The sequence below is a fragment of the Weizmannia sp. FSL W8-0401 genome (genome assembly GCF_038009125.1).
GTDB lineage: Bacteria > Bacillota > Bacilli > Bacillales > Bacillaceae_C > Weizmannia > Weizmannia coagulans.
Window position 1 is genome coordinate 865,070 of the sequence record NZ_JBBPAG010000001.1, and the last position, 57,671, is coordinate 922,740.

The window sequence follows — 57,671 nt, forward strand, 5'->3', positions numbered from 1 at the left end:
CTGTTAGGGTCATTGGGGGGCTTCTTTTTCAAAAAATGCACTTCCAGAGGATTGAAGCTGAGCGGATTTTTCATTGTGAATCTAGGTATTGGCGGTGTTTTCTATGTATTAGGAGCATTGCTGAATATTCAGTTGCTGAAGATGATGCCGTATACGATTGTGTATCCTTTAACCTCGATTACATATATTTGGACCTTGATCCTCTCTTCCCTTTTTTTGTCGGAAAAAATGAACAGGAGAAAATGGTTCGGGATTCTGCTCGTCATTATAGGGGCATTTTTCCTTACCATGTAGATTTTAAATCCAGTTGCTTGACGCTGGGTTTATTTTTTTCTAGAATAGTGGAAATATCAAAGAACCAGTCCCGATCCTATAGAGAAAAGAAAATCGGACAGCAAGGAGGGAAGTAGGATGGGGGTTCATCAATATTTTAAAAGTTTGTCTGACCTGGAAAAAATTTACCGCTGCCCGGGCAAGTTTAAATTCCAAGAACACTCGGTGGCAGCCCATTCTTTTAAAGTGGCAAAAATCGCCCAGTTTTTCGGCCATGTGGAAGAGAAAGCCGGCAATAAAGTGGACTGGCGCGCGCTCTACCAAAAGGCGCTGAATCATGATTATCCGGAACTGTTTACAGGCGACATCAAAACGCCGGTCAAATATTCTTCAAAAGAGCTGCATAAGTTGTTCAAACAGGTCGAGGAAGAAATGACGAAAAACTTTATCAACGGCGTATTTCCGGAAGAATACCGGGAAATTTATTTTGATTTGTTCAAAGAAGGCAAGGACGATACGCTGGAAGGAAAAATATTATCCGTTTCCGACAAAGTCGATCTTTTGTATGAATCTTTCGGGGAAATCCAAAAAGGCAATCCGGAGCCGCTGTTTCTGGAAATTTACGAGGAATCGCTGCGGACCATTTTGCGGTTTTCGGGGCTTGCATCTGTCCAATACTTTTTAACGTCCATTTTGCCTGATCTGCTCGCAGAACGATTTATCGAACGGAGCCAGTTGCGCGGCATTACAGATGAAATCATTGAAAATGAATTCAAAAGATAATTCATTTTCAATGATTTTTCTTGTATTTTCGGGTGGAATGTTAAAAAATAGGGATAGCAGAAGTAAGGGCTTGGAGTGGGGTGAGGATGATCGTTCAATTGGTGGTAGCCGCTGTTTTTCCATGCTTTCTCGTCATCTTTTTTTCGCGGGTTACGTTTAACCAAGTGATTGGGCTGATACTGACGGTTGCGCTCATTGTCGCTTCCGTTTATAAAGGCTATACGCGCACGTGGCCGGTATATATCGTGGATGCAGCTTCATTGACAATCGGGTTTTATTTTGCTAATACAATGATACGGAAGGCAAAGATGAAAAAAGGAATGAAAAAATGAAGGCGGAGGCGCCCATGACCGGATTCAAAATGGACCCTGCGGAAAAGCAGCGGGTTCTGCGGGAAATACAGCAATTTGTCTGGGAACAGACAGGTGAAGAAATCGGCGTGATTGCCGCACAGGCGTATTTTGACTTTTTTCAGGAAAAGCTTGCGGCACACTACTATAATAAGGGAATTGAGGATGCGAAGAAAATATGGGAAGGGCAAAATGCACGTCTTGAAGAAGAATGGTACGCCCTGGAAATCCCGGTGAAATAACGGCCATCCGTTCCTGAAAGCGGTAGGGAAAATCCTTACCGTTCTTTCTTATGGAAAGATAGAAAACTTGTTCGCTTTTTGTTGGAGACGGGGCAGGATTTATGTTAAAATAAAAAGACTGAAAGACGAAGAACGGCCTTTTAAGGTTGAAATAGATGATGCCGGTTTAAGGAGGCTCATGGATGGAACAGCATGCTTTTGAACTTGTTTCGAAATACAAGCCGGAGGGGGACCAGCCGGAAGCGATCCGCCAGCTTGTGGACGGCATCCGTGCAGGCAAAAAGATTCAGACATTGCTCGGGGCAACCGGAACGGGAAAAACGTTTACGGTTTCGAATGTGATTAAAGAAGTGAATAAGCCGACGCTTGTCATTGCCCACAACAAAACGCTGGCAGGGCAATTGTACAGCGAGTTTAAGGAATTTTTCCCGAACAATGCAGTAGAGTATTTCGTCAGTTATTACGATTATTACCAGCCGGAAGCGTACGTGCCGCAAACCGATACGTATATTGAAAAAGATGCAAGCATTAACGATGAAATTGACAAACTGCGGCACTCGGCAACGTCTGCCCTGTTTGAGCGCAATGATGTCATTATTATTGCGAGCGTCTCCTGCATTTACGGCTTAGGTTCGCCGGAAGAATACCGCGAGCTTGTCGTCTCGCTCCGGACCGGGATGGAAATCGAGCGGAACCAGTTGTTGCGGCGGCTTGTCGATATCCAGTATGCCCGCAATGATATTGACTTCCAGCGCGGGACGTTCCGTGTGCGCGGCGATGTCGTCGAAATTTTCCCGGCTTCGCGCGATGAACACTGCATCCGTGTCGAATTTTTCGGCGACGAAATTGACCGGATCCGGGAAGTCGACGCGCTGACCGGCGAGATTATCGGTGACCGCGACCATGTCGCGATTTTCCCGGCTTCCCACTTCGTTACGCGCAATGAGAAACTGCAGATTGCGATCCGGAATATTGAAGCGGAACTCGAAGAACGGCTGAAAGAGCTCCGCGATAACGGCAAACTGCTCGAAGCGCAACGGCTCGAACAGCGGACGCGCTATGATCTGGAAATGATGCGGGAAATGGGCTTTTGTTCCGGGATTGAAAACTATTCCCGCCATTTGGCGCTGCGCCCGCCCGGTTCGACGCCGTATACGCTTCTGGACTATTTCCCGAAAGATTTTCTGCTCGTCATTGACGAATCCCATGTTACGCTCCCGCAAATCAGGGGAATGTTTAATGGGGACCAGGCGCGCAAGCAGGTGCTCGTCGACCACGGGTTCCGGCTGCCGTCCGCGCTTGACAACCGGCCGCTCCGGTTTGAGGAATTTGAAAAACATATTTCGCAAATGATTTGCGTATCCGCTACGCCGGGGCCGTATGAACTCGAGCATACGCCGAAAATGGTGGAACAAATTATCCGCCCGACAGGCCTTTTGGATCCGGAAATTGAGGTGCGGCCGATCGAAGGGCAAATCGACGACCTGCTCGGGGAAATCCAGGACAGAATTGAGAAAAATGAGCGCGTGCTTGTCACGACACTGACAAAAAAAATGGCGGAAGATTTGACGGACTACTTGAAAGAAGTGGGCATTAAAGTCCAGTATCTCCACTCTGAAGTAAAAACGCTTGAACGGATTGAAATTATCCGCGACCTCCGTCTCGGCAAATATGATTGTATCGTCGGCATCAACCTGCTCCGGGAAGGGCTGGACATCCCGGAAGTGTCGCTTGTTGCCATTCTCGATGCCGATAAGGAAGGCTTCCTGCGTTCCGAACGCTCGCTGATCCAGACGATCGGCCGCGCCGCTCGGAATGCAAACGGCAAAGTGATCATGTACGCCGACAGAATCACGGATTCGATGGAAAAAGCGATCAGCGAAACGAAACGGCGCCGTGCCATCCAGGAAGCCTATAACAAAAAACATGGCATCACGCCGAAAACGATCCAGAAAGATATCCGCGATACGATCCACGCGACCTATGCGGCGGAAGATGCAGCGCCGTATGAAGCGGAAGAAACGAAAAAGCCGCTGACAAAAGAAGAGCGCATACGGATGATTGCAGAACTGGAAGAAAAGATGAAAGAAGCGGCAAAAGCGCTTGACTTCGAGCAGGCCGCCCGGTACCGTGATGCCCTTTTAGAACTGAAAGCAGGTGACGACCACAATGGTATTAGATAAAATTGAAGTAAAAGGGGCCCGCGTCCATAACTTAAAAAATATTGATGTAACCTTGCCGCGGGACCAGCTTGTTGTGCTGACGGGTTTGTCCGGGTCCGGGAAATCTTCGCTCGCATTCGATACGATTTATGCGGAAGGGCAGCGGCGCTATGTTGAATCGCTGTCCGCTTATGCTCGGCAATTTTTAGGGCAGATGGACAAGCCGGATGTGGATGCGATTGAAGGCCTTTCCCCGGCAATCTCCATCGACCAGAAGACAACGAGCCGCAATCCGCGTTCCACCGTCGGGACGGTGACGGAAATTTATGATTATTTGCGGCTTCTGTATGCCCGCATCGGCCACCCGATCTGCCCGAACCACGGCATTGAAATTGCATCGCAGACGGTCGAACAAATGGTGGACCGGATCATGGCATACCCAGAACGGACACGGCTCCAGGTGCTTGCCCCGGTGGTATCGGGGAAAAAAGGCCGGCATGTAAAACTGCTGGATGATATTAAGAAACAGGGTTTCGTCCGCGTCCGCATTGACGGGGAAATGCTCGACCTCGGCGAAGAAATTGAGCTGGACAAAAACAAAAAACATTCCATTGATATCGTTGTTGACCGCATTGTCATAAAAGACGGAATTGAGCCCCGCCTGGCTGATTCGCTTGAAACCGCGCTGAAATTGGCGGACGGGCGCGTGGTAATTGATGTGATCGGGGAAGAGGAACTGCTGTTCAGCGAGCATCTTGCTTGCCCGATCTGCGGCTTTTCCATCGATAAACTGGAACCGCGCATGTTTTCGTTCAACAGCCCGTTCGGCGCCTGCCCGGAATGTGACGGGCTAGGTGCAAAGCTTGAAGTGGATCCAAGCCTTGTCATTCCGGACGCCTCGCTTACGCTCAATGAAGGCGCGATCGCTCCGTGGGAACCGATCAGCTCACAATATTATCCGCAGCTCTTAAAAGCGGTGTGCGCGCATTTTGGCATTGACATGGACACGCCTGTCAAAGATTTGCCGAAGCATCAGATGGAGATTATTTTATACGGATCCGGCAACGAACGGATTTATTTCCATTATGAAAATGATTTCGGCCAGGTGCGTGACAATATGATCCAATTCGAAGGCGTACTGAACAATATTGAACGCCGTTACCGCGAAACCAGTTCCGACTTTACGCGCGAGCAGATGGAAAGATATATGGCCCAGCAGCCATGCCCGAAATGCAAAGGCTACCGCCTGAAACCGGAAAGCCTTGCTGTGAAAGTGGGCGGGAAACATATCAGTGAAGTGACGGATTACTCGATTGCGGAAGCCCGCTCCTTTTTTGCCCATCTCGAATTGACGGAAAAAGAGCAGGCGATCGCCCGGCTGATCCTGCGCGAAATCGAATCCCGGCTCGGTTTCCTCGTCAATGTCGGCCTCGATTATTTGACGCTGAGCCGTTCTGCCGGCACGCTCTCCGGCGGCGAAGCCCAGCGCATCCGGCTTGCGACGCAGATCGGATCGAGGCTTACAGGCGTTTTATACATTCTTGATGAACCGTCGATCGGCCTCCATCAGCGCGACAATGACCGTCTGATTGCAACGCTCAGGCAAATGGCCGATATCGGCAACACGCTTATTGTTGTCGAACACGACGAAGATACCATGCTTGCCGCAGACTACTTGATTGACATCGGCCCGGGAGCAGGCGTCCATGGCGGAAAGGTTGTTGCTGCCGGCACGCCGCGCGAGGTGATGAAAAATCCGGATTCACTCACCGGCCAGTATTTATCCGGAAAGAAATTTATCCCGCTCCCGCCTAAACGGCGGAAAGGGGACGGCCGTTTTGTTGAAATCAGGGGCGCGAAAGAAAATAATTTAAAAAACATCAATGTAAAATTCCCGCTCGGTCTGTTTATTGCCGTAACCGGCGTCTCCGGCTCCGGAAAGAGCACGCTTGTCAATGAAATTTTGCATAAGGCGCTTGCCCAAAAATTGCAGCGTGCAAAAGCAAAACCGGGCGCTTACAAAGAAATCAAGGGTATTGAACATCTCGACAAAGTCATTGACATCGACCAGTCCCCGATCGGCAGGACGCCGCGGTCCAACCCGGCGACCTATACCGGCGTGTTCGATGATATCCGCGACGTGTTTGCTTCCACGAACGAAGCAAAAATCCGCGGCTATAAAAAGGGGCGGTTCAGCTTTAACGTTAAGGGTGGCCGGTGTGAAGCCTGCCACGGCGACGGGATTATCAAAATTGAAATGCACTTTTTGCCGGATGTGTACGTACCGTGTGAAGTGTGCCACGGCAAACGGTACAACCGCGAAACGCTCGAAGTTCAATACAAAGGCAAAAATATTGCTGATGTACTCGATATGACGGTGGAAGATGCGATTTCCTTTTTCGAAAACATTCCGAAAATCAGGCGGAAACTGCAGACCATTGCGGATGTCGGCCTTGGTTACGTCAAGCTCGGTCAGCCGGCAACAACTCTGTCCGGCGGCGAAGCGCAGCGCGTGAAACTCGCATCTGAACTGCATCGGCGTTCGACTGGGCGTTCTTTCTATATTTTGGATGAACCGACAACCGGCCTTCACGTCCATGATATTGCCAAACTTCTCGATGTGCTGCAGCGGCTGGTGGAAAACGGCGATACGGTGCTTGTGATCGAGCATAACCTCGATGTCATCAAAACCGCCGACTATATCATTGACCTCGGCCCGGAAGGCGGGGACGGCGGCGGAACTGTTGTTGCCACCGGCACGCCGGAAAAAGTCGCGGAACATCCAACCTCCTACACCGGAAAATATTTGAAGCCGGTGTTGGAACGCGACCGGGAAAGAATGGAAAAAGAAGTAGAAAAACTGGCGCGCTGAGGCATGTTTACCGTTTTTTCGCCTCCTGCCCCGCCGGGTGAATAACAGAATGCGGGCTGTACGGAGTCTTTTGGCAATTTTTTCTATTAAACGGAAAACCGGCGTGCTAACTGTTGGCGTTCCTCCCCGCTTGAGGGAGGGCCACTTGTACATAGGGGAAAACCCGGCGCCCGCTTCTTGAAGAAGTATTTGAATTCTGCTTGAAATAGACATATAATGAGTAAAGATTAGGGAAAAATAATGAAAAGTGTCGCATTGTGCAGGAATGTTGCCTATTACATTTAGCAGGGAGAGAACTGTATGAAAAAAGTAATCACATACGGAACATTTGACCTTCTCCATTGGGGGCATATCAATTTACTGAAACGCGCAAGAGCATTAGGCGACTATTTAATCGTCGGCCTTTCATCGGATGAATTTAACGAAATCAAAAATAAAAAATCGTACCACAGCTATGAAAACCGGAAATTAATTCTGGAAGCGATCCGTTACGTTGACCAGGTCATTCCGGAACATTCTTGGGAACAAAAAATAGACGATATCAAAAAATACAATGTCGATGTTTTCGTCATGGGCGATGACTGGAAGGGCAAATTTGATTTCCTGAAGGATTATTGCGAAGTGGTTTACCTGCCGCGGACGGTCGGCATCTCTACGTCAAAAATTAAGAAGGACCTCTTTTCTGTGAAAAATGGTTAGGGAACTGTTCATTTCCTTATACTTACTGCTTTTTCGCGTACTTTTTACACTATGTAAAATTTTTCCTTTAAAAAGGAAAATCACATTTGTCGTCTCATTTGAGCAGAACAGTTTATATGTGTATGAGGAATTGAAAAAGCATCCCGTTTCTTTTCAGACAGTGTTCGTTTGTACTTCTTCCTGCTATCGCCGTGTTGCGGAAACCGTCCGGCAAGAGAAGGTATTTCTGTTTGAAATGAAAAATTTGCAGCATTTTATCCGCAGCCTATACAACATTGCGACATCGAAATTTGTGATTGTTGATAACTATTATGGTTTCCTGGCTGCCGCCCGGTTTAAAAAAGGGGTGGAATGCATCCAGCTCTGGCATGCAGCAGGGGCCGTTAAAACATTCGGCCTTGAAGACAAAACGATCCGCACGAGGGGCAAGCGTGCATTGAAGCGGTTTAAAAAAGTGTATGCCCATTTTGACCGGGTAGTGGTGGGGTCTGAAAAAATGAAGCATATTTTTATGAGGGCTTTCGGGCTTCCTCCTGAAAATTTTCTTTGCACAGGCATACCACGGACCGATCTTTTTTTTGACCAAAACAGGATCCGGGACATAAAGAAGAAGCTGTACAAACAGTATCCTGCCTTTCAAAAGAAAAAAGTGATCTTGTATGCCCCGACTTTCAGGGACCCGCATCCGGACCAGTTTGAAGTGCCGCTTGATTGGGGCCGGCTTTATGATGAACTGAAGGATGAGTATATTTTTGCGGTGAAATTTCATCCGGCTGTAAACAAAGGGGCAGGGCTGCTGCAGTATCCTGATTTTGTGGTGGACTGCCCCCATGATATGAACATCAACGAATTATTGCTGGTTACAGATTATTTGATCACGGATTATTCTTCTGTCCCTTTTGAGTTTTCCCTGTTAGGCCGCCCGATGATCTTTTATCCGTATGATCTGGAAAGCTATCAGGCTACACGGGGGTTGTGGGAACCGTATGACCGGCTTGTCCCCGGGCCGATTGCCTGTACGACGGCAGAAATTATTGATTTGATTAAAACTGGTTCTTTTGATACGGGAAGTATAGAAGCATTCTCAAGAACCTGGAATACATACTCTGCCGGCCACTCCAGCCGCGATCTGGTACAGTATTTGCGTGAACAGGACGAAAAAAAGGGAAGAATGTATGGGTGAGTTTGCGGGAGTATGAGAAGCGGGCGAATATGGCCGGAGCTCACCTGTTTGGGATATCTGTTTAAACTGGAATTCAGGCCGGGATGTGGCTGAGTTTATATTTTTTTACGTAGAGGGCAGGAATTTCCAGATAAAAGTATCTTTGATATTTTTAATATGGCTTTTGCATGTTTACTATTTTTCTCAATAGGCAACAGAGAGGCAATGTATCTTTCATATTATATAGTTGGAAATTTTGTCTTCACTAATAGGAGTGTAAAGTATGAGTAATAATTTGCCGATGCTAACAATTGTGGTTCCTTGTTATAACGAAGAGCTTGTACTTGAGAAAACAACACAAGAATTAACAAGAGTATTGGATAAATTAGTTGTAAAAAACAAAATAAGCAGTAAAAGTATGATTTTTTATGTTGATGATGGAAGCAAGGATAGCACTTGGGAGATTATTGAAAAATTGACGGATATAAATTCTTACGTACAAGGGTTAAAGTTAAGCCGAAATTTCGGCCACCAGGGAGCCTTAATAGCAGGATTAGAGACAGCGAGAGATTTTTCGGATTGTGTCATTTCCATCGATGCGGATTTGCAGGATGATGTGGATGCTATCGAAATGTTTATAGACAAGTTTAATGAAGGCTATGAAATTGTATATGGAGTAAGGGATAAAAGGGACACCGACACTTTTTTCAAAAGAAATACAGCCCTTTTTTATTACAAGTTGATGGGGAAATTAGGCGTAAACCTGGTTCCGAACCATGCAGATTACAGGCTTCTGAGCAAGAGAGCTTTGGATGAGTTTGTTAAGTATCAGGAAGAGAATATTTTTATCAGAGGTATCATACCACTTTTAGGGTTTAAGTCGGCAAAGGTTTACTATGATCGTAAAGAAAGATTTGCAGGAGAGTCAAAATATCCATTAAAAAAGATGCTGGCATTCGCATTTGACGGGATTACATCCTTCAGTATCGCACCTGTGCGTTTTGTCACGTTTCTCGGGTTTGTTCTTGTATTTGTTGGGATAGTGATTGCAATTTATACATTATGCGCAAAGATTTTTTCTTATACCATTAGCGGATGGACTTCTCTTATGCTATCTGTCTGGCTTGTTGGAGGTGTCCAACTGCTTGCGATCGGGATTATTGGGGAATATATTGGGAAAATATTCAAGGAAACAAAAAGACGTCCAAGATATACGATTGAAAAAAATACGTATAAAGAAAGGCAAGTAGGAACTTCATATCCGGTCCATCATTGAATTTATTTTTTTAATTTGCGCTTGTCCATTTTTATTCCTCCGCTGGTGCCGCGTTCGTTGCGGTATGGATTTCTAATGAATGATTTAAAAATATATGATGGCGTCCATGCTAAAAATACAGCGCTTAATTAGGGCTTGCTGAATAAGCAAAAGTCCTAGACTTGGTAAGGATACTGACAGCTTTGGCCGAACTTTAAATGCAAGGGTTTTATAAAAAATGCAGGAAAAACTTTGCACTCTAAAGCTGATTCAACATACAGAGAGGACAGAATAAAGCATTTTCGCAGATGCATTCTCCTATGATATTGAGGTAGAGCTTGCTGACAAATCAGATACAAGCCATAATCGGATTCGTTCAGCAAGCCCTAATTAGCCATGTTTCTGTGGAAATTTTATGCATGATAGAGACTTTGAAATACGTAGCGCTGTTTGTTTGCTTTTTGGTTATGCTGGTAATCAAGAAATTGCTGCCAAAAAAACAGATTATGTTTGAAAGCTTTCTGGGCGGTATAGGAATAGGAATCTATCAAGGTGCATCATTCGGGATGTTATAATCGTGCCGGGTCAACAGACTGATGCCTTTATTTCCCCCTTGAAAAGGGAACTTACATTTGTTACTCGTAAGTGCATGTTTATAAAAAAATAATTACCATGTTGCATGAAGGGGCTCGTACTTTATGAAAAGGGAGATTGCGTTTAAAAGAGAAAAATTCTCACTTTATATAGCAGTTTTTTTATTTTTATATGCTTTTGTGCTTATGTTGTTTTTTACTGAGTCTTCCCCTCTTTTTGCGATCAATGAATGGGTAGATGCCAACGCATTTTTTACGGTCGGGAAAGGGATGGCAAACGGGCTGGTGCCGTATCGTGATCTTTTTGAACAAAAAGGCCCTTTATTATACGCTCTGCATGCTATAGCTTACACCATTTCACCCAAAACTTTTTTAGGTGTATATTGTTTGGAAAGCGCCGCAATGTTTATCAATTTGATATTTATCCAAAAAATTTCAAATCTATATTTAAAACGGCTTCCATCTATGCTGGTTGCAGTAATTTTTCCGATTTTTTTCCTCAACTCTAACTCTTTTCGTTTTGGGGATAGCGCAGAAGAGTTTGCAACCCCATTTTTAATTATCTTTTTCTATCTTGTGCTAAATCATTTGAAAAAAGAATCGGATTTTACGTTTTCATGGTTGGTTTATTTAATCAACGGTTTCATGGCAGGGTGTGTTTTTTGGATAAAGTTTACCTTGTTAGGAGCCTGGATTGGCTTTTATTTTGCTTTGTTCATTATTTTTACCGTGCAAAAGAAATGGAAGGATGAAGTACGGGCTGTATTATTCACAATCACAGGGCTATTCCTATCTTGTGTCCCGTGGCTTTGCTATTTTGGGTTACATCACGCAATCTCAGATTTAATCAATGTTTATTTAAAATTCAACCTTTTTATGTATTCGTCTCAATTGTCTTTTATTGGAAAGTTAATTAACTGTGCAGTATTATTTGGGGAGTTTTTTAACCGAAATTGGGAAATGAAACTTATTATGATGATTGGAATTATTGACTTTTTGTTTACCCGCAAATTTTTTGTTAACAAAATGCAAAAATATTTGCTGACAAGCATGATTTCATTTCTTATTTTAGGGGTGTATATTGGCGGAAGGAGCTATCCTTATTATTATTTAATCATCGTTCCGATAATCATGTTTGGACTAATATCAATCGCCTATTATCTACAATCCACCTATGAAAAGTTTGATTATAATGTGTTGAATCATGTCAATTGGGATGTAGTATTTGTGACTGCTTTTTTGTCCCTGCTTCTGTGTTTTGGATATAATTCAAATATTAAAGAATCCAAGTTCTTTGTTCGTTTCCCACCGGCTCAGCAGACCTTTGCAAAAGTGATCAATCAAACAGCTAATCCAACTCTGCTTAATTACGGGGATTTGGACGGCGGCTTTTACTTGGCGGCAAACCTAGTTCCCAATGTAAAATATTTTGAAAAGCAGAATATAGACCCAAAAGTTTATCCGGAAAACATGCAAGCACAAAATCGTTATATTATGGAAAAAAAGGTGAAGTTTGTGGTCATAAGGAAATCGCGTTTGAATTTAAGGCCCCTCCATGTTCCATATTTGGAGCAAAACTACAGATTGATCAAAAAGCAATTCCAAATTGTAGAGGGCAAACCATATGATTATCTGCTTTATAAACAAAAAAGCAAATAATCCCCTTTTTTGAACGAATGGTTGTAAAACGGGGTGCCCGGCTGGAAAAATAACGTTGTTGCAGAGTGGATGGCATTTCGATTATAATTACGGATGGATTGTGCATTTCATCCGATCCGATCTTTTGTGAAAATTTTATTTATCTTAAAAGAATATAATATATCCCTCATTCGGAAAGATACAATACAGAAAGAGGTTTTTTATTCTATGGATGCGCCAAAAATCAGTGTAATAGTTCCAATTTACAATGTACAGCAATATCTGGAAGAATGTTTAGACTCCCTCGTTCAACAAACTTTTACGGACATTGAAGTCATCATGGTGAATGATGGTTCGACAGATAACAGTGGAAAAATTATGCACCGCTATGCTGAACAATATAATAATTTTTTTGCGTACGATAAACCCAACGGCGGTTTAGGACAAGCACGCAATTATGGAGTTGAGCATTCGCGAGGGGAATATATTGCTTTTGTTGATTCAGATGATGTAGTGGACAAAGAAGCCTATGAAAAAATGTACAAAACCGTTAAACAGACGGGTTCTGACATGGCCATAGGAAATGTAATGCGATTTAATTCCCAAAAACGATATGCTTCCTCACTGCACCAGAAGGTTTTCTTTAAAACAAAGTTAAAAGCTCATATTACCAGGGATCACGAACTGATATATGATACAACAGCTTGGAACAAATTATACCGAAGATCATTTTGGATGAACAATAATTTTAAATTTCCAGAGGGAATGCTTTATGAAGATATTCCCGTTACGTTCCCCGCTCACTATTTAGCGAATTCTGTTGATGTTTTGGATGATATTATTTACTACTGGAGATCAAGGGATCTGGGAGATCAGTCTATTACACAGAGCAGGACGGATATAAACAATTTAATTGACCGATTCAAGGCAGTGGAGATGCTCAACCAATTTTTTGAAGAAAACCATATAGAAGGAGAACTGAAAGAAGAAAAGGACTTTAAAATCCTAAACATTGATTTGAAAGTTTATTTAAATAAACTGACTGAGGCTGACGACACATTTATCTCAAAATATATAGATGAAGTCTCACGCTATTTGGAGACTGTGCATGAAATCAGTATAAGCAAATTATGGCCTGTAGACCGGATGAAATATTATTTTGTGAAACAGAAGGATGTCCACAAACTTTTAGATTTACTAAAACTTCAGCAAAATGGTGAATTAAAAAAATGTAAATTAATAAAAAAGAACGGGCACTATTATATAAACTATCCTTACAAAGATTTAGTTCCTGAGTCTTATTTGTTAATTGATGATAATCTTAAAGTGAAACGAAGAACGGTCAAGGCACAATGGGAAGAAATGACATTAAAAATTAAAGGGTACTGTTTTATCGAAAAAATGGATATCCCGCGCAAAAAAGATGTTACAATGGAATTCTTTTTATGCAATGAGGAAACGGATGATCGTTTACCTATTCAGGACACAAAAATTTTTAAACGCCCTAACAGTACCTATAAATTCGGTGTTCCTGCCAATCAAAAATTTCGTCCTCTAAAAAGAGTGTTTAACTATGACTGGTCTGGGTTTGAATTATCTATCAATTTTAATGTAGCGCCTTTTAATGATCTGCCCGAAGGCCAATATTATGTGCAAACGATTTTAACTGCTGGCGGTATTAGAAGAGAATTCCGGGTTGGTTCGCCAGCAAAGGGTAAAAACCCAAGACCAAGGTATACAAATAATGAAACCACAATGATGTACGCCCATTATAATGGGGCTTGGGATTTTATTATCCACAAGGAAAAAATAGAATACCAGGTGACAGACGTTAGAGTAGATAATCGGCTCATTCATTTAACTTGTATGGCTGATGGAGTGAAACCAGACGAGCTTATACTAAGAAACATGCGGACTGGAGAAAGGCAAAATTATCCGGTTTATTTTGAGCAAGGTAAATTCACATGCAGTATTCCTGTGGAAGCATTACAAGCTGAAGAAAATTATGGCCATAAGTGGAAGGCGCTCATTTTAACCGGAGATTCGGAGCGGCCATTATTAATAATGAAAGAAAACGTATTTGAACCAATGGACCTTGGATTTGCAGAGTTAAAAACACACGCAAATCATGACGGCTCCTTTACCCTTTCAGCGCGGGAATATGGGGGACATTTACAGGAAATCACGCTATCGGAAGGTCACGTCTCATTATCCATTGCCCCACCTATCCATTGGAAGGAACCCGTAAGTGACATTAAAATCCAGTTTGCATCCAAAGATAACAGTGAACGCCATAATTTCATTGCCAGATGGAGCCAAAATGAAGAGAACACTCCTTCACTACAAGTTGATATTGACCTGTTAAAAGACTTTAATGAAAAAACTTTTATTCATGATAAGTTTGATTTGAAAATCGTTCAGGATAAGCCACTGCCCGAGCAATTCGTCATTTACACAGATAATGTTAAAAAAACTGAATCCGCAACAATTGATCGTAAGGTTTATCAGTTTAATACGGATAGTACGCTAAGTTTGAGTATTAAACCGACATGGAGTTGGTTTGATAAGGGAGCGCTTCGTAGAGAAGCACTTCGGACTATATTTTATCCGCTCGCAAGACTCTTGCCTTTGAAAAAGAAAACCATTATATTTGAAAGTTATTGGGGTAAAAATTACGAATGTAATCCAAGAGCATTATATGAATATATCGACAAACATTATCCGGAATTTGAGACCGTATGGAGTCTAAAAAATCCTCTGACGCATATAGAAGGAAAAGGGAAAAAGGTCCGAATGCATTCTTTAAAATATTTCTATTACATGGCAAGGGCCAAGTATTTTGTAAACAATGTTAACTTTCCTGATTTTTACCAAAAACGAAAAGGTGCAGTAGAATTGCAGACTATGCATGGAACGCCATTAAAAACTTTGGGTCTCGATGCACCAGGAGAAATAAAACCTGGGAAGAACATGGAAAAATTTTTAGAGAAAAACAGGAGATGGGATTATTTATGTGTTCCAAGTGACTATGTAGCCAATATCGCTGAAAAAGCCTTTGCACACCGTGCCAAAGTGTTAAATTCCGGATATCCGAGAAATGATAAGCTGTTTAATGAGAATACGCCGGAAAGAATTAATGAGATAAAAAGCACGCTTGGGATACCTTCAGACAAAAAAGTCATCTTCTATGCACCAACCTGGAGGGTTCGAAATAAATTTAAATTGGAATTGGATATTTTGCGGCTTAAAGAACAACTGAGCAAAGAATACATTCTTCTGGTAAAATTCCATCATTATGTGGCAAACGCAGTAAATTTACCTGACGAGGAAGAAGTTAAGGGTTTCTTGTACGATCTGTCTAGTTATAATGATATACGCGATCTGTATTTAATATCCGATGTGTTAATTACAGATTATTCTTCTGTTATGTTTGATTATGCGATTTTAGACCGGCCAATGATCTTTTTCACATATGACCTGGAGATGTATCGAGACAACCTGAGAGGTATGTATTTCGACTTAATTGAAAAGGCGCCTGGACCCGTATGTTTAACAAATGATGAATTAATTGATGAAATTCTAAATTTGAAGGAATTCCGATCGAAATACGGGGAAAAACTTGATACATTTAGAAAAATGTTTAATCAGTACGATAAAGGAAACGCAAGCGAGCAAATATTTAATGTAATGTTTAAATCATAAATCATGTTAAATGCCCGGGTAATGATATCTTAATCCGGGCTATTTTTCTGTATAAATTTTTATTTGAAAAGAATTTGGTGAATACTTTTTTGATGAATCCCCATTAATTTTCACGTACGTTTGGAAATAAATATATATATGGTATAAAATTTTAAGGGGAGCATTGTTCTACTTGCTGCAGAAGATCTCTTTGAAAGGAGACATCGTCAGTTGAACAAAAGTGATTTAAAACGAGGATTAAGGTTTATAGCAGGGCCAATTATACGATATCTCATAAAAGATAACCACCGGCGTGCCAATCAATATGCAAAATTTTATGACCAGTTGCGGATAAAACCAAACACCATTCTTTACGAAAGCCGCGACGGAAAAAGTATGACAGACAGCCCTTATGCGATTTTTAAATATATGGTTGACAATCCCGCTTATCAACATTACAACCATATTTGGTCAATCCAGGATTTTCAATCGCTCCAGCCGGTTATAGACAAATACAAAAAATATCCAAACGTTAAATTTGTGCAGCGTAATTCCAGGGAATATTTAAAGGAATTGGCCTCATGTGCGTATTTAATTAATAATTCAACATTCCAATCTTTTTACGCTCCGAAAAAAGGTCAGGTTTATATCAATACGTGGCACGGCACGCCATTGAAAAGCATGGGCTTTGACATTCCGGGCAATCCGGCCCAGTCGCAAAACGTGCTAAGAAATTTCCTGAGTGCCGACTATTTGTTGAGCCCGAATGAACATACGACCAAAATGTATCTGGACAGTTATAAGCTTGAAGGGCTGTATGACGGAAAAATTATCGAAGAAGGGTATCCGAGAATTGATTTAACCTTCCATACAAATCCGGATACCATAAAAAATGCGTTAAAAGACGCCGGATTAACCGTTGATTTCAATAAAAAGAACCTCCTTTACGCGCCGACGTGGAAAGGAAAAAGTGTTTCTAAGGCCAATAACGATGTGATGCAAATCATCTCTGACATGGACAGAGTCGAAAAAGAGGCAGGAAATGAATACAATGTTCTCGTAAAAGTCCATCCGTTTTTATACCCGCAGGCAGCCAAATATCCTGAATTGCAAAGCCGGCTTGTTCCTGACTATATGGACACGAATGAACTGCTTGCTGCAACAGATCTTTTAATTACGGATTACTCAAGTATCTTTTTCGATTACCTAGTCACAGGAAAACCCATATTATTTTATACATGGGATTATGATGTATACAGCGAGGAAAGAGGACAATATCTCAAAAATGAAGATTTGCCCGGCCCGCTCTTGTTTAGCGTCGAGCAATTGATTGAGGCTATTCAAAACATCGAAACGGTATCCCAAAAATATGCTCTAAATTATCAAAACCTCCGCAACCGTTTTACCAACCATGAAGATGGAAAAGTGACGGAAAGGATTGTACAGTATATTTTCGACCAAGCTCCTTTGCCCCTTCATATTGTCAATGCAGTGCCGGTTAAAAAGGAACGAATACTGATTTATCCGGGGGGCATGCGAAATAACGGGATTACTACCTCCTTTCTGAACTTAATGAACAACATTGACTTTGAAAAATACGATGTCAGCTGTTTTACCGGTGAGCCAAAATCGAAAGAAGTCCTGAATAATATTTACAAAATCAATAAAAATGTGCGCCTGATCTTTAAACCGGGCGTACCGCTTTACCGCATATTCGAAGTATACCGTGATAGATATACATATAACCGGGGCATACGTGGGAATCTCGGGAAAAAGATTTTTCCAGAACATGCTTACATCAGGGAACATACGAGATTGTTTGGTAACAGCCATTTTGATTATATTATCGATTTCAGCGGATACAGTTACTATTGGGCAAAGTATCTGGTCGTTGCAGATGCGAAAAGAAAAATCTGCTTTATGCATAACGACCTGCTTTCAGACAGTGAACGCGAAATCAACGGGAAACACCCGCACAGAATCAACCTGAGAGGCTTGTTTACGCTGTATTACAGATTTGATAAGCTGGTCAGCGTCTCCAAAGGGACAATGGAAGTCAACCGGAAAAATTTAAGCCGGTATGCAAATGATAATCAATTTGATTACGTCCTGAATTCCATTAATCCGGACAGAATTCTTTATGTAGAAGAAGAAAAATCGGATGAGCCTAAAATTACCAAGTTTAAGGCACGGGCGCTCCTCAGCAACGTTAATGATTTTTCGGTCTGGCGGGTGCTTCCTTCCGTTGAAGGCGCAACACAAGTATCTTTGTCCAATGATATGGCGGATGCCGAGGTTTTAATTACAGCCAAATCAACAGTGAAACACGCATTGTATTACCGATTCCATTACGAAGGCAAAGAAATTGGTTGGATTCATAAAAAGGCAGTAACCCTTCTTCCTGACAGTATAATTGCAGAGAAAAAAGTAAATAAGCTTGCACGGATAATTGAAACAAATAATATTGCGATATGGAGTAAACCTTTTAAATTACCTGGAGCAAGAAAAATTACTTCAAGTTCTGATTTTAAAAACTGCGTGATTTCCATTGATCAGGTAATCAAGACACAACATTCAACTTATTACCGGTTCTCTGTAAAGAAAGAAACGATCGGCTGGATTAATAAAAAAGGCCTTGCAATTTTTAGACGGTGTACGATTGGACCGGAAACGGGAATTTTCAGCAAGGTCAAGATACTTGTTTTAAGAAAGTTGATTCAAACGCTAAATTACAGTAAAAGAGAGTTTTTAAACCATCTTGACGGCCGGACACGCAGGCTAATTGACCTCCGCAAGCCTAAATATTATAAAGTGGCCGGTTCAGCGAATGAACCGATATGGGACAAGCCGTATCCGAATTATAAGGCCAGGATGATAGAAGAAGTTTCAAACTATAAAGATGCGATTGTAACTGTAAAGAAATTGGCAAAAACAAAACAGGGCGTTTACGCGCTCATTTATTTAAAAAACAATAAAATCGGCTGGATTCATACAAGCGCATTAAGCCCGTTGAAACGCTCAACTGTCGTCTCTGACATTGAAGTTTTAAAAATCGCCAGGGTATTGCCGGATGAGAAAAATGCGGTGATCTGGTCCAAACCATATGGGATGGAAGGTGCAGAAAAGAAAGGTCTTCCCGATATGCTGCAGGGAGATGCAACCTTTACAATAGACAGGGAAGTGACCACCCCGTCCGGGACTTATGGCCGCATTCTGCAAGCGGACGGGCCTGAAATTGGCTGGATCAACATGCGGAACGTCTTTGTAGAGCATGCTTACGGATACGAAGTAAATGGCCAGTATATCCCGGAACCGGACAGCAGCCATTACAATTTTGTCAACATGGGCAGGCTTTCTCCGGAAAAAGCGCAGGCCAATTTAATTTCAGCGTTTGCCGATTTTCATAAAAACCATCCGAAAAGCAAACTCTATATTCTCGGGCAGGGGCCTTTAAAAACCGAGTTGCAGGCGCTGATTCTGGAACTTGGCGTAAGCGATTCTGTTTTCCTAATGGGCCAGCTTGATAATCCTTTTCCTTTTATGAAAAAATGCGATTGCTTTGTCCTGTCATCACATTATGAGGGCCAGCCGATGGTGCTGCTTGAAGCGCTAACGCTCGGCATGAAAATCGTGGCAACAGATATTGTCGCAAATCGTACTGTTCTTGAAGACGGCAAATACGGGCTGCTTGTGGAAGACAGCATTAACGGGTTAAAATCAGGGTTGGAAGCCATGATCACCCACCAGCATCCGGAATTTGAAAAATTTCATTATCAGGCGTATAACAAAGCCGCCATGGAAACATTCTACAGATGTTTGCATGAATAAGATAAAAAAACCGCACTCCCTGTTGTCAGGGAGTGCGGTTTTTTATGTCTGTTCCGCGCCATCCGGGCCATTTCGCAGTCAACCGGAAATGGCCATTTTTTGGGAAAACCCTTATAAGAAGTCGACAAAACTGTTTCTAAATTTGATATGCAGAGCCGCGCCAATCATAAAGACGAGGAAGGTAACAGCCCAGAAATAAATCGTGTAATGCAAATGCTCAACTAGATACCATCCCATATTTCCGAGCAATGCAGAGCGGTACCCTTCGACAATGTAGTAGTACGGGTTTAACTTTAAAATCAATTCAATCGGGCCATGCAATCTTGCGGATGGGTCCCAAAGAACAGGCAAAATATAAATCATCATCCGCATAATCGCCTGTACAATGTTTTGCACGTCCCGTACAATTGTTGCCAGCGTAGATGTAATCAAAGATAAAGAAAATGTAAATACAAACGTGCAAACCAAATAATATGGCAGTTCAAGGTAATAGACGGAAACCGGATAACCTTGAAATTGAAGGATAATGATCACAATCGCAAGTAACAGCAAGTGCTGATAAAATTTTGACATAATGACATAACTCGGAATGGCGCTTAATGGAAAATTCATTTTTGCAACCATCCGGATCCGGGAGTAAATGGAACGGGATCCTTGCAAAACTGCCGGGCTGATGAAAAACCAAATAGACGACCCTGCAAACAGCCATGGAATATAACCCGGCCGCGGATGCCCGCCTCTTAAACCAAAACCGAAAACAAACCAGTAAATCGCAAGCTGGATCATCGGGTTTATGACTTCCCAAAGGATGCCCAAATAATTATTCCTGTTTTCACTCCTTACCTCATATAAAGAAAGGCGGATAATTAAATAAAAACTGTTGATTTGCTCTTTTAAGACAGTAATGGCAGATTTCATAACTCTTTCCTTTCTGCAAATACCCTTTCAACAACGCGCCGTGCTGATTCTCCGCATTCTAAATAACAGAATTTCTGATAAAAAGCATCAAATGAATCCGGCAGTTTATATCCCGCGGCATCCATTTTCTTCACTTCATCAATCACCTGTGCGGTCGTTGTAACGAGCGGGCCCGGTGCCTCTTTTTCAAAATCAAAATAAAAACCGCGCAAATGATCCCGGTACTCTTCAATATCGTATACGAAGAAAAGCATCGGCCGTTTTAAAATGGCATAATCAAAAAATACGGATGAATAATCCGTGATCAGCATATCAGAAATTAAATAAAGTTGCGCGATATCTTCATAATTGGAAAAATCATAAGCAAAACCCTGATAAGGTGCTAAATCCAATTGTTCCGCAACCAAATAATGCATCCGTAAAATTAAGATATAATCATGGCTTAGATGATGCTGTAACTGATTTAAATCAAGTTTCAATTCAAACCGATATTTCCCGGTTTCATGAATTTGGTTATCCCGCCAGGTAGGGGCATAAAGAATCACTTTCTTATCAATCGGAAGCCCCAGTTTGCTTTTTAATGCCCCAATAGATGCACGGCTATTTTGAACGGCTAAAATATCATTGCGCGGATATCCGGTTTCAAGTATCGCCTGGCGGAATTGAAAAGCGCTCCGGAAAATGGCTGTTGAATAGGCATTGGGCGAAATTAAGAAATCCCACTTCCCCGCCTCTTTCAAAAAATCTTTTTTATACTGTTCAGCCGTAGTTCCCGGAATATGCACTTCTTCCATATCATTCGCAAGTTTTTTCAAAGGCGTCCCGTGCCATGTTTGAAGATAAACGGTGTGTTTCGGCTTCGGAATCCATAAAGGCATCCGGCTGTTGGTCACCCAGTAACGGGCCCTGGCCATCATATATACCCAGTAAGGAGACAGCCTTTTTATATAGCGGACGTCTTTATTTTGAAAGTTATGTAAGAAGTTTTTATGTGCGCTCCAGTAACAAATATAGCCCGGGTAATGCGCTTTGATATATTCATATATCGCCCGCGGATTATCACTGTACTGCTTGCCCTGAAAGCTCTCAAACATAATCACGTTCTTTTTGGCGGGCAATTTCCCGATCACCAGCATGGCCAGAAAGTAAATTTGCTGTGCGATGTTTTTCAAAGTCTTTTTCATACGTAAACTCCTCACAAAAACACGGCCAATTGAACACAATACACGTCTCATACGGGCATTCAACATTTATCCCGACACTTCCTCATTATATGTCTAAATAGGACAGAATTCAAACCTTTGTTTTAGACTGTTTATGTTGTTTTTTTCATTATTGAAAATTAAATCAAGGTACTATTGTTATTGGAAATTAAAGACTGCAATTGATTTATCAAGTATGACTATAATATGAATGTTAAACAAAGTAAATTTCTATGGTTACTCTTGAAACTTTTACTTCTTCAAGCCGTATTCATATAGAGATTGTAATCCGAAAAAGGAGGCCCCCCATGGAAAACAAACGAAAACGGATTTTGGATATGGTGAAGGATGGGAAATTGTCGACGGATGAGGCGCTAACGCTGTTGGAGGCTTTGGACCGGGAAGAGGCGGGCGAAATGGCGCCGAAAGAGGATCCGGCAGAAAGCGGGAAACAGGATGCAAACGGCGGCAGCGGAGAGGCTGGCAGCAGCACCGGGCAGAAAAAGTTCCGGGATGCAGACCGGAATATTAATGAAACGAAAGAAAAACTGTTTGATCTTGTCGGCGGCGCGCTGAAAAAAATAAAGGACTTTGATCTTCAGCTGGGCCAGTCTGCCGAAGTCTCCCATGTCTTCCAGCAAAGCCTGCCGGAAACCGATATGATTGAATTGGATATCGCAAACGGGCATTTAACGTTTAAACAATGGGATCAGGAAGATGTGCGGATAGAATGCCAGGCAAAAGTGTACCGCACCAATGACAGGGAAGATGCCCGCAGTTTTCTGCTCAACAATAGCACGTTTTCGGTGGAAGGCGGCAGGCTTGTGTTTTCTACGCAATCCAAATGGATGAAAGTGGATACATCCGTTTACGTCCCGGCGTCCCGCTACCGGAAAATCACGTTGAGCACTTTCAATGGAAACGTCCAGGTGAAAGACATTCAGGCAGACCAGTTAAAAGTGAAAACACTCCACGGGAAAGTGCTGGTGGAACATGCCGATTTGGAAACGGCGGAAGTCGAAACGGGAAATGGCACCGTTGATTTTGACGGAAATACAATCGGGCAGGTTGAAGCACAGACGATGAACGGGGATATCCGGTGGAACGGTGTTTGCAGGCGGTCAGATTTTGAAGCCTTTAACGGCAATATTACGGTAAAAATGGCCCCGGGCGCCGATTCATTGCACAGCAAGACCGTCTCCGGAAACATTGAAATGGCCATCCCGGAAAACATCTCCGTACACGGGGAAGGAAAAACCAACTTCGGCAACTTTGCGATCGACCTTCAAGGCATGGAAAAATATGAAGAACGAAAAGAAATGATTCAGAAAGTGGCGCGGTTCAGCAGAAAAGGGACCACCGAGCCCGCATTATACATTTTTGCCGATGCCAAAACAGGATCCATTACGATCAACGAACAAAAGCCGGAGGAAGAAGAAAGCCCGGAAGCATAATCGCATTTTTGCCGGGGGAGCAGAAATTCCGCGAAAAAAAGATGCGTGCCTGCTCTGCTGCTGGCATCAGCAGCTGTGTCGTTATATACTGTAAAAAGAACCACACAGAAAAGGTTTGATGATCATGCGCTGGTTACTTGGAATCTTGATCAATGCTGTATTATTTATTGCCCTTTCCGGCTATTTACATGGCTTTTATGTCGAAAATATCGGGGCTGCCGTTATGTCAAGCCTCGTCTTGTCCATTTTGAATATTTTGGTGCGGCCGATCCTGATTTTGCTTACATTGCCGATCACGATTCTCACCCTGGGCATCTTTTTGCTCGTCATCAACGCGATTACGCTTGTGCTGACGGATGAACTGATGGGCGCAAGTTTTGAAATTGACAGCTTCGGCATGGCTTTTATCGTAGCGGTCATCATGGCGGTCGTAAACTTGATTTTACAGAAAACCGTATTCCGTAAATAAGACAGGCGGCGGACCGGACAGGGGCTTTGAAAAAGCGGCGGCGAATACCCGCCGTTTTTTCATGCCATGGCCCGATAGGCTAAATCATTTTCAAGCAGCCAAACTATTTTTACAATGAAAACGCACCGCCCGGCATTTATTTCAAAGGACTTAAGCATGAAGCATCCATCTTTTTACAACAGGGTGGCGATTTTTCGTTCATTTATAGCGTCCGCCCTTTTGGAAGAGGAGAAAAGCAGCATCCGCTCTAATTTGCCATGCAGGCCCTGAACCGCTTTAACGCAGTTTATACGGCATGGGATGATTTTTGGTTGAAAAGGGTGGAACGGGCCCTTTGGGAAATGATAAAATAATAAGAAGCCTTTGAATCATCAACAAGCCGTTCTGGTGGTTTTCATCCGGACTTAACAGGAGGAATTACAGTGGCAAAGGTGCGCGTAGCAGATATTATTGAACATTTTAATCTGGAATTGATCAGTGGGGAAGAGGGCATCCACCGCCCGATTACCACAAGCGATATTTCACGGCCGGGGCTCGAGATGACGGGATTTTTCGATTATTACCCGGCCGACCGGATCCAGCTGCTCGGGATGACGGAAATCACATTCAGCAACAGGCTCTCGCCGGAAGAACGGAAAAGCAGGATGGACAACTTATGCAGCGATATTACACCGGGCATCGTGATATCACGTAATTTGGAAGTGCCGGATGAATTAATAGAAGCTTCCGAAGAAAAATCGGTCCCTGTGATGCGGACGCCGATGAAAACAACCCGGTTTTCAAGCCGCTTAACCAATTATTTGGAATTTAAGCTCGCCCCGGCAACAGCCATCCACGGTGTGCTTGTGGATGTGTACGGGGTCGGCGTTCTGATTACCGGCAAAAGCGGTGTCGGCAAAAGCGAAACAGCGCTTGAACTTGTCAAAAGGGGGCACCGCCTTGTCGCGGATGACTGCGTGGAGATTGTCCAGGAAGAAGAAGGGTCTCTGATCGGGCATGCGCCGGAATTGATCGAGCACTTGCTTGAAATCCGCGGCCTTGGCATTATCAATGTCATGACGTTGTTTGGCGCTGGCGCGGTCCGCAGCCATAAAAAAATTACCATGATCGCCAATCTTGAGTTATGGGACGAGCACAAGCAATATGACCGGCTCGGGTTGGATGAGGAAAAAGTCAAAATCCTTGATACCGAAATTACAAAGATGACGGTACCGGTACGGCCGGGGCGGAACCTCGCCATCATCATCGAAGTGGCGGCGATGAATTACCGCCTGAAAAATATGGGCGTCAATGCGGCGCGGCAATTCACGGCCAAGCTCGCAAACGTCATTGAAGAACACGAACAGGGAACAGAAGAAGAAAAGAACGAACCGTAAAAATGGCCGGCTGTATTTTAGGCTGGCCTTTACGGCTCGGAAAAAAAGGAGTGGTTGTGGAAAATGGATTCGAATATAACCCCGCTCGATCCGATTGCATTTCATTTAGGCGGGTTTAGTGTGCACTGGTACGGAATCATTATCGGCTGCGGCATTCTTTTGGGCCTTGCCCTCGCGATGCGGGAAGCTGACCGGCTTTCGGTTGACCAAAATATCATTGCCGATTTATGCATATGGGCGATTCCGGTTTCAATTATTTGCGCCCGTATTTACTATGTCCTGTTTGAATGGAAATATTATGCACAACATACAAGTGAAATCATTAAAATCTGGAATGGCGGCATTGCCATTCACGGCGCGCTGATCGGGGCGGTCGCCACCGCGATTCTTTTTACACGTGCAAAGGGTGTTTCTTTCTGGAAAATTGCAGATATCGTTGCGCCAAGCCTGATTTTAGGGCAGGCGATCGGGCGCTGGGGCAATTTTATGAATCAGGAGGCGCACGGCCGGGCTGTGTCCAGGGCTTTTCTCGAAAACTTGCATCTCCCGGACTGGATCATCAATCAAATGTACATAAACGGCACTTATTACCAGCCAACATTTTTATACGAATCACTTTGGGATCTTGCAGGTTTCGTTTTTTTGCTTTTGTTGAGAAGGCGGGCGGCGATGCACAGGGGCGAGATTTTCCTGACCTATCTTATCTGGTACTCGATCGGCCGGTTCTTTATCGAAGGCTTGCGGACGGACAGCCTGATGTTGACCGCGCATATCCGCATGGCGCAGGTTGTATCTTTCATACTGATTGTTTGCGCGCTCATTCTCTGGTTTTACCGCAGAAAAACAGGCTTATCGGCCAAACGATATGACGAGCAGTGAAGAGGATTGATTTTTCCGGATAGTTCAGCCCGTTGCTGGCAGAAAAACGGGCTTGACAGCCAAACGTTTTATGAGCCTTGAAAAGAAAGAGGGAAGCAGATTGAAAAACCGGATTACGACATTGCTGTTTGACTTTGACGGTACTTTAATTGACACAAACGAATTGATTATCCAATCCTTTTTATATACGCTCAATGCGTACTATCCGGGCCGTTATAGCCGCGGGGATGTGCTCATTTTTAACGGCCCGCCTTTAATCGACACGTTTGCGTCGATCGATCCGGAACGGGCGGAGGAAATGACTGCCAAATACCGGGCGTATAATATTCAGCAGCATGATGCGCTTGTCAAGGAATTTCCGGGCGTATATGACACGATTAAAATGCTTAAGGAACACCGCTTTAAACTCGGGATTGTTTCAACAAAAATGAAGGGCACCATCATGAAAGGGCTGAAACTTGCAAGATTGGAACCGTTTTTTGATGTGGTGGTGGCGCTTGATGATGTCAAAAAGGCCAAACCGGATCCGGAGCCTGTCCAAAAAGCGCTCCGCCTTCTCGGTTCGAAGCCGGAAGAAGCGATCATGATCGGAGATAATTACCATGATATCGAAGCGGGGAAAAATGCTGGCACCTTGTCGGCCGGTGTCGCATGGTCGGCAAAAGGGCGCGCTTTTCTTGAGCAATACAACCCGGATTTTATGCTCGAAACGATGCCGGATCTTGCTGAAATTGTCGGGGTCCATGTAAAATGAGAAATACAAAGCGGTATCCGGTTAAAGGATCGAATGCCCTTTGGCAAATTTATAAAACCGTTTCGTTCTGGAAAGTGTTTAAAAATGTACTTGTCATTGAAATCGCGCGTTTTCTTCCGTTTTTGCGCCTCAAAAATCAAATGTACCGCACCTTTTTGTACATGGAAGTCGGGGACAAGACGGCTTTTGCCTACAAAGCGCTTGTCGATATTCTGTTCCCGGAGATGATCACAGTCGGCAAAAACTGCGTGATCGGCTATCATACGACCATTCTCGCGCATGAATATTTGATTGATGAATACCGGATTGGTGAAGTGGTAATTGGCGATGATGTGATGATTGGCGCGAACACGACCATCCTTCCCGGCGTAACGATCGGAGACGGGGCGGTGGTGGCCGCCGGTTCTGTCGTCCATAAAGATGTGCCGTCCGGTTCCTTTGCCTGCGGGAACCCGCTTCAAATCAGGCATAAAAGCAGCGAAAAGAACGGCCCGGAACAAACAAAACTGTAAAAAAGGGAAGAATTACTTCATCCCAAAAGGTTAAAGGCTTCCCGATTGTATGTTATACTACAAGAAATAATGAATGTTACTTGTTTGTGAGGGAACAACATGAGCAAAGATTCCAAATTAAGGCAGGAGCATGGCAATGTGCTGTCTTTTATACCGACGGGAGAATACTATTTTAATAAAGGTGTCCAGGCTTATGACCGCCGGGATATCAAAAAAGCATTGAAATATATGCAGCGCGCTGCCCAGCTTGACCCGTACGATCCGGTCATCGCCTGCCAGCTTGCGATCATTTATACCTATTGCGAAGAATATCGGAAGGCAATTGACATTTTTCGCCATATCCTGGCAAAACTTGATCCCGGCATGGTCGAATGCCATTATTTTATTGCCAATAATTATGCGGACCTCGGGCTTTTTGATGAAGCTTTATACAATGCACGGAAATATCTTGAACTGGACCCGTTTGGCGAGTACAGGGAGGAAGCGGAAGAACTCATTTATATACTGAACGCCGAAAAAGAAGATGAAACGGGTTCTTTTTCGTATGAACAGGACGAACTCATGGCAAGGCAGGAGGAAGCCAGGCAGTATCTCGAAGCGGGACATTTCGAAATGGCGCTTTCGGAGCTGAACAAATTGATCAAGAAATATCCTGATTTTTGGTCTGCCTACAACAACATGGCACTTGCGTATTTTTACCTCGGCCAGACGGAAAAAGCGGTTGCGGTGCTGATGGATTTGCTCGAAAAGAACCCCGGCAATCTTCATGCGCTTTGCAATTTAGCGATCTTTTACTACCATAAACACGATGACGAAAAGCTGGAACAGATTGTACGCGGCCTTGAAAAAGTCCGGCCAGTGTTACTGGACCATCAATATAAACTTGGCGCCACATTTGCGATTGTCGGACGCTATGAAGAGGCGTACCTTTGGCTGAACCGGTTGAGAAAAGCTGGATTTGACGAGGATGCTTCGTTTTACTACTGGCTTTCGCAGGCGGCTTACCATACGGGCCGGCAACAGGCAGCAGAAGCCGCCTGGGAACAGCTCGTGGAACTGAATCCGGAGAAAAAAGGCTGCGAACCATGGAACCGGGAAATGGAAAAGAAAATGAACGAGAAAAATGTCCAATTTGTTTTGGACAGGCTGAACAGTGCGGAGTTGCCCGAGCGGTTTTTCGGGATTTTCATGATCGGGTTGTCCAGCAACCGTTCGGATATTGTCTCGCATCCGGATTTTAAGCCGCTTGATGATTTTACGCTTGCCGAAAAAATTTACCTCGCCCATGTGCTGGAATCGGATATTCGCGAGCCGTTTGACCCGGATGAGGTGTTTGTGCGCGGCCACAATATTGCATGTATTCTCCACAGCCATTACGGGCCGATGTTTCCGGGCTACACCAACTTAATGCTCGCCTGGTTTTCGATCTTTTTAACCGGCCTGAAACGCGGGGAACGGTTTCAAAATGAGGCCGGATTTGCCGCCGCTTTCGATTACTTGTGGCACCGCCAAAAAGGCGACAAAGTGTCCCAGCAGGCGATTGCAAAGGAGTACCGGATTTCCGTCTCCACGTTAAGGAAATACGCAAACCGGATCAAATCGCTCCTTTAAGCACAAGAATGGACGATAAACCAATATTCCTTTACTATAGAGAATGAAAGAAAACCCCACTGCATAAAAGAAAGTGGGGTTTTTTCGAAAAACTCGTATGGAATGGCATCTTTGTGGAACGATGAAAACAGGCGGCCTGCGGCTTCCCGGCCGCGGCCCTTCAATAAGGAGTGTTACAAACGATGAGTGAAGAACAAATTTATGATGTGATTATTATCGGGGCGGGGCCTGCCGGGATGACAGCTGCCGTTTACGCATCGCGGTCAAACTTGAAAACCTTGATGATCGAGCGCGGCGTTCCGGGCGGCCAGATGGTCAACACGGAAGAAGTGGAAAATTATCCGGGTTATGAATCGATTCTCGGCCCGGAGCTGTCAAATAAAATGTTTGAACATGCCAAAAAGTTTGGTGCCGAATATGCATACGGCGATATTAAAGGCATTGACACAGACGGGGATTATAAAATTGTCAAAGCGGGCACAAAAGCATACAAAGCGCTTGCTGTGATTATCGCAACGGGCGCCCAATATAAGAAACTCGGTGTCAAAGGCGAAAACGAACTGGGCGGCCGCGGCGTTTCTTATTGTGCGGTGTGCGACGGCGCTTTCTTCAAAGGAAAAGACCTCGTTGTGGTTGGCGGCGGCGACTCGGCTGTCGAAGAAGGAAATTACCTGACGCGCTTTGCCAATAAAGTGACAATTGTACACCGGCGTGATCAGCTGCGGGCGCAAAAAATCCTGCAGGACCGGGCTTTTAAAAATGAAAAAATTGACTTTATCTGGAATCATACGGTGAAAGAAATCCACGAAGAAAACGGAAAAGTCGGCTCTGTCACGCTCGTTTCGACTGTGGACGGATCGGAAAAACCATTTAAAACGGACGGCGTTTTCATTTATATTGGCATGGTGCCTTTGACCAAGCCTTTTGAAAACCTGGGCATTACCAATGAAGCCGGTTATATTGTGACGAATGAGGAAATGGAAACAAAAATTCCGGGCATTTTTGCAGCCGGTGATGTCCGCGAAAAAACGCTCCGCCAAATTGTCACGGCAACAGGAGACGGCAGCATTGCCGCACAAAACGCCCAGCATTATGTGGAAGAATTGAAAGAAGCTATGAAAGCCGGTTGAGTGCTGGATAAAAAGGCGTGCATCCCCCGGCATTTTGTCGAAACAGGGAAGTTTGAAACGTCAAGTGGTTTTAACGTGTTTGTAACCCGTATGAAATAAACTTGCGGTATGATATAAATATAAATTGACCCCCTTTTTTATATGTTTGAACCAAGAACACTTATGGCTCCGGCTATAAGCGGTTCAAAGACCCTATCTCCCAGGCACAGGAAAACCCTGTGCTCTTTTTTTGTGCAAAACTTGCAGCCGGCGCAGGATATTGCGCTGCTTTTTCCGATTGATAATGCGCTGGTTCTTTGATACGGGAGATGAAAGACATTTAAAGGGGTGGCGTGCGCCCATTTGTCCTTCATCGGCATAATGAAAGACAGAACAAAGCGTGGCTGCCGGCTATTTGTCCTTCATCTGCCCGGTGAAAGACAAAACAAAGTTCGGGAGCCACGGCCTTTCACCCGCGTGATTTTCACGATTGGGGAAAACTTGACACATACGGGGCGGGTGCATTCATTGTTCAACCATTTCATTAATAGTATAATAAAAAAGTACATGGTTTTTACGCACGGGAAAGGTTTATCCATCGGTTGAATAGATGCGGATTTGTCCGCATCATTCCGGTTCAGATATGAGGTGACTCCTTTGCAAAGAATAACAAATTGTGTATTCATCAAGGACGGACAGGTTTTATTGCTGCAAAAGCCGCGGCGCAACTGGTGGGTTGCACCCGGCGGGAAAATGGAACAGGGAGAATCGGTCCGTGAAGCCGTGATTCGCGAATACCGCGAAGAAACTGGCATTTATTTAAAACACCCTGATTTAAAGGGCGTTTTCACGATTGTCATCAAAGACAGGGATAAACCCGTGTCTGAATGGATGATGTTTACGTTTGTCGCAACAGACGGCGACGGCAAAAACTTCGAGCAATCTGCTGAAGGAATTTTGCAGTGGCATGCTATTGATGAAATTAAAAACTTGCCGATGGCGGCGGGAGATACCCATATTTTGGAATATATGGTCCACGGAAGCGGCATCATCTACGGCCAGTTTACGTACACGCCCGACTTTGAATTGCTTTCATACAGGCTCGATCCAAGCTGAAACGCCATGCTAAATTTTCCGTCAGGGGGAAAAAGAATGGGTTTAGAAGGAAATCAAATGCAGTTTGTCATCATTACCGGCATGAGCGGGGCCGGAAAAACGGTTGCGATCCAAAGCCTGGAGGATCTCGGGTTTTTCTGTGTCGATAATTTGCCGCCGACGCTTTTGCCAAAATTTCTGGAACTGATGAAAGATGCCAGTAATAAAATGAATAAAGTCGCGCTTGTAATGGATTTGCGCGGCCGTGAATTCTTTGATGACTTGTTCCGGGCACTGGATGAACTTGACAAGTCTTCGTGGGTTACGCCCACCATTTTATTTTTGGATGCGGATGATTCTGTGCTCGTGCGCAGGTATAAAGAAACGCGCCGGTCCCATCCGCTTTCGCCGGATGGGACGCCGCTCGAAGGGATACAGCAGGAAAGAAAAATCCTCGAGGAGCTGAAAGGGCGCGCGCAGCTTATTCTCAACACATCCAATTTAAAACCGCGCGAACTTCGCGAAAAAATCGTGTTGGAGTTTTCGGCGAATAAGCAGTCGGTTTTCACGGTCAATGTCCTGTCGTTCGGCTTCAAAAACGGCATTCCGATTGACTGCGATCTTGTTTTTGATGTCCGGTTTTTGCCGAATCCGTTCTACATTGAACATATGCGCCAGAAAACCGGACTGGACGAAGAGGTATACACTTACGTTTTAAAATGGAATGAAACGCAAAAATTTCTTGAAAAGCTGACCGATTTGCTTGCTTTTATGCTCCCACATTACAAACGGGAAGGAAAAAGCCAGCTGGTGATCGGCATCGGGTGCACGGGCGGCCAGCACCGTTCTGTCGCGCTTGCCGAGTATATCGGCCATTTTTTTGAAAAAGACTATCATACAACGATTTCCCACCGTGATATCAAAAGAAAGGAGGAGCGTAAGCCATGAGGCATCCGAAAATTGTGCTGATCGGAGGCGGGACGGGGCTTCCGGTGCTTTTGCGGGGGCTGAAAAAATACCCGGTTGAGATCAGCGCCATTGTAACCGTTGCAGATGACGGCGGGAGTTCCGGAAGAATCCGTCATGAAATGGATATGCCTTCCCCGGGGGACATCCGCAATGTGCTCGCGGCTCTATCCGATGTGGAGCCGCTGCTTGAAAAAATGTTCCAGCACCGCTTTGAAACCGGCGATGAACTTTCCGGGCATTCGCTTGGCAATCTGATCATTGCGGCGCTCACTTCGATAACTGGAGATTTTGTACACGCCGTAAAGGAACTGAGCAAAGTCCTGAATGTCCGGGGGCAGGTTTTGCCGTCCGCCAACCAAAGTGTCGTGCTGCACGCGGAAATGGAAGACGGATCGATCATTGCCGGGGAATCCAAAATTCCGAAGTCCGGCAAAAAAATCAAAAGGGTGTTTTTGACGCCTGAAGTCATTCAGCCGCTTCCGGAAACATTAACGGCCATTCAGGAAGCTGACCTGATCGTGATCGGTCCGGGCAGCCTTTATACAAGCATTTTGCCGAATTTAATGGTGCCGGGTCTTGGAGAAGCGGTATGCCAGGCACATGCGAAAAAAGTGTATGTATGCAATTTGATGACACAGGCGGGCGAGACGAATCATTATACTGCCGCGGATCACGTGCAGGCGATTTTCAACCATATGGGCAGTGCCTGCATTGATACGATCCTCGTCAATGATGAAGATGTGCCGGAACCGGTTATGAGCCGGTACCGCGAGGAGCTGGCACAGCCTGTTGTATACGACGTGAAGCGTTTAATGGGGCTCGGCCTGGAGGTGGTTTCGGGAAATATTTTAACGTATAAAGGCGGGGTCATCCGCCACGATACGGAAAAAGTTGCCGAAATCCTTTATGATATTTTGAAAAAGCAGCAATGGCTTTCACGCTCCAGTGCCCGGTGAAAGGATAAAGGCGGAACATCCCCTTTTCGTGTGCATTTTTTCGCATAGCTCTAAATTTTGCCAAGGGAGGGGCCTGGAGGATGTCATTTGCATCAGAGATCAAAAAAGAGCTGACCAATTTAGCAGTAAAAGATTGCTGCGTGAGATCCGAATTATCGGCACTGATCCGGATGAACGGATCTTTATCTTTTTCCAACAAGGTGCTGGTTGTCAATGTGCAGACGGAAAATGCCGCCATTGCCCGGCGGATTTACGTCCTTGTAAAAAGATTATATGATGTCCCGGTGGAATTATTAGTCAGGAAAAAAATGCGCCTGAAAAAAAACAATGTCTACATTGTCAGGCTGAAGGCCCGGGCAAAAGAAATATTGGAAGATTTGCATATTCTCGGTGAACATTTTACCTTTACCCGGAACATTTCCCCGGAACTGCTGAAGAAGAAGTGCTGCAAACGCTCCTATTTGCGCGGGGCTTTTCTGGCGGGCGGATCCGTTAACAACCCGGAAACTTCCTCTTATCATTTGGAAATTTCCTCCCAATACAAAGAGCACAACGATGCACTATGCCGCCTGATGAACGGGTTTCATTTAAACAGCAAAACGCTTGAAAGAAAAAAAGGATATATTACGTATTTAAAAGAAGCGGAAAAGATTACGGAATTTCTCAATATTATCGGCGCCCATCATGCCCTGCTCCGGTTTGAAGATGTCCGGATTGTCCGGGATATGCGCAATTCCGTCAACCGGCTCGTCAATTGCGAAACGGCCAATTTGAATAAAACGATCGGGGCGGCCCTCCGCCAAGTGGAAAATATCCGCTATATTGAAGAAACGGTCGGCCTTGACGCACTGCCGGAGAAATTGCGCGAGATTGCAGTATTGCGCGTGAACCATCAGGATGTGACGTTGAAGGAACTCGGCGAAATGGTGTCCGGCGGGCATATCAGCAAATCCGGCATCAATCACCGGCTCCGCAAAATCGATGAAATTGCCGAAAAACTGCGGGCAAACGGGCCTGCCAATAAAAATTCATAATGGGTGCCAAAAATTAATCATGTAAGATGGATAGGTTTAAAAAGTATAAAGACGGGGGGCGTATTGGCAGAAGGCGCCCCTGTCCTGCTACTTGAAAGGAGAGGGTTATCGTGATCGAAAAACAATTGGAAGTGAAATTAAAATCCGGTTTGCAGGCGCGCCCTGCAGCCCAATTTGTCCAGGAAGCCACCCGCTTTTCATCGGAAATTTTTCTTGAAAAAGAAGGAAGAAAGGTAAATGCAAAAAGCATTATGGGGCTGATGACCCTTGCTGCGGGCCACGGGGAAACTGTTACGCTGAGCGTGGACGGGAGCGATGAAGAAGAAGCTTTTGAACACTTGGCAAACTATATTGAAGGGAAAGAAAAACTTCCGTCCTGATGTAAGCGCATGCGGACGTCAGCCTGCGGGTTTTTCAAACACAGCACAAGGCCGCCCGTTTGCGGACGGCCTTGTTCAATCTTATTTCAATTCTTTTTTTGTCATAATATGGTCAATCAAACCATATTCTTTTGCTTTTTCCGCGCTCATGAAGTTATCGCGGTCTGTATCCCTTTCGATCACTTCAATCGGCTGGCCGGTATGGTCGGACAAAATTTTGTTTAATTTCGCGCGCGTGTACAAAATATGTTTTGCCGCGATTTCAATTTCTGTTGCCTGGCCTTGGGCGCCGCCTAATGGTTGGTGAATCATCACTTCGCTGTTCGGCAGGGCATAACGTTTCCCTTTCGTGCCGGCGGTCAACAGCACGGAGCCCATTGATGCAGCCATCCCGACGCAAATCGTTTGCACGTCCGGTTTGATGATCTGCATGGTGTCATAAATGGCAAGGCCCGCAGTGACACTCCCGCCAGGACTGTTAATATAAAGATAAATATCTTTTTCAGGGTTTTCCGCTTCCAGGAACAAAAGCTGGGAAACAATCGAGTTGGAAACATTGTCGTCAATCGCGCTGCCAAGCATAATAATCCGGTCTTTTAACAGGCGGGAATAAATGTCGTATGCGCGTTCCCCGCGGTTTGTTTGTTCAATTACTGTGGGAATTAAATTCATATTGAGTATCCTCCTTCTTCTCTTCGGATGGTCCATCATATGCTATATCATGGATGTTAAAGGAATTATTCTCCATCCTTATGTACTGATCATACAATATTGGTCAATGAAGGTCAAAAGAATTGCCTTCACCTGAACTACAATACCCATCATAACCAAATTCCGATAAAATAAAACCAAAAAGGGGCTTGCTTTTTTGTTCATTGTCCTTTATAATCTATTATTGTTGAATCACTTATTGCCCTCGTGGTGCAAAGGATAGCACGTGAGATTCCGGTTCTCAAAATGTGGGTTCGATTCCTGCCGAGGGCGTTTTCTAAAAACTGAACAATTAGCTTAAAATTTTTTAAAACCCTTGATACGACTGCATTTGCAGTCGTTTTTCTTTTTCTCTGAATGTGAAAAAATAATGCAACAATCGATTGAATTTTTCACCGATTTTGCACTACAAATCTCATTCATTGCGCCACCTGCGACATTTCGTTCATAGTGCCATATATTCAGGTTTTGAACAGTTTCTGTATAAATCATGGAACTTGAAAAACGAACGTTTGTCCTTTATAATAAAACTGAAAAATAAGAAAAGAGGTGTTGCCATTGGAACTGGTAATGGAAAAGAAAACCGGTTACAATGTACATGATCGTTTGTTTAAGGAGCTGATCCAAAACTTTTTTCAGGAGTTTATGGAGGCGTTTTTCCCGGATGTGTCAGCGGATCTCGACTACCGCCGGGTGAGGTTTTTGTCGCAGGAACAGTTTACGGACTTTCCGGACGGTGAACAAAAACGGGTTGATATCCTTGCCGAAACGAAGGTAAAAGGGAAAGACACCGTGATTCTCATCCATGTAGAGCCGCAGTCGTATTACGAGAAACCCTTTCCTGAACGCATGTTTCGTTATTATATGATGATCAGTCTCCGGCACCAGAAACCGGTATTGCCGATTGCCGTTTTCAGTTATGAGGAGAAAACAGAAACCCCTGATACATACACCTTTGCGTTCCACAACATTGAAATTCTTCGTTTTCACTATTTATCCATTCATCTGATGAAACAAAATTGGAGAAATTATATCCGGAGCAACAACCCTGTTGCCGCGGCATTATTAAGCAAAATGGGGTATACAGAAAAAGAACGGGTGCAGGTCAAACTGGAGTTTCTGCGGATGCTGGCACGCATGGAACTCGACCCTGCAAAAATGTGGCTGTTACACGGTTTCTTTGATTATTATTTAAAACTGAACGAAAAAGAGGAGGCGGAAGTGATGGAAAACATTAAGATGCTGGACCCGGACGAAGCAGAGCAAGTATTAAAATTGCCGAATTCCTATTTTGATCGTGGGTATAAGAAGGGGAAAGAGGAAGGCAGAGAAGAAGGTGAAGAAAGGTTAAGAAGATTTATTGTCAACTTGTTAAAAAATCAAGTGGATGTGAAGGTCATTGCCCAAGCATCTGGCTTGAGTGAAGACGAGATCATGAAGATCAAAAGGAAGATAGAGAGGGAAAAGCCTTGAACCCGAGTTATGACGAGACGGAGCAAGTATTAAAGCTGCCAAATTCTTACTTTGACCGCGGGTGGATTTAAGTCAATATTTTGGACACCAATAAGTGAAATTTAATTTTGATCTCATGCCATATTTTTCATGACTGCTGGTCGCTTGACATGGAGCCTCTGCGGGCGTGGTGTTATGCGAAGGGCGAAAGGGGCAATGATTTCTTTCGCATGGCAAACAAGCCTACCACGCCCCGCCACTCCATGTAAAGCGGATGCTTGTAAAATTGTGAAGAGCACTACGCTGCCCCTTTGATACTGTCTTCTGTTTCTTGTGGCGTCATATAGCCCAGGCAGCTATGAATCCGTTTCCGATTGTACCAGCCTTCTATAAATTCGAATAAGGCTCTTCTGGCAGCTTGAAAGTTCAAATAGTTGATTCTATAGATCTCTTCCTTTTTCAGAATTGCATGGAAAGACTCAATGCAGGCGTTATCGTATGGGCAACCTTTTTTACTGAAGGAGTGTTTGAACTGCTTCTTTTCCATGTATTCTGCAAATTTCTCGCTTGTATACTGGGATCCCAAATCAGAATGCAAGATCAATCCCGGACCTGGACGTTGTGCCTGATAAGCGTTTTCTACTGCCTTTAAAGCCAGTTCAGTCGTCATGTGGCGGTCAAAAGCGTAACCGACAATCTTTCTGGAATGTAAATCCATTACGGAAGCCAGGTAGCACCAACCGTCTCTCAAAGTATGAATGTACGTAATATCCGTAACCCATTTCTCGTTGATGGTTGTCGTTGAGAAGTCCTGGTTCAGCAGGTTATCGTGTTCTTCCATCTTGCCCTTATTGGAATGGGGACGGTACTTTTTTCTGATAATGGAATAAATGCCTGCAGCCTTCATCAAACGCTGAACCCGTTTCAGGCTGACTTTGAGCCCTTCTTTTTCAAGCATATGGCGGATCTTCGGCGCTCCGTACCTCTGCTTGCTTTCCGTATGGATTTTTCGTATTCTGTCTGTCAACTCCCGGTTTTCCCGTTTTGTTTTTGACTCTTTTTTTTGTTTGGATTGATAGTAGGTACTTCTCGGCACGCCAAGGACCGTACACATGGTTTTAAGGTCATAATGGTGTTTGGCTCTTATCTCGTCAATCATGGATATAACAGTGGTTTGATCTACTTCTTTGCGAATATGGCCATAGCTTTTTTTAAGATTTCGTTTTCCTCTTTCAGCCGGTGCAATTCTTTTTGCAGGTTCAGAAATTCTTCCGGGGTAAAAGAGCTCCCGTCATCCAGCTTAACCGGTTTTTGTTTTCTGATCCATTTGTAGATTGTCGTTTCAGACAGGCCATATTCGCTGCAGATCTGTTTTACTGGTGTTCCAGTTTGATAAAGCTCAACCACCATTTCCTTAAATTCAGCATGATAACTTTTACGTTTTTCGCTTGTGTTACCCATATCAGGACACATCCCTTCGTTAATATTATATTTCACTAAAGGGTGTCCATGAAACTATACTAGCATCACGGGTATAAAAAGGGGAAAGAGGAAGGAAGAAAAGAAGAAAGAGAAGAAGGTGAACAAAGGTTAAGAAGATTTATTATCAACTTGTTAAAAAATCAAGTGGATGTAAAAGTCATTGCCCAAGCATTCGGCTTGAGTGAAGACGAGATCATGAAAATCAAAAGGCAGATAGAGAGGGAAAAGCCTTGAATACGGGTTATGACGAAACAGAACTAGTATTGAAGCTGACGAATTTTTATTTTGATTTCGCGAATATATGAAATAAAATAAATGCACACCATTGCGAACAGGCTCTCAGGGCGATAGCGACCCGCAATGCATTGAAAAAACGGCCGGCCTGAGTCAGCAGGGGTGCCGTTCAAGCGGTCGTTAGCGGGGTATGATGTCTGTTACAATCCGGCAAATCCGGAGAGTGGCAGGCATTTTTTCAGGACTGTGACACCGGCAAACGGTAAATGTACGGCATTGGCCGGCTCGTGAACGGATATGCCGCTTTTTTGGTGCAAGATTTCTGAAAATATGTTCTCAAAAAGGAATTGAACAGCGACTCGCGAGCGTTGAGGTGTTGCTTTGCGGGAATTTATAGTAAAATAAACTTGCAGCTACATATCGGCAAGTTTTTTAGGCTTGCCGCCGTTTTGCAAAAGCCAAATGTAAGCACATACAGGAGGGGAAGAAAGTGGAGTACCGGATTGAAAAAGACACACTCGGAGAAATGAAAGTGCCGCGGGACAAATATTGGGGGGCACAAACGCAGCGCAGCAAGGAAAACTTCCCGATCGGCGGGGAAAAAATGCCGATGGAAGTGATCCGCGCTTTTGCCCATTTGAAAAAAGCGGCTGCCGTCAGCAACAACCGCCTCGGCAAATTATCGGATGCCAAAATGAAGGCTATTGTCCAGGCTTGTGAAGAAGTGCTGGACGGGAAATTTGACGGGCATTTTCCGCTTGTTGTCTGGCAAACAGGCAGCGGCACCCAGTCAAATATGAATGTGAATGAAGTGGTGGCAAGAAGGGCAAACGAAATCCTTTCCGCCCAAAACAGTGCAGAACACGTCCATCCGAACGATGATGTGAATATGTCGCAAAGCTCGAACGATACGTTCCCGACTGCGATGCATATTGCCGCCTACCATGAACTGCAGACAAGGCTGCTGCCGCCGCTGGAACAGCTGAAAGAAACGCTGCTTGAAAAAGAAAAAGCATACATGAAAATCATCAAAATCGGGCGCACGCATTTGCAGGATGCAACGCCGCTCACACTCGGCCAGGAAATCAGCGGCTGGCGTGCCATGCTGGAAAAAAGCGAACGAATGATCAAAGAAAGCGCAAAACATATTTTGAACCTGGCGATCGGCGGCACGGCTGTCGGCACCGGCATTAATGCGGACCCGACTTTCGGTGGTAAAGTTGCAGAAGAACTGGAAAAACAAACCGGCTACCCGTTTGTTTCTTCTGATAACAAATTCCATGCGCTCACAAGCCATGACGAAATCGTTCATGTCCACGGGGCATTAAAAGGGCTTGCTGCAGATTTAATGAAAATAGCCAATGATGTCAGATGGCTTGCGAGCGGGCCGAGAAGCGGCATCGGTGAGATTTCGATTCCGGCCAATGAACCGGGCAGCTCGATTATGCCTGGCAAAGTCAATCCGACCCAGTGCGAAGCTTTGACGATGGTAGCGGTCCAGGTATTCGGGAATGATGCCGCAATCGGATTTGCCGCAAGCCAAGGCAACTTTGAATTAAATGTATTTAAACCGGTAATTATATATAACTTCCTGCAGTCCGTCCATCTGCTCGGCGATGCGATGAAGTCATTTGATGAAAGATGCGTGCGCGGCATTGAACCGAATGTGGAAACGATCCGGGAAAATGTCAATCGTTCCCTCATGCTGGTGACGGCCCTGAATCCGCATATCGGTTATGAAAAAGCGGCCCAGATCGCGAAACTGGCTTTCAAGGAAGGCACAACGCTGAAAGAAGCCGCCATTAAAACAGGTTATGTAACCGAAGAACAATATGATGAGTGGATCGTGCCGGAAAAAATGGTCAATTTAAATCACTGATAAAAAGGGAGGCGGTTGCCCCCCTTTTTTTAGCCATTTTATTGGTTTGTTATATTACGAATGGAAAGTACCGCCAAGTTGTTGTTCAGCCATTTGCACAAGGCGTTTTGTAATTTCTCCCCCGACAGATCCGTTCGCACGGGATGTCGTGTCTGCGCCGAGGTTTACGCCGAATTCTTGTGCGATTTCGTATTTCATTTGGTCGAGAGCCTGCTCAGCACCGGAAACTAACAATTGGTTTGAATTGCTGTTGTTTGCCATCTGTGTCATCTCCTTGTTGTAAGTTTTTTGGTTGGGCCGGCTGGAATTGCACCAGCAAGCGGAGAATTCCCCGCCACCTGCTTGGTTGAACCCAGCGGAATGTGATCGATGTACTACGTATTATGGAGGAAAAAATTTTAATTATACTGGTTCCCGGCTGGTAACTATTGGCGGCGATTGCGGAGAAAATCAAAAAGCCGGATATAACAGCGAGGCACTGAAAAAGCACCGCAAAAATAGAAAAGACGTTGAGACACTCATGCTGCTTGTGTTTCAACGTCTTTTTGCATTTTATATGTTGGATATACGGATATAAAAAATCACTTTTTCAGTGGCAGGCTTTCTGGTTCACCCAATCCTTAACTCTGTTTCGGCATCAAAGAAATGGGCTTTATTCATATCAAGCCCGAGCGTGATTTCGTCACCCGGTTTGACAACTGTTCTGGAATCGATGCGGGAGATAAACTCCTGCCCGTTGATTCTGGAATAGAGCATCGTTTCAGCGCCATGAAGTTCAGAAACATCAATCGTGGCTTTGATGGCCGAGCCCGGCATTGTTTCAATGAAAACAGGTTCATCGTGGATGTCTTCAGGGCGGACACCAAGAATGACATCCTTGCCGATATGGCTTTTCATATGTTTCATTTTCCCTTCCGGCACATCAAGCTGGACCGATTCGTTTAAGTGAAATTTGCCGTTGTCCAGTTTACCGCGGAAGAAGTTCATCGCTGGCGAGCCGATAAAACCGGCGACGAACAGGTTGGCAGGTAAGTCGTATACTTCGCGCGGCGTTCCGACTTGCTGGATGACACCATCTTTCATGACGACAATCCTTGAAGCCATCGTCATCGCTTCCGTCTGGTCATGTGTCACATAAATGGTCGTCGTTTGCAGCCGCTGGTGAAGCCGGGCAATTTCGGTCCGCATTTGCACCCGCAATTTCGCGTCCAGATTGGATAAAGGTTCGTCCATGAGGAACACTTTTGCATCCCTTACAATCGCGCGGCCGAGGGCAACCCGTTGCCTTTGCCCGCCTGATAAAGCTTTCGGTTTCCGTTTTAAATATTCTTCAAGGCCAAGGATTTTTGCGGCTTCCTGTACCCGCTTGTCAATTTCCGCTTTCGGCACTTTGCGGAGTTTCAGCCCGAATGCCATATTGTCGTATACCGTCATATGCGGATAAAGCGCATAGTTCTGGAATACCATCGCGATATCACGGTCTTTCGGCGCTACATCGTTCACCCGTTTGCCGTCCATGTATAAATCGCCTTTTGAAATTTCTTCAAGCCCGGCAATCATCCTGAGCGTCGTCGATTTCCCGCAGCCGGAAGGACCGACAAATACAATGAATTCCTTGTCATTAATATGTAGATTAAAATCGGATACAGCGGTTACATTATTGTCGTAAATCTTATAAATATGCTCAAGCGCCAGTTCTGTCATCGTAAAAACCCTCCCCTGTCATAAGTTGTCTTTATTATAAGGAAAACCCTTTCGTAAAGGGAACGGCAGGATGCACAAAAAATGCAGGGCGATTTTCGGCACCCTGCCCATCCCGTTTTCCCGGCAGATTGGCGCAGTAAAATCCGGGGGCCGGGATCCTTGGAAATTTGAAAGCGGCTCGTTTTCCAATCTTCCGGTTGCGCGGCATTCATTGCAACATGGGATACGATGCCGGTATGCCGCTCTTGATACAACCGGTTAGCCAACTGGTGCCATTTTGAGTAAAACGGGCTTGTTTCCTTTTCAAGGCAAATAACGCGCGGCTTATCGGCGGGAGTTGCCGTCAAAGGTTTCGAGACAGGCGAAATACGCAAAGATGGCATCTGTAAAATGTTTTAAATCCAAGCCCGTTTTTTCTTCAAATTTTTCAATCCGGTACTGCAAGGAATTGCGGTGGATGAACAATTGTTTTGCCGTCAGGCTGGCATTCGTAAAATTTTCAAGATACCGTTTGATCGTTTGTCCCATTTCCCGGTCTTCTTCAAACAGCCTGCGCAGTGATTGGAAGAGCAGGCCCTTTTCCCCTTCAGGCAAATGGGACAGCAAATAAAGAGGGAGCAGAGCATGAGCCGTGAACAAAGCGGACGTTTTCCGGCGGCTTTTGGCAAATTCGAAAAGCCGGCGTTCGAATTGGAAGCTGCGCTTTAATGCCGCCACTTCCTTAAATTCGCCTAAATACAGCAAAACAGGGGTATAGAAATCCCCTTCAAACGCACGGATGGATGCCTCTAGATCGTCTTCGGCCGCTGCTGTTCCGCTTTTTTCTTCAATCACCATGCCTTCAAGCTGATTGGTCATTATCACCAAGACATCATGCACAAACATGTTTTTGATGGCTTCCTGAACGCCGGATACATCCGGCCCTTCTTTTGCCAGCGCAAACTGTGTAACGCGGTATACGCCGCCACGGGCAGGGGCCTCGGCATCCGGCAAAAACAGGTAGTCATACCATTTGGATGCTTCGCTCGCCGTGCCTGGAGCATTTTCCCGGAATTTGGGGAATAATGTTTTCAACAGCATCGTTTCTTCCGGCGTCAATTCGCCCGGATCAATCCCGAAATACTGTTTTTCTTCTTCCATCCAAAACCATAACAAAGGTTTCGCTGCAATCGGTTCATCTGCAATGCAGGCATTTGGATACCTTGTTTTTAATCTGTCGAGCATGTTTGGATCCCTCGGTTTTTCATTGGATATAATCTATTTTACTCAAATTTTTTAAAGAGAGGGAATCATTTTTCCAAAAAGCCGGTAATGGCATAAAACAAATCGGCAAGTTTCCGGGTTTTTGCTGCTTCAATTTCAGGTTCATCAAAGGACATTGGCTTTGCATTCAGTTCAAACAAATAAAAGCTGCCTTCATTGCCGGGCGCGATGTCAGCGGTAAATTCCCCGAAAAAGCCGTACGATTCCGCTAAAGCATTGCCGCATGCTGAAATGACCGGCGCAATCTTTTTTTTAATCTCCATTTTTTCATTGGAAGATAGTACCAGCGTTTCCCCGCCTTTTGCCGTATGGGTCGTCATTCCGCCGGGGCGGGCAACCCGCACGCCGATGCCGGTTATCCGGTAACCTGTTCCGTTGTAATGGGCGTGGACACGGTAGTCATATTTCCGGCCGTCAAGCAATGCAGTTGGCACGGTTTCCTGGACAATGTACGTTTCTTTTTCTGCAAAGGGGCCAATCTCCTCCCACACATCCGAAAAGCTGGCGGGCAAGTGGGCGGATTGGGGCGTGTAAAATGTCCATGCTTCACAGGGCCCCTGCACAATGCGGCGGATGCCGTATCCTTGCGAACGGGCGGCGGGTTTGATATAGACATCCTTGTGCTTCAGTAAAAAGGCGTGAAAGCTGCTTTTATCGGAAATAAGCGCCGTTTCCGGAAGAAAACCGGCAATCGCCGGATCCTGCTTCAATTTTTCGTACACCTCATATTTATTTAAAAAATGCGGGTTGAAAAAAGGGATCCTTTTTTGCCGGAGAAGCCTGGTAAAGCGACGGAAATCTTCCTCCAATTCTTCCTTTCGCTTCCGGATCCGGTTATAAACCACGTCTGGAAACGGAAACATTGCCCTGTGCCATTTTTCTTGTTTTACATCCCAAAACACGCCGGTAATATGCGCTGAAATATCGGCAAGGCTGAATAAAAAAGACAGGCCGCCCTGTTTTTCCTGTAATGTTTGTTGGATGGCGATAAAAAAATCACGGTCTCCGCTGATGGCTTTCTTTGATTTACTGATGAGTATCCCGATCAGGGGGCCGGCTGATGCCCCTTTTAACATCAGGCGATAAGGCGTTTCCTCTCCGGGTTTCGCGGAGAAAGGAAGCAGTTCCGCTTCTTTTCCCCAAAAAAGCGGGGACGGGGCAGTACGCTTAAATATTTTTTCCTTGCGGTCAAACCAGATGGCGGTCATGGGAACATTTCCCCTGGTGACTGCACTTGCCGTTCCGTCAAATAAACGGCAAACGATAAGCTCAGTTTGCGCGTCAATAAATCGCACGCTTTCATGAACGGATTGTTGAAAATGGAGCGCCCGGGCTTCGAATTGGCTTCAAACAGCCATACTTTCCCGTCCGTGCCGATGCCGAGGTCAAACCCGATTTCCCCAATCACTCCTTCGACATGTTCATCGATGGCGCGGGAAAGTTTGAGGGCGGCTGTTTCCAGCGCATGCCGGTACATCTCCTGTTGCTCGGGGTTTTCCGTAAGTTCGGGAAGTGTTTTAATTAACCCGCCGCTTCTCACATGCGTTGTCGGGCTGCCCGGGCCGGCCACTTTTGCCGCGATTGCTGTAACGACCCAGTTTCCGCCCTCGTCTTTATTGGTATGGACCCGGAAATCAACCGGCCGCCCTCCGTCTGTTACGAGAAAAATGCCCTGCTGGACGAGCAGCCGGTTCCATTGCTTTTTAGAAAAAACATGGTTGATCAAGTTTTCAAGGCTGCTGAATTTTAACAATCGGTTGCCGGTGTCCCGGTACCGGCAATAATACGCGCCGGAAGCATGGTGGTAATGGATTTGATGGACGCCAAGGCCAAGGCTGCCGTTCACCGGTTTGATGTAGACCATCCCGTAATCAGACAGCATCCGTTCAATTTGATGAAAAGAGGTGAGCGGGTTCGTTTCCGGTAAATAGGGGCGCGCTTCCGGATCTTGAAACAGCCGCTCGTGAATTTCCAGTTTGTTGAAAAAGCCGGGATTGTACCACGGAATAAAATATTCTTTTTCCAATTTTTCTTTGATTTTCTGCGCATTTACAAGTTTTTCACTTTTCCGGTTCGGGAGCCGGTCGTAAATGGCATTGGGAAACGGGACTTCCTGCTTTTCCCAGCCCGCTTTCCCGTAAAAGTAGCCGGTGATCACACCCTGTTCCCAATCGATATGCTGTTCGCCGAATAAAAACGGCACCACGCAGGCAGCAGACTGGGCGGAAAGAAGTTTTGCAAACCACACCGACCTTGCGCCGGCCGGGCGGTTTTCAAAGGGGGTGAATCCGGCCGTAAAAATGCCGACAAGCGGGCCGAGCATCAGGATATCGCTGTTTTGGAAACAGTGAAGAACCGTTAAAAAGGCGGGCATTCTCAGTTCACCGGCAAGCGCGCTTGAGACGGAAAAAACATTGCGGCCATTTGGATGCGGTTCGATTTTTGCGGCAGCGATTTTAGAGCCGAATGCCACTTTGCCGGTGTTTTCAAGTACCGGAAGGCTTTGCGGCGTGTACAGGATCGGGTCGGAGGCATCAAAAAACTCAATTTTATATTTTCTGGCCATTTGTAAAGCACCTCGTTTCATTTAGATGACCTTTTGTTAAACCGGCAGCGGATGAAATGAACCAACCAAATTTTTCCGGCTACTATCGCGGCTCTTTTTCTCGGGTTCCCTTCTGTTTCAAAAGCAATGTGGCAAAAATTCAGGCGTGTTCTATGCGAAAAGGCTGTCGAAAAATGCGCTGCTTCTTCACATAGGAGCGCTCTATGCGAAGGTATGCCGTTGAAAGCGCCCGGTTTCTTGACGCAGGCACGTTCTATGTGGCCAAAATTGCCCGGTTTCTTATGGGCACTCTGTGTGAAGGAGAGCCGTCGAAAACGGTGCTGTTCCTTAAACACAGGCGCGTTTTATGCGAAAAGGCTGTCGAAAACGCGCTGTTCCTTCACATAGCCGCTAAAGAGCAGTCCCATTTCTTTCATTTTACACATTTCCGGCCTGCACGCGGTTTCCGATTTCCTGTAAATACCGGCAGTAGGCAAGCGGGGCTTCAGCCATTTGCCCGGCTTTTTCCGGATGGAGAAGGCTGACCATTTTTCTGCCCGGTTTTGAATTGATGTCGAGTATCCAGATGGATTGGTCCCCCGCAATAAGCAGATCGATTCCCAACTCAAATAGCGGTTGAAAAGTTTCTTCCAAAACAGCCGGCAAGATGCTGATGATGTCAGAGATTTCCTGGCTGATATAGACATGATTAAAATGCGGCGTTTCGCGTTGCCAGTTTCCGTATGTTGAGAGGCTTGCCCCCGCGCTCAAATTGGTTAAAATGCCGTTTTCCATGCCGGTACGGATGCCCCGCGTCACTTCCTGCCACTCGCCGCGGCTGTCTTTTTGCAAAAAGATGCGCAGATCAAAAGGCCGGTTTTTCCGGTCCATATTGTCAATCCTTGCCTGAATGAGAAAATCATGCTTTCCGAGCAGTGTATTGAGCCACGCTTGAAATTTATCCAAACGGCCGAAGTTCTGCGATATAAGACTGCCGTTTTTCGTCGTTCTTACAAGCAGCCCGCCCGTTTTCTTTTCGAGGGAATACACCGCATATCCATGCGCACCGTTTGCCGGTTTTAAAATAATGGAAAGATATTTGTTCAGTTCCCGCAAAACCGTTTCCGTACTGTCCGCCCTTACTGTCTCCGGCAAATACGGGGAGATTTCCGGAATTTCCTTCAGACGGTCGTAAAGCGTGGTTTTATTCGGCAGCCCGTATCCGAGAAAGGTAAGGTCTTTCCGTTCTTTCAGCCATGCGACGATTTTTTTGGCATCTTTTGATGGCTGGTCTTCGCCGTAAAAGCAGCGGTCATAAAGGAATTCCGGAATCTGGAAAACTTCTTCTTTCCATATGCCGCTTGTAGTGTCAAAATGAAGTCCCTTTGCTTTCTGCGTGCCGGGCAGTAAATCAAGGGGGGAGAATGAATAAAGATCGGTCCCATATTGTTTTGATTCATGTGCCATTTGGTCAAAATAATCCTGCCGGGAAGCAGGATCCAGCGTAAGAATACCTAATTTAGCCGGCATGTTCCATTCCCCTTTCAGTCCATAGAAATAAACCGTAACGGTATAGTGCTTTTACGGATGGGCGAATGCCGCCGCGGGACACGCCAAACGCGGCCTTAGACGGCTTTACGTTTGCTTCAATTACCCACGGTTTTCCATCCCAATCCACCCCTATATCGATCCCGAATTCCGCAAAGTGCCCGTTTCCGGCGGAACAGAGCGTGATGGCGGCGGCTTCCGCCAGCTCATGCATGAGTTCTAGCACGAGCCGGCCTTTTTCCTTTCCAAAATGATGGAAGATAAGCGGCGCCGGTTTTGCCGGAAGCCCTCCTTGTGAGAGGTTTGACACAATCGCATCGTCTGCCGCTGTTCTTGCGAGGGATGACGCGATCTGCCAATCGTTTTTTGCGCCGGTTCTCCAGACAAGGAACCGGAAATCGGTTTGCCTTCCATCTGCCGAAAGCAATGGAATGCCTTGTTGAAGGATATACGGAAGGGTTCCGGTGAGTTGTTCCATTTTTTGAACGGTGTCTTCCACATTTTCTGCAACTTCCGGCAAACGGTTTTCCTGGTGCGTATGGCCAAGGAGGAACCGGCTTTCCTTTTTTTCAATCCGGATGATGCCGCGCCCCTGGCTTCCGTTTTCGGGCTTTGCATACAGGATATTGAATGCCCCAAGTTTTTCCGCTAGGCACGCCGGACCGTACCGGCAAGTTTCCGGTAAATACGGCCGCAAAAATCGGTTTGCATAAAGGCATTCGTAAACTTCCATTTTTGTTAAATACTTGGCATTAAAAAAACCGGTTCCCTTTTCTTTGTACGCTGCTGTTTTCATTCCAAACTGGCGGCTTTTTTCAGCCAGCCTGGAATGAATGCGGTTATAGACAATGTCCGGTTCCGGCACTTCCCCCGTCTTCCAGCCATTGGCGGAAAACGTGCAGCCGGTGCCGGCGCGGGAATCCAAGCCTTCCACAAAAAGGCAGCCGCCTTCTTTTTCGATCAGGTGGTGCAGTTCTTCGCAAAATGGCCGGATGTTTTCAGAAGGGGCACTTCCAGTAAGTTCTGTCAGGACGGCGATCACTGGGCCAAGTTCAAGCACCCCCTGCCGGCAGAAGGCTTTCAACCGGGCGGGCGGGACAGGGAGCTTCAGGTGTTTGTAACCATCCGCAGAGAGCATCATTACCGTTTTGCCGGATGCATCGGTTTCCACTTTTGCTGTGGCTGTTTTTCCGCCGAACCGGATGGTGAGCCCGCCGTTTGAAATGCGCAAAAAGGAAAGGAGCGCCCGTGGAATTGCCGCCGCGCCTTTCGTTTCATCGTCATGCCGGAATGCAATGGTTGATGCCAATCCGTTCCCCTCCCTTCCTCCTGAAAACACGGGCACGAACACGGCTAATTTTTGACTTTATTGGGCTTTTGCTGATATCTTATGATTAGTACAGAAAATCGGTTCAAAAAAAATAGCTGATTTCAGAAATACCCGGCCGCAAAAAAGGGTATTTTTTCATTAAGTTTGCGGTTTTCCGCAGCATAGAACCAAAATCGACCGTTGTGTCCGCATAGCGGGCTGGAAACTTCCCGTGCTTCTTTGGGAAAAATTTCACAACGAAAACAATGAGGGATGATTGTGTATGCATGCATTTTTGGAAATTTTGTTTATGACTGCCGTGGGGGCAGTGATCGGCGGATTCACAAATTATCTGGCCATTAAAATGCTGTTTCGGCCGTACAAGGCGATCTATATTAAAAATTGGCGGCTTCCGTTCACGCCCGGATTGATTCCGAAAAGGCGCGAAGAGATTGCGAAGCAGCTTGGCGAAATGGTGGTGCGCCATCTGGTCACCCCGGAAAGCATCGAAAAAAAGCTGCTGTCGCCCGGGTTCCGGAAAGAGACGGCCCGATGGATGGCGGATACTTTTTTGAAATGGCTGGAGATGAGCTGGACGACCCCGCAAATTGCTGGGTTTTTTAAAGTGGATTTGTCGGCGGAGCGTGTTCAAAACGGGATCAAAGAATTCATCCGCACCCGTTACGGGGAGGCAAAACAACATATTGCACCGAAAACGCTTGAAGCACTGCTGCCGGAAGCCGTAATCAAAAAAGCTGAAGAAAAAATCCCTGTTTTGGCGGATTTGATCATTGCAAGGATGAGCGAATACATTTCAAGCCCTGCAGGCCGCACGAAGATTGAAGGGATGATCAGCCATTTTCTTGATGACCGCGGCATGATCGGCGCGATGGTGAAACGTTTTATCGGAAACACTTCGATTGCCGATAAAATCCAGCCTGAGATCACCCGGGCACTTCAGGAACCCGGAATGAAAGCAACAATGTCGGAAATGCTGGAAAGGGAATGGAACGGCCTGAAAGCAAAACAGGCAGGGGAACTTTTTCCGGATCTACCGGATGAAGAAATTAGCGGATGGCTGGAGAAAAATGTATTGTCTCTCCTCCCTGTCGAACGTTTTTTAGACACACCTGTCCAGGCATTTGTTGCCCGGTACCGGAATAAAATTGAAGAAGAATGGATCCCTGTATTGGCGGAAAAAGCGCTGCACTTCATCAGCAAAAACGTGCCTTTGATCATCCGGAAGCTGCAGATGGCGGATCTTGTGCGCCAGGAAGTGGAATCTTTTCCGATTGAGCGCCTGGAAGGGCTGATTCTCGGCATTACCGCCCGCGAATTTTCAATGATTACGTATCTTGGCGCGTTACTGGGCGGCCTGATTGGGATCGTTCAGGGGGTGATCGTGCTGCTTGTATAGAGGAAGCAAGCTTTGGCGCATTGTTGGAATAACGCCGGCCTGGTCCTGCTGCTCGTGCAGGAAAGAGAAAACAGGAAACCCATGCATCCCTGCATTTCTGCGACTGGCTTCAGGCGGCCCGGCTGCTCCTTGTGTAACGAAAGCAAGGCCGGGAAACCATCCGTGATGAATAAAACATAAGGAGGATTTACATGCCATCCCATTTAAATGAATACGCGCGCATGCTTGAAAAAGGAATCCGGGAAAGCCATGAATTTGCTGCGTTGAAGCAGGCGTACGAAAATGTCCGGTCTAACGGCCAGGCGAGAGCATTGTTTGACCGTTTCAGGCAGCTTCAACTCAATTTGCAAGATAAACAAATGCAGGGGCTTCCGGTTACAGAAGAAGATGAAAAGCAGGCGCAGTCTGCCATGCAAGCGGTCCAGGCAAATCCCGCCATTATGCAGTTGATCGGCGCTGAACAGCGGCTAAGCGATATGCTCAGCGAAATCAATCAGGTGCTGATGAAGCCTGTCGAGGATTTATACGCCGGAAAGTAGAAGAATGCAGCCGGAAAGTTCTATTTCCCCCTTTTTTCTCATACATCTGTAAAAGAAAGCAGGCTGTGTGAAAAATCAGCCCGGCAGCCGGGAGCATCATGAAGAGGGGGAACATCCATGATCTATAAAATGCTGGCGTTAAATATTGAGGGAACATTGCTGCAGGATAACGGCCGGCTCGGCAAAACAACGAAAGAAGCGATTGAGTATGCAGGTGCAAAAGGCATTGCGGTGACGCTCATTACCTCAAAAAATTTTGCTTCGGCCCACCGGATTGCCAAATGGCTGAAGCTGCATTCTTCCTTAATCACGCACCAGGGCGCTTATATTGCCAGTGAACTGGATAAACCGATTTTTGTCAGAAGGATCAGCGAAGAGGCCACCCGTGACCTTGTGCGGTTTTTGGAAGGGTTCCACGCCCAAATCCGCCTTGTTTCCGAGCGGTTTACATTGTCAAACAGGGTGAAGCATCCGAATAAGCTGATGGGAAAAGTCATTTATCAAACGTCCAATCCGTTTTCTTATGCAGAACAATATGTGGACGATTTATCGGCAAAACTGGAACAAACGCCGCTTTCCCCGCCCAAAATCGAAGTGATCTTTTCCGACGGAGAGGACATTCAGGCTGCCAAAAAAGCAATTGCCAATATGTTCCATGAAGTGGATTGCATTGTGTGCGGGAACGGGAGGCTGGATATTGTGCCGGCTGGCATTTCCAAGCTTCGCGGGCTTTTATATGTATGCGACCGGATGAACATCCGCCGTGAGGAAGTGGTCGTCATCGGTTCGGGCCTCGATGATCTCCCGCTTGTCGAGTGGGCAGGGCTCGGCGTTGCGATGGGGAATGCGCATCCCGCTGTCAAAAACGCGTCCGACTGGGTGACCCGTTCTAACAATGAAAACGGAGTGTCTTATATGGTAAAAGAGCATTTCCGGAAACAGCAGCCGATTGACTTTTTGAAAAAAATGAAACTGCTGAAATAAGGATGGAAGGGGCTGTTTGCTTAGGCGGCAGCCTCTTTTTTTGATGAATTTTTTAAAAAGACGCCATTTTGTATTGGAAATTGCCGAATATTTCGCTATCCTAGTAATAGGAAGAATAAAACAAAGGGAGAGGGATTTCGGTGATTTCTACGTATGAAACAATCCAGGTGGAGGAAAAAGACGGGGCAGCCTATTTGTATTTCAACCGCCCGGACGCAATGAATGCGCTGAACCTGGAGATGATTAAGGAACTGGCGGACTCGTTGAAAGCGATTGCGATGAAGGATGACATTCACATTCTCGTATTATCCGGAAACGGCAAAGCATTCTCCGCAGGCGGGGACATCAAAGCCATGCTTGCGATGGAGGAAGAAAAAGGGTTCATCTCTTTTATGGACCAAATAAATGAAGCCGTTTCCATTCTTGTGGGTATGCCGAAACTCACCATTGCGGCGATTAATGGCGCTGCTGCAGGATTGGGCTTAAGCCTTGCCCTTGCCTGTGATACCATTATCAGCGATTTGGACAGCAAAATCGCGATGAACTTTATCGGGATCGGCCTTGTGCCGGACGGCGGCGGCCACTATTTGCTGCAGCGCCGGATCGGCCAGGAAAAGGCGAAAAAGGTGATTTGGGAAGGAAAAGTCATGTCTGCTGAAGAGGCAGCCGAAACGGGCATTATCGATGAAGCGGTACCCGATCTTGCGCTTGCCGTTGACCAAAAAATTACAGAATGGCAGAAAAAGCCGGTCCTCGCGATGATCAAAACGAAAAAAATCTATACGGAACTGAACCGCCCGGACTTCAATAAATCATTGGAACTGGAAAAACATGCGCAGTGGAAAATGCGCCAGACGAAAGACCACAAGGAAGGCATCCGCGCTTTTGTAGAGAAGAGGGCGCCGCAATTCAAGGGGGAGTGAAAGCATGCGCGACTATAAACTGACTGCCTTTGAACCGACAGGGGAAAAGATTCTCGATGAAGGTTTTGAAGCACAGGATGACACGGAAGCGAAGAAAAAAGGGGAGGCGCTTTTAAAAGAAAAAGGCGTCCATGAGAAAACGCACCGTTGCGTATCCCCTGAAGGAAAACTGATTTTGTTCCACCGGTAAAAAGAACCCGGGCCAATCCAGCCCGGGTTCTTTTAATGGGGAACGGCGTAAGTTCTGCGCCATTAATGGATATGGACATGCTGCTTAACATCCTGTTTTATATCCTGTTTTACTTGCTTAACCTGCTTTGCCGCCGCCAGCCGGTTCGAAAGCCAGCCAAGAAACAAAACCAAAACCGTAAGAAAGCCGCCGATCGTATACGTTAACGGCCCGTGTGATATATCCAGCCATTTCAGGATTTGCTCATCTTTAAAGAGCATTTCCGCCGCTGTCCAGGCGAGGATGCCCGACCCGGCATAGGCAATCCAGCTGTAACGGTTCATCGCTTTTACAATCATCTTTGAACCGAATATCATAACCGGAATACTGATGGCAACGCCGAGGGCAATCATGCCGATATGCCCGTTTGAAGCACCGGCCAGCGCCACCACATTGTCGAGGCTCATAATTGCATCAGCCATGATAATCGTGCCGATCGAAACGAGCAGCCCATTTTTTGCTCTGACTTGGACATTTTCATCTCCGCCGCCGAGCACTTTATATGCGATCCAAAGAAGCAAAAGTCCGCCAATGACATTTACATAAGGAATTTTCAGCAAAGCAACGATCGCCATTGCCAGCAGAATTCTTAAAATCACTGCACCGGCTGTCCCCCAGAAAATCGCTTTGTTTTGCTGTTCGCGTTGCAGTTTCCGGGTCGCCATGGCGATCACAACCGCATTGTCGCCCGATAAAATGATATCGATCATAATGATCTTAAGCAGCGCAACAAAAGCCCCGGCAGAAACAACCAACCCAAAGTCAAATATAGATACCGGCAATTGCTTCATTCCCTTCACGTTCTTAATACTAGTTCATTTGACACTATCATAACACAGTCCGGCCCAAAAAGTAATAGAATCGCATGGGTTTCATCAAATTGGAAATCATTTTTTCACATGGTTTTCCTGCTTGCCCGCCATTTCCCGGTTTTCTTCATTTACGCCAAAGAAGACTTATAGTATCCTAGTTGGGAGAGTTTTTTTGTGAGTGTGATAGAAAAAAGGAGACGATATGCCGTTATGGGCCAGTCCTTATTGCAAATGAATACCATTTTTATCAGCATTATCATCGAGGCGTTGCCTTTTATTGTGCTGGGTGTATTCATTTCAGCGGTGATCCAGATGTTTGTCACTGAGGAAATGATTGCAAAAGTGATGCCGAAAAACCGCTTTTTATCCATTGCATTCGGCACCGGGATGGGCGCACTTTTTCCGGCCTGCGAATGCGGCATTGTCCCGATTACGGAAAGGCTTGTCCGGAAAAATGTCCCGCTTTCTGCTGCCATCGCGTTTATGCTGACGGGGCCGATTATCAACCCGGTTGTCATTTTTTCTACGTTTGTCGCGTTTGGCGATTCCTGGAAAATGGCACTGCTTCGCTGCGGGCTGGCGATTTTTACTGCTGTTTTAACCGCGATTGCGATTTCTTATTTTTTTTCCGAAAACCAGCTTCGCGAATTTGTGGAGGCCAAATTGCACCACCACCATGGCCGCGAAGTACAGCATGCACCGGGTTTTCTGCAAAAAATCACCGGAACGATCGACCATGCGATTGATGAGTTTTTTTCCGTTGGGAAGTTTCTCGTGTTTGGCGGCCTGATTTCTGCCGCCATGCAGACCTTCTTCCGGACGAGTACGCTGCTGTCGCTCGGACAGACAAAAATGGCGGCGATTCTGATTATGATGCTGCTCGCTTTTATCATGTCGATCTGTTCCGAGGCGGATGCCTTCATTGCCTCGTCTTTCAACGGGATGTTCGGGACGCCGGCCATTCTTGCATTTTTAGTATTTGGCGCCATGGTGGATATTAAAAATCTGCTCATGATGATGCATTCATTTAAAAGAAAGTTTGTCTTTTCGATGATCGGGCTGATTATCGTTTTTGTGTTTACGGGTGCATTCTTAATATAGAAGGTGTTTAAAATGTTGCGATTTATCGTATTGTTCGGCTTCGCGTATTTTTTTATGAAGCTGCACGCGACAGGGGATATTAGCAAATATATCAATATGAAGTATGCGTATTTGTCGTTTTCCATGATTTTTGCAATGGGCTTTTTATGTTTATACCAGCTTGTGAAATGGGTCAGGGCGGGAAACGGGGCGCATGACCATCATCACGGCGCCCACCACGGCCATTCCCATGAAACGGATGAAAATACATGGTACAAAAAAGTGTTTACGTACGGCATGATTTTAATCCCGGTTGTAACGGGCATTTTTCTTCCGGTGGCCACCTTGAATTCCACCGTTGTCAAAGCAAAAGGCTTCCACTTTTCGATGATTGACAATGACAAGGACCAGTATGCCAATCACCAGATTTTGCGGCCGAATTCCAGCCTTTACTATGATAAGGACCAGTATACAGAAATGGAAAATTCGGATTTAAAAAAGTACAGCAAATTGCAAAGCATCGTCCTCGATGATGACCATTACTTCCACGGGCTTGAAACGATTTACAATTATCCGGGGGATTTTATCGGCAAAAAGGTGACGATAAAAGGGTTTGTCTACCGGACGGATGATATTAAAGCGAATCAGCTGTTTGTGCTCCGGTTTGGCATTATCCACTGTATTGCCGATGCCGGCGTATACGGGATGCTCGTTGATTTTCCGGGCAATATGGCAAACGTGAAAGAAAATACATGGATTGAGGTTGAAGGGAAACTGGATATGACGTACTATACGCCGTTTAAAGAGAATATCCCGTATTTAAAAGTAACAAGTTACCATAAAAGCAGCGAGCCGAAAGATCCGTACGTCTACCGGCAATACAATTAAACGGGTTTGGCATGTTCAGCCATTTTTTTGTTGCCTGAACGTGCCAAACCTTTTATAATGGAGATAGAACATATATTCTGTGAAATGCGTTTTATTACGAACAGTTTGGATTTCACAATAAAATGGCAAACTGCCGTTTATTTTTTCGCAAAAGAGTGATGGCGTTGAAAAGGATTCGCTTTGTCCATGCGGCCGACCTGCACCTTGACAGCCCGTTTGCGGGGCTACGCAAGCTTCCGCCGGCGCTGTTTGAACGGGTAAAGGAGAGCACTTTCCGGGCATTTGAAAATGTTTGTAACCTTACAATTGAAAAAGAAGCGGATTTCCTGCTGATATGCGGGGATTTATACGACGGGGAAGACCGCAGCCTGAAAGCTCAGGTGAGGCTGAAGAAGCAGTTTGAGCGGCTCAAAGAGGCCGGCATTGCCGTATTTGTACTGCACGGCAATCACGACCATTTAAGCGGGTCATGGACAAAACTGGACATGCCCGGAAATGTCCGGATATTTTCCGAGCGTGTCGAAACCAAATCCTTTACAGCTAAAAACGGGTCGAAAGTCCATGTGTACGGGTTCAGCTACCCGAAGCGGCACGTGCTGGAGAATAAAACGGATGAATACAGGAAAACGGGGGAGGCCGATTTCCATATTGGCATGCTGCACGGTTATCTTGAAGGCGGGACGAAAATGCACCAGCCTTATGCTCCTTTTGCCTTGCGGGATTTGCTGGAAAAGGGGATGGATTACTGGGCGCTCGGCCATATCCACAAACAGCAGATTTTACATACGGATCCCTATATCATTTATCCCGGGAATATCCAGGGGAGAAACCGGAAAGAAACGGGCCCGAAAGGCTGTATGGTTGCCGAAATGGATCCGCTTGGCGCGCATGCCGCGTTCCATGAGACGGCGGATATTTTATGGGAAAGGCGCGCCGTTTCCGCAAAAGGCGCTAATGATTTTAATAGCCTTTACACAGCTTGCCGCCATGCCCTTGAAGAAGAAAGAAAAGAGGCGCAGGGCGTATTTTTGCAATTGGAGATAAAAGATCCGGATTTGCTGGATGATGAAGCGCTTGGAAAAGTGAAAAACGGCGAGCTGATGGAAGTACTGCAGGAAGGCGAAGAAGCAGACCGCAACTTTGTCTGGGTACACCGCATCACACTGCCTGAAAATGCCCTCTTATCCGAACGGGATGACGGTTTTATTTTGCAGGAAATGAAGAAGACGCTGGCGCAATTGGAAGAAACTTCCATAGACGAAGCGGTCTCCCCGCTGTACAGCCACATGTATGCGGGCCGCTACCTGGACTTGGACGGAGACGAAAAGCAGAGGCTCCTGTTGGAAGCGGAAGCGGCTGTTTTTGAGAAGTTGAAAGGCAGGGGGAAACGATGAAAATACGGGAGGTCCATATATACGGTTTTGGCCGGCTAGTTGATTTTCATATGGAAAACCTTTCAGATCTGCAGGTCATTTACGGGGAAAACGAAGCCGGCAAATCAACCTTCATGGCTTTTATCGAAGCCGTTTTATTCGGGTTTCCTTCAAGGCAGCAAAACGGGCAGCGCTATGAGCCGAAATTTTCATCGGTGTACGGCGGGCGGCTCGTCCTGGAAACAGAAAAAGACGGAAACATAACGGTGGAACGGATAAAAGGAAGGGCAGCCGGAGAAGTGTCCGTCACTTTTGCAAATGGCAGAACAGGTGGCGAAGAGGCGCTTGCACATGTTTTAAACGGGCTGAACCGGCAGATGTTCCAGTCCATTTATTCTTTTAATCTGCAAAGCCTCCAGGAAATCCGCAAATTAACAGGCGATGATATCAGCCGCTATTTATTTGCCGCAGGGACGATCGGGACGGATGCGCTGCTTTCGGCGGAACGGGAACTCGAAAAGGAAATGGAAGCGCGTTTTAAACCGAACGGGCGGAAACCGGTATTGAACGTGCAACTCCGGAAACTTCAGGCTATGGAAAAAGAACTGAATCGCCTGAAAGCGGAAAACGGCCGTTACGGCGAATGGAAAGCCCGGCTGGCAGCGCTTGAAGCAGCACAGGCAGAAGCGGAAGCGGAGCTGGAAGCCTTAAGGGGAACGGTTCAGCAGTATGAACACCTCACAAGCCTTTGGCCGCTCTATGCGGAAAGAAAGCATGTCAAACTGCAGCTTTCGGAAATCGGCCCCGTCCGTTTCCCCGCTGACGGAATCCGGCGCCTCGACGGGCTGATGTCGGAATGGCGCGCTTCTTCCGGGCGCCTGTCAGCCGTTAAAAAACAGAAACAGGTGCTGGTGGAAAAAATGGAAGGAGAGCAGCCGGACCCGCTTTTTGTCAGGCATGAAGGGGAGATCAAAAAGCTGCTTGATGACTGGCCGCAATACCGCGGGTGGCAGGCGGAAACGGAGCGCCTCCAATCTGAATGC

Annotated in this window: 48 protein-coding genes and 1 tRNA gene (2 of these 49 running past the window's edge); 37 read left to right on the top strand and 12 right to left on the bottom strand. The window is 45.6% G+C overall.

The features are described from left to right. The 12 genes from NSU00_RS03970 to NSU00_RS04025 all read left to right on the top strand — a co-directional run. Positions 1-294 carry the 3' portion of an EamA family transporter gene (locus tag NSU00_RS03970; RefSeq protein ID WP_118499038.1) on the top strand. The gene continues 36 nt to the left of window position 1, outside the view, so 294 of the gene's 330 nt are visible here — the last part of the coding sequence; its start codon lies off the left edge, out of view; it ends in the stop codon at positions 292-294. A 117-nt stretch (positions 295-411) separates the two neighbouring features. Next, the gene (locus NSU00_RS03975) at positions 412-1,056 is read left to right on the top strand and encodes an HD domain-containing protein (protein ID WP_237349038.1); all 645 of its coding nucleotides are present in this window, start codon (positions 412-414) and stop codon (positions 1,054-1,056) included. 86 nt (positions 1,057-1,142) lie between these two features. Next, on the top strand, positions 1,143-1,388 hold the full coding sequence (locus NSU00_RS03980) for a CsbA family protein (protein ID WP_014095840.1): 246 nt from the start codon (positions 1,143-1,145) through the stop codon (positions 1,386-1,388). Between the two features lie 14 nt (positions 1,389-1,402). Then, positions 1,403-1,648, top strand: a complete 246-nt coding sequence (locus NSU00_RS03985; RefSeq protein WP_225620972.1) for a DUF2164 domain-containing protein — start codon at positions 1,403-1,405, stop codon at positions 1,646-1,648. Positions 1,649-1,830: 182 nt separating this feature from the next. Further along, positions 1,831-3,831 carry an excinuclease ABC subunit UvrB gene (gene uvrB, locus NSU00_RS03990; protein ID WP_179234288.1) on the top strand — a complete coding sequence of 667 codons (2,001 nt, stop codon included), beginning with the start codon at positions 1,831-1,833 and terminating at the stop codon, positions 3,829-3,831. Next, on the top strand, positions 3,818-6,682 hold the full coding sequence (gene uvrA / locus NSU00_RS03995; RefSeq protein WP_340703459.1) for an excinuclease ABC subunit UvrA: 2,865 nt from the start codon (positions 3,818-3,820) through the stop codon (positions 6,680-6,682). Before uvrB ends, uvrA begins: the two co-directional genes overlap by 14 nt. A gap of 300 nt (positions 6,683-6,982) precedes the next feature. After that, positions 6,983-7,381, top strand: coding sequence for a glycerol-3-phosphate cytidylyltransferase (gene tagD, locus NSU00_RS04000; protein ID WP_013858674.1), 399 nt, complete (start codon positions 6,983-6,985; stop codon positions 7,379-7,381). Beyond that, positions 7,374-8,564 (top strand): CDP-glycerol glycerophosphotransferase family protein, encoded by a 1,191-nt coding sequence (locus NSU00_RS04005; RefSeq protein ID WP_328229197.1) that lies wholly within the window; start codon positions 7,374-7,376, stop codon positions 8,562-8,564. The genes tagD and NSU00_RS04005 overlap by 8 nt, the downstream gene beginning before the upstream one ends. 262 nt (positions 8,565-8,826) lie before the next feature. Beyond that, positions 8,827-9,819, top strand: a complete 993-nt coding sequence (locus tag NSU00_RS04010) for a glycosyltransferase family 2 protein (protein ID WP_061575689.1) — start codon at positions 8,827-8,829, stop codon at positions 9,817-9,819. 677 nt (positions 9,820-10,496) lie between these two features. Continuing rightward, positions 10,497-12,050 (top strand): hypothetical protein, encoded by a 1,554-nt coding sequence (locus NSU00_RS04015; protein WP_340703460.1) that lies wholly within the window; start codon positions 10,497-10,499, stop codon positions 12,048-12,050. Positions 12,051-12,257: 207 nt separating this feature from the next. Continuing rightward, on the top strand, positions 12,258-15,731 hold the full coding sequence (locus tag NSU00_RS04020) for a bifunctional glycosyltransferase/CDP-glycerol:glycerophosphate glycerophosphotransferase (protein WP_340702401.1): 3,474 nt from the start codon (positions 12,258-12,260) through the stop codon (positions 15,729-15,731). 210 nt (positions 15,732-15,941) lie between these two features. Beyond that, entirely contained in the window at positions 15,942-19,538 is a 3,597-nt protein-coding gene (locus NSU00_RS04025) for a CDP-glycerol glycerophosphotransferase family protein (protein WP_340703461.1), read from the top strand. Positions 19,539-19,649: 111 nt separating this feature from the next. On the opposite strand, the gene NSU00_RS04030 is transcribed toward NSU00_RS04025, so the two are convergent. Both NSU00_RS04030 and NSU00_RS04035 read right to left on the bottom strand, forming a co-directional pair. Next, a complete protein-coding gene (locus NSU00_RS04030) occupies positions 19,650-20,456 on the bottom strand; it encodes an ABC transporter permease (protein ID WP_013858677.1) in 807 nt (268 codons plus the stop codon). Beyond that, positions 20,453-21,640 carry a CDP-glycerol glycerophosphotransferase family protein gene (locus NSU00_RS04035; protein WP_161655723.1) on the bottom strand — a complete coding sequence of 396 codons (1,188 nt, stop codon included), beginning with the start codon at positions 21,638-21,640 and terminating at the stop codon, positions 20,453-20,455. The genes NSU00_RS04030 and NSU00_RS04035 overlap by 4 nt, the downstream gene beginning before the upstream one ends. A 326-nt stretch (positions 21,641-21,966) precedes the next feature. Here NSU00_RS04035 and NSU00_RS04040 point away from each other — a divergent pair, with 326 nt between their 5' ends. The 13 genes from NSU00_RS04040 (at position 21,967) to NSU00_RS04100 (ending at position 34,256) form a co-directional block, all read left to right on the top strand. Beyond that, positions 21,967-23,112, top strand: a complete 1,146-nt coding sequence (locus NSU00_RS04040; RefSeq protein ID WP_340703462.1) for a DUF4097 domain-containing protein — start codon at positions 21,967-21,969, stop codon at positions 23,110-23,112. A gap of 124 nt (positions 23,113-23,236) precedes the next feature. Beyond that, positions 23,237-23,581: a phage holin family protein gene (locus NSU00_RS04045; protein WP_327077240.1), complete on the top strand. Its 345-nt coding sequence runs from the start codon at positions 23,237-23,239 to the stop codon at positions 23,579-23,581. Positions 23,582-24,003: 422 nt separating this feature from the next. Continuing rightward, on the top strand, positions 24,004-24,957 hold the full coding sequence (gene hprK, locus NSU00_RS04050) for an HPr(Ser) kinase/phosphatase (protein ID WP_041818822.1): 954 nt from the start codon (positions 24,004-24,006) through the stop codon (positions 24,955-24,957). A 63-nt stretch (positions 24,958-25,020) separates the two neighbouring features. Beyond that, complete coding sequence (lgt, locus tag NSU00_RS04055) at positions 25,021-25,836, top strand: prolipoprotein diacylglyceryl transferase (protein WP_013858682.1); 816 nt, start codon at positions 25,021-25,023, stop codon at positions 25,834-25,836. Positions 25,837-25,936: 100 nt separating this feature from the next. Next, on the top strand, positions 25,937-26,590 hold the full coding sequence (ppaX, locus tag NSU00_RS04060; RefSeq protein ID WP_026104886.1) for a pyrophosphatase PpaX: 654 nt from the start codon (positions 25,937-25,939) through the stop codon (positions 26,588-26,590). Further along, complete coding sequence (locus NSU00_RS04065) at positions 26,587-27,102, top strand: acyltransferase (protein ID WP_328013715.1); 516 nt, start codon at positions 26,587-26,589, stop codon at positions 27,100-27,102. Before ppaX ends, NSU00_RS04065 begins: the two co-directional genes overlap by 4 nt. A 99-nt stretch (positions 27,103-27,201) precedes the next feature. Continuing rightward, positions 27,202-28,713 carry a tetratricopeptide repeat protein gene (locus NSU00_RS04070; protein WP_340703463.1) on the top strand — a complete coding sequence of 504 codons (1,512 nt, stop codon included), beginning with the start codon at positions 27,202-27,204 and terminating at the stop codon, positions 28,711-28,713. Positions 28,714-28,895: 182 nt separating this feature from the next. After that, positions 28,896-29,843, top strand: a complete 948-nt coding sequence (trxB, locus tag NSU00_RS04075; RefSeq protein ID WP_013858686.1) for a thioredoxin-disulfide reductase — start codon at positions 28,896-28,898, stop codon at positions 29,841-29,843. Between the two features lie 636 nt (positions 29,844-30,479). After that, positions 30,480-30,938 carry an NUDIX hydrolase gene (locus NSU00_RS04080; RefSeq protein WP_013858688.1) on the top strand — a complete coding sequence of 153 codons (459 nt, stop codon included), beginning with the start codon at positions 30,480-30,482 and terminating at the stop codon, positions 30,936-30,938. Between the two features lie 36 nt (positions 30,939-30,974). Further along, positions 30,975-31,865, top strand: coding sequence for an RNase adapter RapZ (gene rapZ, locus NSU00_RS04085; protein WP_019721738.1), 891 nt, complete (start codon positions 30,975-30,977; stop codon positions 31,863-31,865). Further along, the gene (locus NSU00_RS04090; protein WP_019721739.1) at positions 31,862-32,842 is read left to right on the top strand and encodes a gluconeogenesis factor YvcK family protein; all 981 of its coding nucleotides are present in this window, start codon (positions 31,862-31,864) and stop codon (positions 32,840-32,842) included. Before rapZ ends, NSU00_RS04090 begins: the two co-directional genes overlap by 4 nt. An 80-nt stretch (positions 32,843-32,922) precedes the next feature. Next, complete coding sequence (gene whiA, locus NSU00_RS04095) at positions 32,923-33,876, top strand: DNA-binding protein WhiA (RefSeq protein ID WP_013858691.1); 954 nt, start codon at positions 32,923-32,925, stop codon at positions 33,874-33,876. Positions 33,877-33,986: 110 nt separating this feature from the next. Beyond that, positions 33,987-34,256, top strand: coding sequence for an HPr family phosphocarrier protein (locus tag NSU00_RS04100; RefSeq protein WP_014095819.1), 270 nt, complete (start codon positions 33,987-33,989; stop codon positions 34,254-34,256). A gap of 81 nt (positions 34,257-34,337) precedes the next feature. Here NSU00_RS04100 and clpP read toward each other — a convergent pair whose 3' ends face one another. Beyond that, positions 34,338-34,928, bottom strand: coding sequence for an ATP-dependent Clp endopeptidase proteolytic subunit ClpP (gene clpP / locus NSU00_RS04105; RefSeq protein WP_013858693.1), 591 nt, complete (start codon positions 34,926-34,928; stop codon positions 34,338-34,340). Positions 34,929-35,168: 240 nt separating this feature from the next. Here clpP and NSU00_RS04110 point away from each other — a divergent pair. Both NSU00_RS04110 and NSU00_RS04115 read left to right on the top strand, forming a co-directional pair. Beyond that, positions 35,169-35,240, top strand: a tRNA-Arg gene (locus NSU00_RS04110). A gap of 285 nt (positions 35,241-35,525) precedes the next feature. Continuing rightward, positions 35,526-36,440: an Rpn family recombination-promoting nuclease/putative transposase gene (locus NSU00_RS04115; RefSeq protein WP_340703464.1), complete on the top strand. Its 915-nt coding sequence runs from the start codon at positions 35,526-35,528 to the stop codon at positions 36,438-36,440. 277 nt (positions 36,441-36,717) lie between these two features. Here the strand turns inward: NSU00_RS04115 and NSU00_RS04120 are convergent. Next, a protein-coding gene (locus NSU00_RS04120; RefSeq protein WP_445684486.1) for an IS3 family transposase occupies positions 36,718-37,880 on the bottom strand; the annotation gives its coding sequence in 2 pieces (ribosomal slippage) (positions 36,718-37,637 and positions 37,637-37,880; 1,164 coding nt in all). A 745-nt stretch (positions 37,881-38,625) separates the two neighbouring features. On the opposite strand from NSU00_RS04120, the gene fumC reads away from it, so the two are divergent. Beyond that, on the top strand, positions 38,626-40,014 hold the full coding sequence (fumC, locus tag NSU00_RS04130) for a class II fumarate hydratase (RefSeq protein WP_029141761.1): 1,389 nt from the start codon (positions 38,626-38,628) through the stop codon (positions 40,012-40,014). A 54-nt stretch (positions 40,015-40,068) separates the two neighbouring features. On the opposite strand, the gene NSU00_RS04135 is transcribed toward fumC, so the two are convergent. The 7 genes from NSU00_RS04135 to NSU00_RS04165 form a co-directional block, all read right to left on the bottom strand. Beyond that, positions 40,069-40,275, bottom strand: a complete 207-nt coding sequence (locus tag NSU00_RS04135; protein ID WP_014095815.1) for an alpha/beta-type small acid-soluble spore protein — start codon at positions 40,273-40,275, stop codon at positions 40,069-40,071. 348 nt (positions 40,276-40,623) lie between these two features. Next, entirely contained in the window at positions 40,624-41,718 is a 1,095-nt protein-coding gene (locus NSU00_RS04140; protein WP_019721743.1) for an ABC transporter ATP-binding protein, read from the bottom strand. Positions 41,719-42,042: 324 nt separating this feature from the next. Beyond that, entirely contained in the window at positions 42,043-42,942 is a 900-nt protein-coding gene (locus NSU00_RS04145) for a PucR family transcriptional regulator (protein ID WP_340702409.1), read from the bottom strand. 65 nt (positions 42,943-43,007) lie between these two features. Further along, positions 43,008-44,189: a YheC/YheD family endospore coat-associated protein gene (locus tag NSU00_RS04150; RefSeq protein ID WP_327076626.1), complete on the bottom strand. Its 1,182-nt coding sequence runs from the start codon at positions 44,187-44,189 to the stop codon at positions 43,008-43,010. Further along, entirely contained in the window at positions 44,186-45,547 is a 1,362-nt protein-coding gene (locus NSU00_RS04155) for a YheC/YheD family endospore coat-associated protein (RefSeq protein ID WP_340703465.1), read from the bottom strand. The genes NSU00_RS04150 and NSU00_RS04155 overlap by 4 nt, the downstream gene beginning before the upstream one ends. A 417-nt stretch (positions 45,548-45,964) precedes the next feature. Next, a complete protein-coding gene (locus NSU00_RS04160; RefSeq protein WP_195850391.1) occupies positions 45,965-47,056 on the bottom strand; it encodes a YheC/YheD family endospore coat-associated protein in 1,092 nt (363 codons plus the stop codon). Next, positions 47,046-48,383, bottom strand: a complete 1,338-nt coding sequence (locus tag NSU00_RS04165) for a YheC/YheD family endospore coat-associated protein (protein WP_340703466.1) — start codon at positions 48,381-48,383, stop codon at positions 47,046-47,048. Before NSU00_RS04165 ends, NSU00_RS04160 begins: the two co-directional genes overlap by 11 nt. 283 nt (positions 48,384-48,666) lie before the next feature. On the opposite strand from NSU00_RS04165, the gene NSU00_RS04170 reads away from it, so the two are divergent. The 5 genes from NSU00_RS04170 to NSU00_RS04190 all read left to right on the top strand — a co-directional run bounded on the left by NSU00_RS04170 (position 48,667) and on the right by NSU00_RS04190 (position 52,436). Continuing rightward, positions 48,667-49,800, top strand: coding sequence for a DUF445 domain-containing protein (locus NSU00_RS04170; protein ID WP_340702413.1), 1,134 nt, complete (start codon positions 48,667-48,669; stop codon positions 49,798-49,800). A 191-nt stretch (positions 49,801-49,991) separates the two neighbouring features. After that, entirely contained in the window at positions 49,992-50,339 is a 348-nt protein-coding gene (locus NSU00_RS04175) for a YlbF family regulator (RefSeq protein WP_340703467.1), read from the top strand. A gap of 117 nt (positions 50,340-50,456) precedes the next feature. Then, on the top strand, positions 50,457-51,323 hold the full coding sequence (locus NSU00_RS04180; protein ID WP_327076630.1) for a Cof-type HAD-IIB family hydrolase: 867 nt from the start codon (positions 50,457-50,459) through the stop codon (positions 51,321-51,323). A 140-nt stretch (positions 51,324-51,463) separates the two neighbouring features. After that, positions 51,464-52,246 carry an enoyl-CoA hydratase gene (locus NSU00_RS04185; RefSeq protein ID WP_029141753.1) on the top strand — a complete coding sequence of 261 codons (783 nt, stop codon included), beginning with the start codon at positions 51,464-51,466 and terminating at the stop codon, positions 52,244-52,246. A gap of 4 nt (positions 52,247-52,250) precedes the next feature. Beyond that, entirely contained in the window at positions 52,251-52,436 is a 186-nt protein-coding gene (locus NSU00_RS04190; RefSeq protein ID WP_013858711.1) for a YhzD family protein, read from the top strand. A gap of 62 nt (positions 52,437-52,498) precedes the next feature. On the opposite strand, the gene NSU00_RS04195 is transcribed toward NSU00_RS04190, so the two are convergent. After that, the gene (locus tag NSU00_RS04195; RefSeq protein ID WP_327076631.1) at positions 52,499-53,266 is read right to left on the bottom strand and encodes a TerC family protein; all 768 of its coding nucleotides are present in this window, start codon (positions 53,264-53,266) and stop codon (positions 52,499-52,501) included. A 231-nt stretch (positions 53,267-53,497) separates the two neighbouring features. Between NSU00_RS04195 and NSU00_RS04200 the strand changes: the two genes are divergently transcribed. From NSU00_RS04200 to NSU00_RS04215, 4 genes are all read left to right on the top strand, one after another. Further along, on the top strand, positions 53,498-54,388 hold the full coding sequence (locus NSU00_RS04200) for a permease (protein ID WP_195850399.1): 891 nt from the start codon (positions 53,498-53,500) through the stop codon (positions 54,386-54,388). Between the two features lie 12 nt (positions 54,389-54,400). Beyond that, positions 54,401-55,255 carry a TIGR03943 family putative permease subunit gene (locus NSU00_RS04205; protein WP_118499071.1) on the top strand — a complete coding sequence of 285 codons (855 nt, stop codon included), beginning with the start codon at positions 54,401-54,403 and terminating at the stop codon, positions 55,253-55,255. Positions 55,256-55,377: 122 nt separating this feature from the next. Further along, entirely contained in the window at positions 55,378-56,649 is a 1,272-nt protein-coding gene (locus NSU00_RS04210) for a metallophosphoesterase family protein (RefSeq protein ID WP_340703468.1), read from the top strand. Beyond that, positions 56,646-57,671, top strand: the start of a protein-coding gene (locus NSU00_RS04215; protein WP_340703469.1) for an AAA family ATPase. 1,962 nt of this gene lie beyond the right edge of the window; 1,026 of the gene's 2,988 nt are visible here — the first part of the coding sequence; its start codon is at positions 56,646-56,648; the stop codon falls past the right edge of the window. The genes NSU00_RS04210 and NSU00_RS04215 overlap by 4 nt, the downstream gene beginning before the upstream one ends.

Bases quoted from the DNA above. Each gene is read 5' to 3' on its own strand.
- NSU00_RS03975 (WP_237349038.1), top strand. From the start codon at position 412: ATGGGGGTTCATCAATATTTTAAAAGTTTGTCTGACCTGGAAAAAATT.
- NSU00_RS03980 (WP_014095840.1), top strand. From the start codon at position 1,143: ATGATCGTTCAATTGGTGGTAGCCGCTGTTTTTCCATGCTTTCTCGTC.
- NSU00_RS03985 (WP_225620972.1), top strand. From the start codon at position 1,403: ATGACCGGATTCAAAATGGACCCTGCGGAAAAGCAGCGGGTTCTGCGG.
- uvrB (WP_179234288.1), top strand. From the start codon at position 1,831: ATGGAACAGCATGCTTTTGAACTTGTTTCGAAATACAAGCCGGAGGGG.
- uvrA (WP_340703459.1), top strand. From the start codon at position 3,818: ATGGTATTAGATAAAATTGAAGTAAAAGGGGCCCGCGTCCATAACTTA.
- tagD (WP_013858674.1), top strand. From the start codon at position 6,983: ATGAAAAAAGTAATCACATACGGAACATTTGACCTTCTCCATTGGGGG.
- NSU00_RS04005 (WP_328229197.1), top strand. From the start codon at position 7,374: ATGGTTAGGGAACTGTTCATTTCCTTATACTTACTGCTTTTTCGCGTA.
- NSU00_RS04010 (WP_061575689.1), top strand. From the start codon at position 8,827: ATGAGTAATAATTTGCCGATGCTAACAATTGTGGTTCCTTGTTATAAC.
- NSU00_RS04015 (WP_340703460.1), top strand. From the start codon at position 10,497: ATGAAAAGGGAGATTGCGTTTAAAAGAGAAAAATTCTCACTTTATATA.
- NSU00_RS04020 (WP_340702401.1), top strand. From the start codon at position 12,258: ATGGATGCGCCAAAAATCAGTGTAATAGTTCCAATTTACAATGTACAG.
- NSU00_RS04030 (WP_013858677.1), bottom strand. From the start codon at position 20,456: ATGAAATCTGCCATTACTGTCTTAAAAGAGCAAATCAACAGTTTTTAT.
- NSU00_RS04035 (WP_161655723.1), bottom strand. From the start codon at position 21,640: ATGAAAAAGACTTTGAAAAACATCGCACAGCAAATTTACTTTCTGGCC.
- NSU00_RS04040 (WP_340703462.1), top strand. From the start codon at position 21,967: ATGGAAAACAAACGAAAACGGATTTTGGATATGGTGAAGGATGGGAAA.
- NSU00_RS04045 (WP_327077240.1), top strand. From the start codon at position 23,237: ATGCGCTGGTTACTTGGAATCTTGATCAATGCTGTATTATTTATTGCC.
- lgt (WP_013858682.1), top strand. From the start codon at position 25,021: ATGGATTCGAATATAACCCCGCTCGATCCGATTGCATTTCATTTAGGC.
- NSU00_RS04065 (WP_328013715.1), top strand. From the start codon at position 26,587: ATGAGAAATACAAAGCGGTATCCGGTTAAAGGATCGAATGCCCTTTGG.
- NSU00_RS04070 (WP_340703463.1), top strand. From the start codon at position 27,202: ATGAGCAAAGATTCCAAATTAAGGCAGGAGCATGGCAATGTGCTGTCT.
- trxB (WP_013858686.1), top strand. From the start codon at position 28,896: ATGAGTGAAGAACAAATTTATGATGTGATTATTATCGGGGCGGGGCCT.
- rapZ (WP_019721738.1), top strand. From the start codon at position 30,975: ATGGGTTTAGAAGGAAATCAAATGCAGTTTGTCATCATTACCGGCATG.
- NSU00_RS04090 (WP_019721739.1), top strand. From the start codon at position 31,862: ATGAGGCATCCGAAAATTGTGCTGATCGGAGGCGGGACGGGGCTTCCG.
- whiA (WP_013858691.1), top strand. From the start codon at position 32,923: ATGTCATTTGCATCAGAGATCAAAAAAGAGCTGACCAATTTAGCAGTA.
- clpP (WP_013858693.1), bottom strand. From the start codon at position 34,928: ATGAATTTAATTCCCACAGTAATTGAACAAACAAACCGCGGGGAACGC.
- NSU00_RS04135 (WP_014095815.1), bottom strand. From the start codon at position 40,275: ATGGCAAACAACAGCAATTCAAACCAATTGTTAGTTTCCGGTGCTGAG.
- NSU00_RS04140 (WP_019721743.1), bottom strand. From the start codon at position 41,718: ATGACAGAACTGGCGCTTGAGCATATTTATAAGATTTACGACAATAAT.
- NSU00_RS04145 (WP_340702409.1), bottom strand. From the start codon at position 42,942: ATGCTCGACAGATTAAAAACAAGGTATCCAAATGCCTGCATTGCAGAT.
- NSU00_RS04150 (WP_327076626.1), bottom strand. From the start codon at position 44,189: ATGACCGCCATCTGGTTTGACCGCAAGGAAAAAATATTTAAGCGTACT.
- NSU00_RS04155 (WP_340703465.1), bottom strand. From the start codon at position 45,547: ATGGCCAGAAAATATAAAATTGAGTTTTTTGATGCCTCCGACCCGATC.
- NSU00_RS04160 (WP_195850391.1), bottom strand. From the start codon at position 47,056: ATGCCGGCTAAATTAGGTATTCTTACGCTGGATCCTGCTTCCCGGCAG.
- NSU00_RS04170 (WP_340702413.1), top strand. From the start codon at position 48,667: ATGCATGCATTTTTGGAAATTTTGTTTATGACTGCCGTGGGGGCAGTG.
- NSU00_RS04175 (WP_340703467.1), top strand. From the start codon at position 49,992: ATGCCATCCCATTTAAATGAATACGCGCGCATGCTTGAAAAAGGAATC.
- NSU00_RS04180 (WP_327076630.1), top strand. From the start codon at position 50,457: ATGATCTATAAAATGCTGGCGTTAAATATTGAGGGAACATTGCTGCAG.
- NSU00_RS04190 (WP_013858711.1), top strand. From the start codon at position 52,251: ATGCGCGACTATAAACTGACTGCCTTTGAACCGACAGGGGAAAAGATT.
- NSU00_RS04195 (WP_327076631.1), bottom strand. From the start codon at position 53,266: ATGAAGCAATTGCCGGTATCTATATTTGACTTTGGGTTGGTTGTTTCT.
- NSU00_RS04200 (WP_195850399.1), top strand. From the start codon at position 53,498: ATGGGCCAGTCCTTATTGCAAATGAATACCATTTTTATCAGCATTATC.
- NSU00_RS04205 (WP_118499071.1), top strand. From the start codon at position 54,401: ATGTTGCGATTTATCGTATTGTTCGGCTTCGCGTATTTTTTTATGAAG.
- NSU00_RS04210 (WP_340703468.1), top strand. From the start codon at position 55,378: ATGGCAAACTGCCGTTTATTTTTTCGCAAAAGAGTGATGGCGTTGAAA.